The organism is Kribbella rubisoli, from assembly GCF_004217145.1.
Taxonomy (GTDB): domain Bacteria; phylum Actinomycetota; class Actinomycetes; order Propionibacteriales; family Kribbellaceae; genus Kribbella; species Kribbella rubisoli.
The window spans coordinates 1-56829 of record NZ_SHKR01000017.1; the positions used below are offsets into that span (position 1 = coordinate 1).

56 protein-coding genes, 1 tRNA gene and 1 pseudogene (1 of these 58 only partly in view) are annotated in these 56829 nt (G+C 68.5%); 27 read left to right on the forward strand and 31 right to left on the reverse strand.

Features of this window, described 5'->3' with window-relative positions; all coding sequences use genetic code 11:
• Positions 1 to 92 precede the first annotated feature (92 nt).
• Complete coding sequence (locus EV645_RS35530; protein WP_130448534.1) at positions 93 to 968, forward strand: LysR family transcriptional regulator; 876 nt, start codon at positions 93 to 95, stop codon at positions 966 to 968.
• Here the strand turns inward: EV645_RS35530 and EV645_RS35535 are convergent.
• The 8 genes from EV645_RS35535 to EV645_RS35570 all read right to left on the reverse strand — a co-directional run bounded on the left by EV645_RS35535 (position 958) and on the right by EV645_RS35570 (position 8115).
• Positions 958 to 1440, reverse strand: coding sequence for a 2,4'-dihydroxyacetophenone dioxygenase family protein (locus tag EV645_RS35535; protein ID WP_130448536.1), 483 nt, complete (start codon positions 1438 to 1440; stop codon positions 958 to 960). The genes EV645_RS35530 and EV645_RS35535 overlap by 11 nt on opposite strands.
• 8 nt (positions 1441 to 1448) lie before the next feature.
• Positions 1449 to 2123, reverse strand: coding sequence for an SDR family NAD(P)-dependent oxidoreductase (locus EV645_RS35540; protein WP_242000866.1), 675 nt, complete (start codon positions 2121 to 2123; stop codon positions 1449 to 1451).
• A gap of 88 nt (positions 2124 to 2211) precedes the next feature.
• Positions 2212 to 2847 (reverse strand): hypothetical protein, encoded by a 636-nt coding sequence (locus EV645_RS35545; protein ID WP_198682091.1) that lies wholly within the window; start codon positions 2845 to 2847, stop codon positions 2212 to 2214.
• A 60-nt stretch (positions 2848 to 2907) separates the two neighbouring features.
• On the reverse strand, positions 2908 to 3618 hold the full coding sequence (locus EV645_RS35550) for a hypothetical protein (protein WP_130448540.1): 711 nt from the start codon (positions 3616 to 3618) through the stop codon (positions 2908 to 2910).
• Positions 3619 to 3697: 79 nt separating this feature from the next.
• Complete coding sequence (locus EV645_RS35555) at positions 3698 to 5224, reverse strand: precorrin-2 C(20)-methyltransferase (protein ID WP_130448542.1); 1527 nt, start codon at positions 5222 to 5224, stop codon at positions 3698 to 3700.
• The gene (locus EV645_RS35560; RefSeq protein ID WP_130448544.1) at positions 5224 to 5853 is read right to left on the reverse strand and encodes a precorrin-8X methylmutase; all 630 of its coding nucleotides are present in this window, start codon (positions 5851 to 5853) and stop codon (positions 5224 to 5226) included. The genes EV645_RS35555 and EV645_RS35560 overlap by 1 nt, the downstream gene beginning before the upstream one ends.
• Positions 5850 to 6938 carry a precorrin-3B synthase gene (locus EV645_RS35565; RefSeq protein ID WP_130448546.1) on the reverse strand — a complete coding sequence of 363 codons (1089 nt, stop codon included), beginning with the start codon at positions 6936 to 6938 and terminating at the stop codon, positions 5850 to 5852. Before EV645_RS35565 ends, EV645_RS35560 begins: the two co-directional genes overlap by 4 nt.
• Positions 6939 to 6948: 10 nt before the next feature.
• On the reverse strand, positions 6949 to 8115 hold the full coding sequence (locus EV645_RS35570) for an MFS transporter (RefSeq protein WP_130448548.1): 1167 nt from the start codon (positions 8113 to 8115) through the stop codon (positions 6949 to 6951).
• A gap of 118 nt (positions 8116 to 8233) precedes the next feature.
• On the opposite strand from EV645_RS35570, the gene EV645_RS35575 reads away from it, so the two are divergent.
• Both EV645_RS35575 and EV645_RS35580 read left to right on the forward strand, forming a co-directional pair.
• The gene (locus EV645_RS35575; RefSeq protein WP_157997236.1) at positions 8234 to 8737 is read left to right on the forward strand and encodes a DinB family protein; all 504 of its coding nucleotides are present in this window, start codon (positions 8234 to 8236) and stop codon (positions 8735 to 8737) included.
• A gap of 51 nt (positions 8738 to 8788) precedes the next feature.
• The gene (locus EV645_RS35580; RefSeq protein WP_130448552.1) at positions 8789 to 9271 is read left to right on the forward strand and encodes a MarR family winged helix-turn-helix transcriptional regulator; all 483 of its coding nucleotides are present in this window, start codon (positions 8789 to 8791) and stop codon (positions 9269 to 9271) included.
• A 1-nt stretch (position 9272) separates the two neighbouring features.
• On the opposite strand, the gene EV645_RS35585 is transcribed toward EV645_RS35580, so the two are convergent.
• A complete protein-coding gene (locus tag EV645_RS35585) occupies positions 9273 to 10226 on the reverse strand; it encodes a phosphotransferase (protein ID WP_130448554.1) in 954 nt (317 codons plus the stop codon).
• Positions 10227 to 10352: 126 nt separating this feature from the next.
• Between EV645_RS35585 and EV645_RS35590 the strand changes: the two genes are divergently transcribed.
• Complete coding sequence (locus EV645_RS35590; protein ID WP_242000867.1) at positions 10353 to 11765, forward strand: MFS transporter; 1413 nt, start codon at positions 10353 to 10355, stop codon at positions 11763 to 11765.
• Between the two features lie 22 nt (positions 11766 to 11787).
• Positions 11788 to 12393 carry a TMEM175 family protein gene (locus EV645_RS35595; RefSeq protein WP_242000912.1) on the forward strand — a complete coding sequence of 202 codons (606 nt, stop codon included), beginning with the start codon at positions 11788 to 11790 and terminating at the stop codon, positions 12391 to 12393.
• On the opposite strand, the gene EV645_RS35600 is transcribed toward EV645_RS35595, so the two are convergent.
• From EV645_RS35600 to EV645_RS35650, 12 genes and pseudogenes are all read right to left on the reverse strand, one after another.
• The gene (locus EV645_RS35600; RefSeq protein WP_130448558.1) at positions 12379 to 13947 is read right to left on the reverse strand and encodes a carboxylesterase/lipase family protein; all 1569 of its coding nucleotides are present in this window, start codon (positions 13945 to 13947) and stop codon (positions 12379 to 12381) included. The two genes, EV645_RS35595 and EV645_RS35600, sit on opposite strands and share 15 nt — an antisense overlap.
• 55 nt (positions 13948 to 14002) lie before the next feature.
• Complete coding sequence (gene cobF, locus EV645_RS35605; RefSeq protein ID WP_130448560.1) at positions 14003 to 14770, reverse strand: precorrin-6A synthase (deacetylating); 768 nt, start codon at positions 14768 to 14770, stop codon at positions 14003 to 14005.
• A 14-nt stretch (positions 14771 to 14784) separates the two neighbouring features.
• Positions 14785 to 16272 (reverse strand): glucose-6-phosphate dehydrogenase, encoded by a 1488-nt coding sequence (gene zwf / locus EV645_RS35610; protein WP_198682092.1) that lies wholly within the window; start codon positions 16270 to 16272, stop codon positions 14785 to 14787.
• Positions 16273 to 16347: 75 nt separating this feature from the next.
• Complete coding sequence (locus EV645_RS42980; protein WP_242000868.1) at positions 16348 to 16524, reverse strand: hypothetical protein; 177 nt, start codon at positions 16522 to 16524, stop codon at positions 16348 to 16350.
• Between the two features lie 58 nt (positions 16525 to 16582).
• Positions 16583 to 16678: pseudogene (locus EV645_RS43315) on the reverse strand (Type 1 glutamine amidotransferase-like domain-containing protein); the annotation flags it as partial.
• Positions 16679 to 16827: 149 nt separating this feature from the next.
• Positions 16828 to 17838 carry a zinc-binding dehydrogenase gene (locus tag EV645_RS35620; protein WP_130448562.1) on the reverse strand — a complete coding sequence of 337 codons (1011 nt, stop codon included), beginning with the start codon at positions 17836 to 17838 and terminating at the stop codon, positions 16828 to 16830.
• Between the two features lie 9 nt (positions 17839 to 17847).
• Complete coding sequence (locus EV645_RS35625; protein ID WP_130448564.1) at positions 17848 to 19215, reverse strand: MFS transporter; 1368 nt, start codon at positions 19213 to 19215, stop codon at positions 17848 to 17850.
• Between the two features lie 20 nt (positions 19216 to 19235).
• Positions 19236 to 20699 (reverse strand): mannitol dehydrogenase family protein, encoded by a 1464-nt coding sequence (locus EV645_RS35630; protein ID WP_130448566.1) that lies wholly within the window; start codon positions 20697 to 20699, stop codon positions 19236 to 19238.
• 5 nt (positions 20700 to 20704) lie between these two features.
• Positions 20705 to 21922 carry a D-mannonate dehydratase ManD gene (manD, locus tag EV645_RS35635; protein ID WP_130448568.1) on the reverse strand — a complete coding sequence of 406 codons (1218 nt, stop codon included), beginning with the start codon at positions 21920 to 21922 and terminating at the stop codon, positions 20705 to 20707.
• Positions 21923 to 21933: 11 nt separating this feature from the next.
• Complete coding sequence (locus EV645_RS35640; protein ID WP_130448570.1) at positions 21934 to 22881, reverse strand: 2-hydroxyacid dehydrogenase; 948 nt, start codon at positions 22879 to 22881, stop codon at positions 21934 to 21936.
• On the reverse strand, positions 22878 to 23903 hold the full coding sequence (locus EV645_RS35645; RefSeq protein ID WP_130448572.1) for a LacI family DNA-binding transcriptional regulator: 1026 nt from the start codon (positions 23901 to 23903) through the stop codon (positions 22878 to 22880). The genes EV645_RS35640 and EV645_RS35645 overlap by 4 nt, the downstream gene beginning before the upstream one ends.
• Positions 23904 to 24011: 108 nt before the next feature.
• On the reverse strand, positions 24012 to 24389 hold the full coding sequence (locus tag EV645_RS35650; RefSeq protein WP_130448574.1) for a VOC family protein: 378 nt from the start codon (positions 24387 to 24389) through the stop codon (positions 24012 to 24014).
• A gap of 61 nt (positions 24390 to 24450) precedes the next feature.
• On the opposite strand from EV645_RS35650, the gene EV645_RS35655 reads away from it, so the two are divergent.
• From EV645_RS35655 to EV645_RS35670, 4 genes are read left to right on the forward strand one after another with little or no spacing between them, the layout of a single operon-like run.
• Positions 24451 to 24780, forward strand: coding sequence for a YciI family protein (locus tag EV645_RS35655; RefSeq protein ID WP_130448576.1), 330 nt, complete (start codon positions 24451 to 24453; stop codon positions 24778 to 24780).
• The gene (locus tag EV645_RS35660) at positions 24777 to 25961 is read left to right on the forward strand and encodes an RNA polymerase sigma factor (protein WP_130448578.1); all 1185 of its coding nucleotides are present in this window, start codon (positions 24777 to 24779) and stop codon (positions 25959 to 25961) included. The genes EV645_RS35655 and EV645_RS35660 overlap by 4 nt, the downstream gene beginning before the upstream one ends.
• Positions 25962 to 25979: 18 nt before the next feature.
• Positions 25980 to 26609, forward strand: coding sequence for a maleylpyruvate isomerase family mycothiol-dependent enzyme (locus EV645_RS35665; protein ID WP_130448580.1), 630 nt, complete (start codon positions 25980 to 25982; stop codon positions 26607 to 26609).
• The gene (locus tag EV645_RS35670; protein WP_130448582.1) at positions 26606 to 26992 is read left to right on the forward strand and encodes a VOC family protein; all 387 of its coding nucleotides are present in this window, start codon (positions 26606 to 26608) and stop codon (positions 26990 to 26992) included. Before EV645_RS35665 ends, EV645_RS35670 begins: the two co-directional genes overlap by 4 nt.
• On the opposite strand, the gene EV645_RS35675 is transcribed toward EV645_RS35670, so the two are convergent.
• Positions 26982 to 28493: a serine hydrolase domain-containing protein gene (locus EV645_RS35675; protein WP_130448584.1), complete on the reverse strand. Its 1512-nt coding sequence runs from the start codon at positions 28491 to 28493 to the stop codon at positions 26982 to 26984. The two genes, EV645_RS35670 and EV645_RS35675, sit on opposite strands and share 11 nt — an antisense overlap.
• 99 nt (positions 28494 to 28592) lie before the next feature.
• Here EV645_RS35675 and EV645_RS35680 point away from each other — a divergent pair, with 99 nt between their 5' ends.
• Positions 28593 to 29129: a helix-turn-helix domain-containing protein gene (locus EV645_RS35680; protein WP_157997237.1), complete on the forward strand. Its 537-nt coding sequence runs from the start codon at positions 28593 to 28595 to the stop codon at positions 29127 to 29129.
• A gap of 19 nt (positions 29130 to 29148) precedes the next feature.
• Here EV645_RS35680 and EV645_RS35685 read toward each other — a convergent pair whose 3' ends face one another.
• Positions 29149 to 30162 carry an aldo/keto reductase gene (locus tag EV645_RS35685; protein WP_130448588.1) on the reverse strand — a complete coding sequence of 338 codons (1014 nt, stop codon included), beginning with the start codon at positions 30160 to 30162 and terminating at the stop codon, positions 29149 to 29151.
• A 90-nt stretch (positions 30163 to 30252) separates the two neighbouring features.
• Here EV645_RS35685 and EV645_RS35690 point away from each other — a divergent pair, with 90 nt between their 5' ends.
• Positions 30253 to 31143 carry an AraC family transcriptional regulator gene (locus EV645_RS35690; RefSeq protein WP_130448590.1) on the forward strand — a complete coding sequence of 297 codons (891 nt, stop codon included), beginning with the start codon at positions 30253 to 30255 and terminating at the stop codon, positions 31141 to 31143.
• A gap of 119 nt (positions 31144 to 31262) precedes the next feature.
• Here the strand turns inward: EV645_RS35690 and EV645_RS35695 are convergent, their stop codons facing one another.
• From EV645_RS35695 to EV645_RS35705, 3 genes are read right to left on the reverse strand one after another with little or no spacing between them, the layout of a single operon-like run.
• A complete protein-coding gene (locus tag EV645_RS35695; protein WP_130448592.1) occupies positions 31263 to 32585 on the reverse strand; it encodes an SAM-dependent methyltransferase in 1323 nt (440 codons plus the stop codon).
• Positions 32582 to 33316, reverse strand: a complete 735-nt coding sequence (locus EV645_RS35700) for a DUF1365 domain-containing protein (protein ID WP_242000869.1) — start codon at positions 33314 to 33316, stop codon at positions 32582 to 32584. The genes EV645_RS35695 and EV645_RS35700 overlap by 4 nt, the downstream gene beginning before the upstream one ends.
• A complete protein-coding gene (locus EV645_RS35705) occupies positions 33313 to 34560 on the reverse strand; it encodes an NAD(P)/FAD-dependent oxidoreductase (RefSeq protein ID WP_130448594.1) in 1248 nt (415 codons plus the stop codon). The genes EV645_RS35700 and EV645_RS35705 overlap by 4 nt, the downstream gene beginning before the upstream one ends.
• Before the next feature lie 95 nt (positions 34561 to 34655).
• Here EV645_RS35705 and EV645_RS35710 point away from each other — a divergent pair, with 95 nt between their 5' ends.
• The 4 genes from EV645_RS35710 to EV645_RS35725 are packed head-to-tail and all read left to right on the forward strand — an operon-like array spanning position 34656 to position 38372.
• Complete coding sequence (locus tag EV645_RS35710) at positions 34656 to 35534, forward strand: MerR family transcriptional regulator (protein ID WP_198682094.1); 879 nt, start codon at positions 34656 to 34658, stop codon at positions 35532 to 35534.
• Positions 35531 to 37003 (forward strand): SDR family oxidoreductase, encoded by a 1473-nt coding sequence (locus EV645_RS35715; RefSeq protein WP_130448598.1) that lies wholly within the window; start codon positions 35531 to 35533, stop codon positions 37001 to 37003. The genes EV645_RS35710 and EV645_RS35715 overlap by 4 nt, the downstream gene beginning before the upstream one ends.
• On the forward strand, positions 37000 to 37437 hold the full coding sequence (locus EV645_RS35720) for an SRPBCC family protein (RefSeq protein WP_130448600.1): 438 nt from the start codon (positions 37000 to 37002) through the stop codon (positions 37435 to 37437). The genes EV645_RS35715 and EV645_RS35720 overlap by 4 nt, the downstream gene beginning before the upstream one ends.
• The gene (locus EV645_RS35725; RefSeq protein WP_130448602.1) at positions 37434 to 38372 is read left to right on the forward strand and encodes an SDR family NAD(P)-dependent oxidoreductase; all 939 of its coding nucleotides are present in this window, start codon (positions 37434 to 37436) and stop codon (positions 38370 to 38372) included. The genes EV645_RS35720 and EV645_RS35725 overlap by 4 nt, the downstream gene beginning before the upstream one ends.
• Positions 38373 to 38539: 167 nt before the next feature.
• On the opposite strand, the gene EV645_RS35730 is transcribed toward EV645_RS35725, so the two are convergent.
• A tRNA-Arg gene (locus EV645_RS35730) sits at positions 38540 to 38611 on the reverse strand.
• Positions 38612 to 38802: 191 nt separating this feature from the next.
• On the opposite strand from EV645_RS35730, the gene EV645_RS35735 reads away from it, so the two are divergent.
• The 12 genes from EV645_RS35735 to EV645_RS35790 all read left to right on the forward strand — a co-directional run bounded on the left by EV645_RS35735 (position 38803) and on the right by EV645_RS35790 (position 51989).
• The gene (locus EV645_RS35735; protein ID WP_130448604.1) at positions 38803 to 38988 is read left to right on the forward strand and encodes a PspC domain-containing protein; all 186 of its coding nucleotides are present in this window, start codon (positions 38803 to 38805) and stop codon (positions 38986 to 38988) included.
• Positions 38989 to 39031: 43 nt separating this feature from the next.
• Positions 39032 to 39559: a hypothetical protein gene (locus tag EV645_RS35740; protein WP_130448606.1), complete on the forward strand. Its 528-nt coding sequence runs from the start codon at positions 39032 to 39034 to the stop codon at positions 39557 to 39559.
• A gap of 62 nt (positions 39560 to 39621) precedes the next feature.
• Complete coding sequence (gene argS, locus EV645_RS35745; RefSeq protein WP_130448608.1) at positions 39622 to 41280, forward strand: arginine--tRNA ligase; 1659 nt, start codon at positions 39622 to 39624, stop codon at positions 41278 to 41280.
• The gene (lysA, locus tag EV645_RS35750; protein WP_130448610.1) at positions 41277 to 42683 is read left to right on the forward strand and encodes a diaminopimelate decarboxylase; all 1407 of its coding nucleotides are present in this window, start codon (positions 41277 to 41279) and stop codon (positions 42681 to 42683) included. Before argS ends, lysA begins: the two co-directional genes overlap by 4 nt.
• Positions 42680 to 43987, forward strand: coding sequence for a homoserine dehydrogenase (locus EV645_RS35755; RefSeq protein ID WP_130448612.1), 1308 nt, complete (start codon positions 42680 to 42682; stop codon positions 43985 to 43987). The genes lysA and EV645_RS35755 overlap by 4 nt, the downstream gene beginning before the upstream one ends.
• A 4-nt stretch (positions 43988 to 43991) precedes the next feature.
• Complete coding sequence (thrC, locus tag EV645_RS35760) at positions 43992 to 45056, forward strand: threonine synthase (RefSeq protein WP_130448614.1); 1065 nt, start codon at positions 43992 to 43994, stop codon at positions 45054 to 45056.
• A 62-nt stretch (positions 45057 to 45118) separates the two neighbouring features.
• Positions 45119 to 46036: a homoserine kinase gene (thrB, locus tag EV645_RS35765; protein WP_130448616.1), complete on the forward strand. Its 918-nt coding sequence runs from the start codon at positions 45119 to 45121 to the stop codon at positions 46034 to 46036.
• Positions 46037 to 46374: 338 nt separating this feature from the next.
• A complete protein-coding gene (rho, locus tag EV645_RS35770; RefSeq protein ID WP_130448618.1) occupies positions 46375 to 48561 on the forward strand; it encodes a transcription termination factor Rho in 2187 nt (728 codons plus the stop codon).
• A gap of 111 nt (positions 48562 to 48672) precedes the next feature.
• On the forward strand, positions 48673 to 48879 hold the full coding sequence (gene rpmE, locus EV645_RS35775) for a 50S ribosomal protein L31 (RefSeq protein ID WP_130448620.1): 207 nt from the start codon (positions 48673 to 48675) through the stop codon (positions 48877 to 48879).
• Positions 48880 to 48969: 90 nt separating this feature from the next.
• The gene (gene prfA / locus EV645_RS35780; RefSeq protein ID WP_130448622.1) at positions 48970 to 50046 is read left to right on the forward strand and encodes a peptide chain release factor 1; all 1077 of its coding nucleotides are present in this window, start codon (positions 48970 to 48972) and stop codon (positions 50044 to 50046) included.
• A gap of 65 nt (positions 50047 to 50111) precedes the next feature.
• Positions 50112 to 50933: a peptide chain release factor N(5)-glutamine methyltransferase gene (prmC, locus tag EV645_RS35785; RefSeq protein WP_130448624.1), complete on the forward strand. Its 822-nt coding sequence runs from the start codon at positions 50112 to 50114 to the stop codon at positions 50931 to 50933.
• Positions 50934 to 50972: 39 nt separating this feature from the next.
• On the forward strand, positions 50973 to 51989 hold the full coding sequence (locus EV645_RS35790; RefSeq protein WP_130448626.1) for a hypothetical protein: 1017 nt from the start codon (positions 50973 to 50975) through the stop codon (positions 51987 to 51989).
• 5 nt (positions 51990 to 51994) lie between these two features.
• Here EV645_RS35790 and EV645_RS35795 read toward each other — a convergent pair whose 3' ends face one another.
• The 4 genes from EV645_RS35795 to EV645_RS35810 all read right to left on the reverse strand — a co-directional run.
• Positions 51995 to 52885, reverse strand: coding sequence for an endonuclease/exonuclease/phosphatase family protein (locus tag EV645_RS35795; RefSeq protein WP_130448628.1), 891 nt, complete (start codon positions 52883 to 52885; stop codon positions 51995 to 51997).
• Positions 52882 to 53739: a hypothetical protein gene (locus EV645_RS35800; protein WP_242000870.1), complete on the reverse strand. Its 858-nt coding sequence runs from the start codon at positions 53737 to 53739 to the stop codon at positions 52882 to 52884. Before EV645_RS35800 ends, EV645_RS35795 begins: the two co-directional genes overlap by 4 nt.
• Positions 53740 to 53835: 96 nt before the next feature.
• Positions 53836 to 56640: an AfsR/SARP family transcriptional regulator gene (locus EV645_RS35805; protein ID WP_130448632.1), complete on the reverse strand. Its 2805-nt coding sequence runs from the start codon at positions 56638 to 56640 to the stop codon at positions 53836 to 53838.
• A 17-nt stretch (positions 56641 to 56657) separates the two neighbouring features.
• On the reverse strand, positions 56658 to 56829 hold the 3' end of the coding sequence (locus EV645_RS35810; RefSeq protein WP_130448634.1) for an adenosine deaminase. Its footprint extends 854 nt past the window's final position; the window shows 172 of its 1026 coding nt (coding positions 855-1026); the start codon falls outside the window, past its right edge; its stop codon occupies positions 56658 to 56660.

Genomic DNA, 56829 nt, shown 5'->3' on the forward strand with positions numbered 1-56829 from the left:
CTCGCACGCACCGTCTTCAACCACCTCACCACCGACCACCACAGCCGACCTACAACCAGCCTCCCAACTGCGGCTTGACATAGGAGAAACGCATGGACCTGAACGCGGCGTACGGCTTCCGGATGGACTGGATCGTGAGCTTCGTCGCGGTCGCGCGGTACGGCGGGTTCTCCGCGGCCGGCAAGGCGGTGTACCGCGGTCAGTCGCGGATCAGCGAGCACGTCGCCGAGCTCGAGCGCGCCATCGGCGTACAGCTCTTCGACCGCACTCATCCGACCAGCCTGACCCCGGAAGGCCGCGCGCTGCTGCCGCGCGCCGAGGAGATTCTGCGCAACCTCCAGAGCTTGAACGGCGGGGGAGAGGTCCGCTTCGGCGCCTACCCGAGCGCGGCCGCCTGGCTCTTCCCCCGCGTCGTACGCCGCCTGCCGGACAGCATCCGGCTCCTGCTCGTCGAGGGACCGAGCATCGACCTCGAGAGCGCCCTGCTCCGCGGCGACATCGACCTAGCGGTCCGGCCGGTGCACCCGTTGGTGACCGATGAGTCCCTGGTCCACGAGGTGCTCTGGCGCGAACCGCTCACCGCCGTCTTCCCGGACAAGCATCCGCTCGCCGACGCCGAGTCAGTCAGCCTCGCGCAGCTGGCCGAGCTCCCCCTCATCTCAATCGGTGAGGCGGACGGGCCTCGGCAGTTCGAGTCCCACCTGGCGTTCGCCTCGGCGGGGCTCAACCCCGAGTCAGCGTTCCGCACCAACCAGCCGCAGACGCTGCTGTCCCTGGTCCGCCACGGACTCGGCGTTGGCGTGACCAATCAGTTGGCGGTCACCACCGCGAACCTCGACGGGGTGAGGCTCGTCCCGATTCACGACGCCGGGGTCGACCGTCAGGTCGGCCTGTTCACCCGCGGCGATCGCGGGCACTCGCCGTCGCTGGCCAAGGTGATCGAGGCGGTCCGAGCGGTCAGCGGATGAACTGGTCCACGTAGTCCGCGCCGAGGCCGTTGGCGCCGTAGTGGTCGCGGCAGAGCTGGATCTTGGTGAACGTGTCCTCGTAGCCGATCTGGTTGCCGGCTTCGTCGACGTAGATCATCGCGCCGGAGATGTTGAAGAACGTGATCATCTCGGTGCAGTCCTCGGGTACGCGCAGGGTGTGGATCTCGCCGGGTGGCTCGTAGACGAACGAGCCGGTGTCGGCGACCCAGCCGTGTTCGTCGTACTGCCATTTGCCCTTGAGTACGTAGCCGAAGACGGCGCTGGGGTGGCGGTGCCGGGAGACGATGCCGGCGCGGGTGACCTTGAGCAGGTTGCACCACTGGCCGGTGACCGTGTTCAGCATCAAGGGCCGGAACCATACGCCCGGCGCCTGCTGCACCCAGAGCCGGTCGTCGTCGGGGACCGCCTGTACTGCGATCTCGGCCGGCACACCTGCGGATACGGGGATCATCGGGTCTCCTACATGCTCAGGTAGCCGCCGTCGACGGGTACGACGGTGCCGGTGACGAAGCCCGCGTCGGGGCCGGACAGGAAGGCGATCACGCCGGCGACCTCGTCGGCCGTGCCCCAGCGGGCCATCGGCGTACGGGACAAGATCCGTTCGGAGGCGACCGGGTCGGACTGCAGCGCGGCGGTCAGATCGGTCGCGATCCAGCCGGGGGCGACGGCGTTCACCCGGATGCCGTCGGCGGCCCAGGCGACGGCGAGAGACTTGGTCAGCTGGACGATCCCGCCCTTGGAGGCGCTGTACGCCGGGACGAGCGGGCCGCCGAAGTAGCTGAGCATCGAGGCGACGTTGACGATGCAGCCGTTGCTCGCGGCGAGGAGGTCGTGCGCGGCCTCGGAGGCTCGCATCGCGCCGGTGAGGTTGATTTCCACAACCTCACGGAATACATCAGGCCGGTGCTCGTCGCCGCGGCGGATGATGCCGGCCGCATTGATCAGCACGTCGAGCGACCCGAGCGAGCTGATCAACGCCTCCAACTCACCTGGTTGCCGCAGATCGACCTCTACCTCCGTCGGGCTCGCCCCGAGACCGGCCGCGATGACGTGCAGGCCGTCCGCTGCGAGGCGGCGGGCCGTCGCGGCTCCTATGCCGCTGGTGCCGCCGATGACGAGCGCGGTGCGTGTCATGCCTCGCATCCTGGCTGTACGGCGCCGGGCTGGGCAAGCGTGAGCCGGACGGCGGATCGGATCCATCCGCCGTCCGGGTTGCCGCTTGTCAGCTCACGTCGATCCGCTTGTGGTACCGCTGTCCGGCCATGCTTCCGATCAGCGCCGCCAGCAGCGTGATCACCACAGCCGCGATCATCACGACCACACCGCCGGTCGTCAGCGTGTGGTCATCGATCGGCACCGACGGCAGGTCTACCCGGTCGAGTACGTCGTACTGCGAACCGGCCAGCGCCGCGAGCCCTGCGACGACCGCCGTCACCACGACGCCGATCATCCAGACGCCGAACCCCTGCCGGGCGCCGTCGAAGCGGGCCAGCCGTCCGGCGACGTACCCGCCGTTGTAGTAGGCGATCGCCAGGATCGCCAGCAGGACGGCCGCGGAGGCGATCCCGATCGTGCCGGCGGAGTTGTTCCAGTCGATCGTGAGGGCGTAGTCGGCGGCGGCCGCGAGTGCGCCGACGATCCCGGTGAGCAGCGCGATCAGCCCGATCGCGACGATCCAGCCGAAGAAGGCCGCGCCGCCCTTGAATCCGCGGTACGACGGGTCGACCCGATCCTTTGCCGGCAGCGTGCTCCGGTCGGCCGTAGTGCTCCGGTCGGGCGTAGTGGTTCGATCGTCGTCGTACGTCTCCGACGGATCGATCCGGTCAATACGTGTGTCTTCGTGATGCTGCTGGGTCATAGCGGTCTCTCCTCACCAGACAGCCCCGTGCTCCCGTCCGGTACCCCGCAGCAAAACCCTCTAGCTCAGCAGTTCGTCGATCCGGTCGTGGTACCGCCGGCCGTTCTTGCCGCCCAGGATCGCCATCAGCAGCGTCAGGATCAGCAGCGCGGCCGTGGCGGCGATGCTGCCCAGCAGGAGGGTGTTGTCACTCAGCGCCACATCCGGCCAGTTGATCTTGCCGATCAGGTCGTACTGGTTGTCGAGCACCCAGCCCGTGCCTCCGGCGAGCACCGCGACCACCACTGCGATCGTCCACACCCCGAAGCCCTGCCGTCCGCCGTCGAAGCGCGCCAGCCGGCCGGCGACGTATCCGCCGGTGTAGAAGGCGATCATCAGCATGAACGTCGACACCGCTGCCGCCGTGATCAACGCGGCGCCGGGCTGGGCCTTCGCGTCGCCGGTGGTGTAGTCGAGGACCTCGGCGGTACCGAGCGCGGCCGCGGACACGGCGGCCAGCAGCAGGACCGACATCGAGATCGCGATCAGCCAGCCGAAGAACGCCGCGCCAAACTTGAACCCGCGGTACGACAGCAGGTCCGGAGCGACCTCCGGCTCCGCACGACCTGCGCCTGGCGGCTCCGGGATCGTGATCGTGCTCATCGCCCGGCTGGCCGCGGCCCGAGCCTCCTCGTACCGCTGCGTCGTGGTGTCCTCGCCGGCGGGTGTGGCGATTGTGGCGGTGCTGCCTGCGCTGCCTGCGTTGCCGTCGCCGGGGTACTGCTGACTCATGTCCGCTGGCTCCTCACTGGTCGGCTTCCGCGCGGGTCCTACCCGTCCGGGTTCCGCATGACACAGCCGGGGAGCGGATTTAACCGGCTCCTGGGGTGTCCTCACTCACCGTCGCGGGGTAGCGACGCGGGGTGAAGACCAGCGGGCCGTCGGGGCGGGGCACCGTGCGGGTCTGTGACGAGCCGATCAGGAGCAGGCACCGCATGTCAACACTCTGCGCGTCGAGTTCCGCCAGTGTTGTGACGATGATCGCCTCCTCCGGACCGCCGACGTCCCGCCCGATCACGACCGGCGTACCGGGGGAGCGGTGCTCGAGCAGGAGGTCGCGCGTCGCCGCCACCTGCCACGTGCGGGACTTCGAGGCGGGATTGTAGATCGCGATCGCCAGGTCCGCCGCGGCCGCCGCGGTCAGGCGCTGGGCGATCACGTCCCACGGCTTGAGCCGGTCCGAGAGCGACAGGACGCAGTAGTCGTGCCCGAGCGGTGCGCCGACTCGGCTGGCGACGGCCTGAGCGGCGGTCATCCCGGGCAGCACGCGTACGGCGATATCGGAGTACTCCGGCTCCGACGCGACCTCCGTGACCGCACTGGCCATCGCAAACACGCCGGGGTCGCCGGACGAGACCACCACGACGTTCGAGCCCTTGCGGGCGAGGTCGAGCGCGAAGGCGGCCCGCTCGGACTCGACGCGGTTGTCGGACCCGTGTTTGCGCTGACGGGCGCGGTCGGGGAGGCGGTCGACGTACGTGGTGTAGCCGATGACGTCGTCGGCGCTCGCAATCGCCGCGCGGACCTCTGGGGTCATCCACTCCGGTCCGGCAGGTCCTAGGCCGACGACCGTCACTGAGCCTTCGGCCGCGGTCTTGGTCGTCGGGGGTGTGAAGGTGTTGTTGATGGGGCTGGGGAGGAGGGCGAGGGAGAAGTACGGGACATCGTCCGGGTCGACCTCGTTGAGCGGGGCTGTGCGCTGCGCGTCGGTGGTGGCGCGTTCGACGTACCAGGCTTCGTCTGCTCGTCCGGCCAGCTCGAAGGCCTCGCGGACGTTCGCGAAGGTCCGGCCGAGCTTCATCACGGCCGCTGCGTCGGTTTCTCTCAGGCGCTCCGCCAGCACGTCCGGCGGGAGGGTGCCGGGGAGGACGGTGAGGATCTCGTCGCGCTCACAGAGCGGGCGCCCGAGTACTGCGGCTGCCGCGCTCACGGATGTCACACCAGGGACGACCTCGCACGGGTAGCGGTCGGCGAGGCGTTTGTGCATGTGCATGTACGACCCGTAGAAGAGTGGGTCGCCTTCCGCCAGTACGACGACGTCGCGGCCGGCGTCGAGATGCGCGGCGAGGCGGGCGGCGCAATCGGCGTAGAAGTCGTCCATCGCGCCCTGGTACCCGCCGGGGTGGTCCGTCGTTTCCGTGGTGAGCGGGTAGACGAGGTGCTCCTCGATCTGGTTGGCCGTCAGGTACGGCGCGGCTACCCCGCGGGCAATGCTGCGCCCGTGGCGAGCGCTGTGGAACGCGATCACGTCGGCCGCACCGATGAGCCTGGCCGCCTTCACGGTCACCAGCTCGGGATCACCCGGCCCGAGTCCAACACCCCAGAGTCTGCCGGTCATCACTCCTCCTCGCTGGCGATCGCGTTGACGGCGGCGGCGGTGATCGCACTGCCGCCGCGGCGGCCGCGGACGACCAGGTACTCGAGGCCGAGCTCGTTCGCCGCCAGCGCCTCCTTCGACTCGGCCGCGCCGATGAAGCCGACCGGGATGCCGAGGATCGCCGCCGGCCGGGGTGCGCCTTCGGCGAGCCGGTTGAGCAGATGGAACAGCGTCGTCGGAGCGTTGCCAATAGCAACAACCGCACCGTGCAGGTGGTCTCCCCACAGCTCGACCGCCGCCGCGCTCCTCGTCGTCCCCAGGTCCTGCGCGAGCCCGACCGTCCGCGGGTCCTGCAACGTGCAGATCACCTCGTTGTCTGCGGGCAACCTCCGGCGGGTGATGCCGGCCGCCACCATCTGCGCGTCACACAGAATCGGTGCACCGCCTTGCAGCGCAGCCCGGGCGCTCTTCACGACGTTGGGCGACCAGGCGAGGTCGGCAACCAGGTCGGTCATCCCACACGCATGAATCATCCGTACGGCGACCTGCGCGACGTCCGCCGGCAACCCATCCAGCTCCGCCTCGCCCCGGATCGTCGCAAACGACCGCCGATAGATCTCCGCGCCGTCCCGCACGTACTCGAAACTCACACCCGTTCCCCATCCACCAAGTAGCCATCGCCCACCGCAACCACATCCACAAACCCACCCGCCGGCTTCCCGCACCGCCGCCCACACCCAGCCCAATGCACCCGCCGCCCGTCACGGGCGAACGTGGGCATCAGCCGGGCAGCGTCCGCGCGAACATCGGCCAGCGCCTTCGCACACCCCGGCTTCCCAGCACAGGCAGTCACACCCTCCCAGACCGAATCCGGTGTCGTGACCAGCCCGACGCCTTCCAGTCCGGTGGCTGTCGCCGCCACCACCACAGACCGCCAAGGCGTAACCCGCACCCCACCAGTCGCGCCGGCCAGTGCAGCTGCCTGGGCTTGGGTGAGACCTCCCAGGGGGACCGTCACGACTAGTGCCTTGCCGTGCACGCCAGCTGTCACTCGGGTGGTTGTGGGGTCCAGCTCCTCGTCCGCATGAAGAGCGAGCCGTTCTAGGATCTGCTGCTCGCCGTCGGGGACCTCAGCGATTCGCCACTCCTGGTCGCGTATGGACAGGAACGCCTCCGCGGCGGCCAGCATCAATTCCGGCACCTCTGCCCACGGCATCCGCACACCGCGGTTGCCGAGGGTCAGCACTGCACTCCGGTCGTCCAGCGCGCGCACAGTAACGTCGGCCCGCACGTCCGCCAGATCGCCCCGCCCGTCGTCCAGAGCAAACAAGAACCGCCCCGGCAGTTCCGCCAGCCCCGGTCGGCCACACAGCGCCCGGTCCAGCTCAGCTGCCACCGGGAGTACGTCGTACCGCGACTGCTCGTCCAACCCGGACAGCGGCGACGCGAGAATGTTGCGGACACGCTCGTGGGCGATCGACGGCAGCAGACCGGCCGCAAACAATCGGTCCGACAACTCCCGCGGCCCATCCGCCTTCAGCCCACGGATCTGCACGTTCGCGCGCGACGTCAGCTCAAGCCGCCCATCACCCAGCTCGGCAGCAGCAACCCGCAGTACGTCGAGCTGCTCAGCGCTCAGCCACCCACCGGGCAACCGGACGCGAGCGAGTCCGCCGTCTGCCGCCTGGTGCACCGCCAGCACACCAGGGCATCGATCGGTCTCGGTCCGCGCCATGCCCGCGATGCTACGTCCCCGGGACCTGCTGTGTTCTGGACCACAGCAGCACCGCCACCGCCAGCAGCGCACACCCACCACCGGCCACCATCGCCACCGGTATCGACCACGCGTCCACCACCAGCCCGCCGAGCAGCGCGCCGATCGACAGCACCGCCTGGTACGACGACGTGAACCACACCGTCGCGGCCTCACGCGACTGCGGTGCCGCCTGGGCGAACATGCTCATCGAGCAGACCGGGATGCCGCCGTACCCGAGTCCCCACACCACGAGCAATACAAGCGCTCCAGCCGCAGTGTGTCCCGCGAGCGGCAGCAGCAGTGTCGCAGCCGCGATCAGCCCGGCGCAGGTGGCGAACGTGGCCTTGAGGTTGCGCGCCGCCGCCGCACCGGCGATGACGTTGCCAACCAGACCTGCGGCCCCGTAGATGAGCAGGAACAGTCCGATGAGCTCCGGTCGTACGACGTCGCGCAGGAACGGCGTCACATAGGTATAGGTCGCGAACTGTGCCGTCACGATCAGGCAGGTCACGACGAGCGCGTTCCGACTGCCACGGAGCGCGTCGCGGAGTACGGCGGCTCTGGTGACCTGCAGCGGCGGCAGTGGAGGCACGGTGGCACGCAGTACGGCCAGCGCCACCAGACCGAGTACTCCGAGCGCAGCGAACGACGTACGCCAGCCGGCGAACTCACCGACGAACGTGCCTGCCGGTACGCCGAGCACTGACCCGAGCGGAACCGCGGAGAAGATGACGGCTGTCGCGCGCGGTGCCCAGCGCTCCGGGACCAGCCTGCTCGCCAGGCCGGCGCCGATCGACCAGAAGCCGCCGATGGTGAGTCCGACGAGGAATCTGGCGACCAGCTCGACCCAGAACACCGGTGCGGCCGCTGCAAGGAAGCCGGCGACGGCCAGCAGCACCATGAGGACGCAGAGCATCAGGCGACGGTCCAGCCGAGCTGTCGCGACCGTGACGACCGGTGCGGCGACTGCTGCGACCAGTCCGGGCATGGTCATCAGCCAGCCGGTGCGACCGGGCGTGAGCGCGAAGTCGGCGCCGATGGGAGTGAGGAGGCCGATCGGGAGGATCTCGGTGGTCACGATCGCGAAGATCCCGAGCGTCACCGCGACGACTCCGAACCACCGGACGGTCGGCGTACGGGTTTCCAGAAGAGTCATAGTGTCGAGCGAACTAGTTGCAGTTACGCCAGACTCGCGGTTTCGCGACATCGCGGTGGTCGTCGAGCAAGCCGTCGCATTTCCGCGATTGTCGGCGCCGGGTGAGAGGGTGCGGCGCATGGTGCTGAGAGACCGGCCGTGGCCGGATGACGACCTGACGCTGGCGCAGTCGGTGATCGGGTACTTCGAGTTCGTCCACACCACCGCGGTGAACAAACTCGACGGGCTGGACGAGAAGCAGGCGCGCGCGACGCCGCTCGCGACGTCGCCGGTGATGAATCCGCTCGGGCTGATCAAGCACCTGACCGCGGTGCAACGGCAGCACATCCAACGGACGATCGGCGGCCAGGACCTCCCGTCGCTGTGGCGGTCGGACGACCACGACTACGAGTTCCGGATCGGGCCGGACGAGACGGTCGCCTCGGTCGTCGCGGCGTACGACGCAGAGTGGGAGCGGTCGCAGCAGACGCTGCGGGAGGTCGACTGGAGCGGGTTCATCGAGGGGTACCACGGCCCGATCCGGGTCGAGCGGCTGCTCCTCGACGTACTGCAGGAGTCGGCGCGGCACCTCGGCCACCTGGACGTGATCCGGGAGCTGATCGACGGTGCCCGCGGAGAATGATCTAGCTCCGGATCATCTGCGGACAGACGATCCCGCGCTACTCTCGAAGATATGGCGCAACCTCCGGAACGTACCGTGCCCGACCTGACCGGCTACCTCACCCACGCCGGCCACGTCCTGGAGACCCAGCTGTCCGCGGCGCTGGCGGAGATCGGCCTGACGCTGCGGATGCAGTGCGTACTGCGGCACGCGCTCGAGGCCGAACGCACGCAGATCCAGATCGCCGAGCTCGCCTACATGGACAAGACCACGATGGTCGTCACCGTCGACGCACTCGAGGAAGCCGGCTACGCCGAACGCAAACCCTCCGCAACGGACCGCCGAGCCCGCATCATCGCCGTCACCGACGCCGGCGCCAAGATCGCCGCCGAAGGCCAAAAAATAGTCGACCAAGTCCACGCCGCCGCCCTCAACACCCTCCCCACCACCCAACGCAAATCCTTCATGGATGCCCTGACGACCCTCGTAGACGGCCCCCTCTCCACCCCCATCACAGCCCAACCGGTCCGCCGCTCCCGCCAACGCGCCGGCTGAGCTATCCGGGCACGTACACCGTTAGCTCGCGCCAGGACTCCTTGGTGTCCTCCGACTCGACGTGCGGCTGCCGGAAGAGCTGCACGTACGACGAGATCTCGGCCAGCGGCCACCAAACGTCGAAGAGCTCCATCGCCGCGGGGTGCGGACTGACCGGCCCGGCCTCCGACTGGTACGCCGGGAGGGCGTCGGGCGGCCCGCCGAGGATGCCCGTGAGGTCGCGTTCGCGGGGTGCGAGTCGTACCGTCTCCCAGTCGACCAGGCGCAGTTCGCCGTCGGTCGTGCGGAGGGCGTTCGCGCTGTGGGGCTCGCCGTGCGTCACGACCCACGGGTCGTCCGAGGACTCGACCTCCCGCACGAGGGCGTCGTAGTACTCCAGCCTCTCGTAGACATACGAGCGTGCTCCGGCCAGCCGCAGCCGGGTCGGCTCGGCGTACGGGCCGGCGGACCAGGGCTGATCGAGGTCGCCGAGTGTGGCCAGCAAGGCATCACGGTCGGGGATGGCGAAATCCCAACGCTGCAAGGCTTTCGGTGGTGGAGCCGTGTGTAGTCGGCCGAGGATCCGGGCGATCTGCTCTCGCTCCGCCGGGTCGTCCCAGTCGCCGTCCGGAGTGCTCCACCCCTGCAGGTACGGCAGGACCATCAGCGTCCAACCCGGCAACACCTCGCGGACGAGCCGCCCGCCCCGATCAGCCAAAGGCGCAACGGCGAACTCGTAGCCGCGGTGGGCCAGGTCGCGGGTCGTCTGCATGGCGGCGGTGATTGATTGGCTGCCGGCCGAGGTGACTCGGTCGGCGGTTACGAACCAGCGTGGCCCGTCGGTTGCGGAGGCGATCCAGTGGTAGCTGCCGAAACCGACCGGTGCGTAGGCAACCTGCACGGCCGTGAAACCCCAGTGTTCCTTGAGGATCCGGGCTACCAGGTCGCAGGAGATCTCCGTCGGCTCGTCTCTCATCCGATCGACCCTAACCGCGCCCCGGCCAAGTCTCAGCCTATTTCCAGGAGTCGTCCGATAGAAGATCGTCTATTACGGGACTATCTGTTATGGTCGTTTCAAGAGCGCCTGACTGAGGAGAGAACCGTGAGTGTGGACGTGGTGGAGACAGTCGTGCGGGGGCGCGGCAGAGCGCTGGTGGTGCTGTGCGTGATGCAGTTGATGATCATCCTCGACGGGACCGTGGTGACGGTGGCGTTGCCGACGATCCAGGGCGACCTGGGGTTCTCGCAGGCCGGTCTGGCGTGGGTGATGAACTCGTACCTGATCGCGTTCGCGGGGCTGCTTCTGCTGGCCGGGCGGATCGGTGACCTGATCGGGAGCAAGCGGATCTTCCTGGCCGGCCTCGCCCTCTTCACGGCGGCGTCGCTCCTGTGCGGGCTGGCGGGCAACGCAGAGGTGCTGATCGCCGGCCGCTTTCTGCAAGGAGTAGGTGGAGCGCTCGCCTCCGCGGTGATCCTCGGGATGATCGTGAACCTCTACCCGGCCCCGGGAGAGCAGGCTCGTGCCATGGGCGTCTACAGCTTCACGGCGGCCAGCGGTGCGTCGATCGGGCTGATTCTCGGTGGGGTGATCACGCAGACCATCGGCTGGCACTGGGCGTTCCTGATCAACGTACCGATCGGCGCCATCGCGCTGGCGTTCGCAGTACGGCTGCTGTCTCATCAGCCCGGACTCGGTCTCGCGAAGGGCGCTGACGTACTAGGTGCTGTGCTGGTGACCGCAGGCCTTTCCCTGGGTGTCTACACGATCGTCCAGACCGCAGAGCCCAACGCGACGCTCGCCCGCACGCTCTTGCAGGCCGCTGCGTCGGTCGTGTTGCTGGCTGCGTTCGTCGTGCGCCAGGCACGCATCAAGAACCCACTGCTTGCCCTGCGCATCTTCCGCCGTCGTCAGCTCAGCGTGGCCAACGTGGTCGTCGTACTGCTCTTCGCCGCCGGATTCGGCTTCCAGTTCACCACTGCGCTGTATGTGCAGCGTGTGCTCGGCTACGACTCGCTCACGACCGGTCTGGCGTTCCTGCCCGCGCCGATCATGAACGCACTGATGTCGCTGTCCATCGCTCCACGCCTCACCGTCCGGTTCGGCCCGCGCAAGATGCTGATCGCCGGACTTGCCGTGTTCCTCGTGGCACTGCTCTGGATCAGCCAGGCGCCGGTCGACGGCTCGTACGTCGTCAACGTGGGTCCTGTGCTTGCAGTGATGGGCGCTGGCATCGGCGTGGCCATCCCGGCCTCGATCATGCTCGCCATGTCCGGTGCAGACCCCAGTGACGCCGGACTGGCCTCCGGGCTGAACAACACTGCGCAACAGGCCGGTGCAGCCATCGGCACCGCGGTACTCGCGACTCTCGCCGCCTCCACCACCGCGCACAGAGCAACCGAGCGCAGCCTCCAGGCCCTCAGGGACGGGTACGGCGCAGCGTGGCTCGCGGCAGCCGGATTCGTGTTCGCCGCGGCGGTCCTGTCGATCAGCCTGCTCCGCGAACGACACACCTGACGGCTACTCTTCGGCCGTGAGTATGACGAGAGACCCCGACCGCATGGTCCTGTTCAGCGACGCAGTCGTTGCAATCGCCATCACGCTGCTGGTGCTGCCGCTCGTCGACCTCGTGCCAGAGGTGAAGGCAGAAGGTGGCGACGCGGTCAGCGTGATCAGTGACCACCGGCAGGAGCTCTTCACGTTCTTCCTGAGCTTCGTGGTGATCGCCAACTTCTGGCTGGGCCACCACCGGGTCTTCGAACACGTCCGCGCGTACACCGCGACGATGATGCGACTGAACCTGCTCTGGCTGCTCACCATCGTCGTGCTGCCGTTCCCGACCGAGATCATCGGGGCGTTCCCCAGCGACCGGTTCACGGCCGGCGTGTACACCGGCACGATCCTGGCGCTGAGCATCTGCCAGTCCGCGATCACCTGGCTGATCCGCGGGCACAAGGAGCTCGAGAGGCCGGACAACCCAGTCAGACAGGGGGAGCTGGTCGGCTCCCTGCTGCTGACCGGGTTGACCGTGGTCGCCTTCGTGCTGGCGGCCTTCGTTCCCGGAGTGAACTTCTACGCGCTGCTGTTGCTGCTGCTGTCCCCGATCGTCATGCGGGTGTGGAAGAGGACGTCAGCTGAGGCCTGACCAGAAGCCGCACTGGTGCTCGGTGCTCAGGTTGACCGGCTTGATGCCGGTCTGGTCGGTCGGCGCGAGTGAGAGGCCGTTGATTGCGTGTGCGCCGGTCGGCGACCAGTGCGGGCGGTCCGGCCCGTTCGGGTTGCCGGTCCGGGCGAACGCAGTCCAGTAGTCGATCATCTGGTTCGACAGCGTCTGCTGGGCTGCCGACATCGGGAGGTCGTATCCGCCGAGCCGGAACAGGTACGGCAGCTCCATCGCGTGTGCGGCCCCCAGTCCGGGCGTGGAGATCGGCGAGTGCTTGTCTGCGAACTCGTACGCGTACACCGGTACCTTGGCGGCGGCCTGCTGGTCCGAGGCGACCTGCGTGCAGGACCAGATCCGGTCCGTGGTGACAGCGCCCCACGCTGCGGCGGGCGACTCGTAGTTGCTCTGCGGGTAGTGCTGCAGCACCTGCGGAGCCTTCTGAGCGCCGACCATGTTCTTCACGAGCTGCGGGTAGTCCTTGATGTCACCGAACGCGGCCAGCCAGCCGTTGGCCTCGTCGTGGTTGTTCCCGGAGATGATCGGCACACGGTGGAACAGTCCGGCCTTCAGCGCGCGAGCGGGGGACAGCGGTACGGCGGCAGTCTGGCCGTAGCCGATCTGGACGAACTCGAGCATGTCGTCGACCAGTACGTCGGACTTCGCGGCGCGGAGGCAGTCGAGCATCGCCTGTCCGGGCTTACAGCCCAACTTGGCCTTGTTGTCGGCGGCCCACTCCTTGCCGTGGGACTGCACTGCGCTGGCCGGGAGCCAGAAGGAGTCGGCGGTCTGACCGGGGTACTGGCTGTTGTCGGCCCAGTTGAAGGCGCAGGACCCGCTCTGCATGATCGCCTTGGAGAACAGCCCGGTGGACGTCGGGGAGGTCAGCTGGGCGCAGACGCTCATGCCGCCGGCGGACTCACCCGCGACGGTGACGTTGCGCGCGTCGCCGCCGAACGCTCGCGCGTTGCGCTGCACCCAGCGGAGTGCGGCCTGCTGGTCCTGGATGCCGTACGTGCCGGAGTCCGGCAGGCCCGGGTACCCGAAGAAGCCGAAGATGCCGAGGCGGTAGTTGACCGTCACGACGACCACGTCGCCGCGGGCGGCGAACTTCGACGCCTCGTAGCTGCTGCCGGCGCCGGAGAAGAACCCACCGCCGGGGATCCAGACCACGACGGCGCGCGGCTTGATGGACGGCTTGGTCGGGGTGGTCACGTTGAGGTAGAGGCAGTCCTCCGTGGATGAGCCGTCCGGCGCTTCGGAGTTCGCTTGCTGCGGGCACACGTTGCGGACCTTCGACTCGCGCACGCCGGTCCACGCCTTCGCCGGCTGCGGCGCCTTCCACCGCAGCGCGCCCACCGGCGGGGCGGCGTACGGGATCCCGTCGAACACCTGCGCGTCGCCGACGGTCTTGCTCGCTACCAGCCCGTTGTCAGTCCGTACGACGTTCTGCCCGGCCGCCTCACCCGGCCCAGCGAGGCCCACCAACAACCCCACCGGCGCCACGGCGGCCACTATTCCTACGAGGATTTTCTTCATACGAGGAGCCTCATCCACTCCCCGATTCCCCGCGTCGGTCCGAAGTCCAGACGGCCTACACCTTTGGTCTAGGTCGCCGTACCAAGTAGGTGTCCATGATCCAGCCCTTGCGGTCGCGAGCCTCGGCGCGGACCTTCTCGATCTCGCTCGCGACCTCGCGCAGCGGACCGGAGATGAGGATCTCGTCCGGCGTCCCGAGGTACGCGCCCCAGTAGATGTCCGCGTCCTGGTCCAGATGCTCGGTGAACGCCGTCTGCGCGTCGAGCATCACCACCACGTCGTCCACACCCTCCGGCCAGCCGGCAGCAAGCCGCCGTCCGGTCGTGATCTGGATCGGCCGGCCCACCTGGTTCAACCCGACCCGATGCCGCGCAGCCAGCGTCGACACGCTGCTGATCCCCGGAATCACCTCGACCTCGAACGAGAGGTCACCCCGCGCCTGGATGTCGTCGAGAATCGCCAGCGTGCTGTCGTACAGCGACGGATCGCCCCAGACGAGGAACGCCCCCACCTGGTCCGGACCCAGCTCCGACGCGATCAGCTCCGCGCACACATCGGCCCGGCGCCGCCGCCAGTCGTCCACGGCCTCGACGTACGCCGAAGCCGTGCGGTCCCGCTCCGGGTCGCGGCCGACCACGACCCGGTAATCCTTCGACGTCGCGTACCGGCGCAGGATCTCGGACCGTAGGTCGACCAGCTCCTGCTTGACCTCGCCTTTGTCCAGCACGAAGAACACGTCGACCCGGTTCAGCGCCGACACGCCCTGCATCGTCACCTGCTCCGGATCGCCCGCACCGACGCCGATAACCAGAATCTCGCGCATGCCGGGCAGCCTAACTACTCCCGCCACTCACGCTCGAACGGGAGGCGCCAAGCACGGGGAGCGATCAGCTGGTGGATCGCGTTCGGACCCCAGGTGCCGGCCTGGTACGGCTTGACCGGCGGCGGGTCGTCGAGAAGCGGAGCCGCGCGATCCCACAGCGACTCGATGCCCTCGGCGGTGGTGAACAGGGTGTGATCGCCGCGCATCGCGTCCAGGATCAAGCGCTCGTAGGCCTCGAGTACGTCGCCCGCGCTCTCGGTCTCCTGGGTGGAGAACTGCATCGACAGCTTCTCCAGCCGCATCCCCGGTCCGGGGCGCTTGCCGTAGAACGACAGCGAGACCCGCGACGAGTCGGCCAGGTCGAAGGTGAGGTGGTCCGGGCCTTCCGAGCCGACACCGGAGCCGGCCGGGAACATCGTCTTCGGCGCCTCCTTGAAGGCGATCGAGATGATCCGCTGGCCCTCGGCCATCTTCTTGCCGGTACGCAGGAAGAACGGCACGCCGGCCCAGCGCCAGTTGTCGATCTCGACCTTCAGCGCGATGAACGTCTCGGTGTCGGAGTCGGGCGCGACGCCCTCCGCGCTGCGGTAGCCGCCGTACTGACCGCGCACCACACAGGCGGTGTCGAGCGGCAGCATCGAGCGGAAGACCTTGTTCTTCTCCTCCGAGATCGCCCGCGGCTCCAGGGCCGTCGGCGGCTCCATCGCGACGAACGACATCACCTGCATCAGGTGCGTGACGACCATGTCCTTGAACGCGCCGGTCGGCTCGTAGAAGGTGGCGCGCTGGTCCAGCCCGAGCGACTCCGGGATGTCGATCTGCACGTGGTCGATGAAGTTGCGGTTCCAGATCGGTTCGAACAGGCCGTTCGCGAACCGGAACGCGAGGATGTTCAGCGCAGCTTCCTTGCCCAGGAAATGGTCGATCCGGAAGACCTGCGACTCGTCGAAGGTCTCGTGGACGAAGTCGTTGAGCTTGATCGCGCTGGCCAGGTCGTCGCCGAACGGCTTCTCCATCACCACTCGGGCCCGGTCGACCAGGTCCGCGTCGCGCAGCATCGCGATCACCGACTGGGCCGCCTTCGGCGGCACCGACAGGTAGTGCAACCGGCGTACGTCGGGGCCGAGGTGCTCCTCGGCCGCCTTCACCGCGTTCGCCAGCGCCTCCGGCCCGGCCGTGACCGGCACGTAGTCGAGCGTCTCGGAGAACTGGGACCACTGCTCGTCGGTCAGCTTGTGCATCCCGAACGTCTCGACGGCCTCCCGGGCGCGGGCGCGGAACTCGTCGGACGTCATCTCCTCGGTCGCCGTACCGATGATGCGTACGTCGGGCGTGAACCGGGACTGTTGCAGATAGGCGAGCCCGGGCAGCAGTTTGCGCTTGGCCAGGTCACCGGTCGCCCCGAACAGCACGATGACATGCGGCGCCAGCGGATCCGGATCCCGCCGCGAGGGCCGCGATCCCGGCGCCGGATACGCAATGGTCTGGATACGGTCAGGCATTCAGTCCTCCCGAGGACACCACCGGAGCCAACACGCAGAACAACACAGTGGGCAGTCTAGGCACTCCACTATGAACTACTGGTGTACGTCGAACAGAGGCGTGAGCGACATCAGCTCGGACAGGTCGCTGCCGACAGTGATCTCCGACGGAGCCGTACCCCGCCGGAACAGCCGTGCCCCGACAGCAAGCCCGTCCAGCGTGAGCGATTCGCCGCGCAACCGCAGCCACGTCCCCTCCCGAAGCCCGAGCAACCGGTACGTCGTTCTCCTCGAGGAACTCGGTGGTCCGTACCTCCCGCGTCTCGCCCTGGTGCGTCGACGTCGGGTCCGGGTCCAGGTAGTGCGGGTTGAGCTGGAACGGGACCAGCCTGAGCGTCTCGAACGACGGCGGCTGCACGATCGGCATGTCGTTCCCCGCCGCCCACCCGCCCGACCCCCGTCGCACGCTCCGCGTCCATGTCGCCTCACTGGCGGGTTGTTTCACTGCTGACCTGTTATTGCACGCCAGCGGAGAAACAATCCGCCAGCTGGCAGCGGTTAACTCTGTCCCTCTGGCTAGAGCCAGAGCGACAGCAGGACCTTGCCCGACGTGTTGGAGTCGGTCGCTGTTGCGAAGGCTTCGACGGCTTGATCAGCCGGGTACTCGTGGGTGATCACGCGCTCGAGCCCTGGATTCGCGTCCAGGAGCTCGATCGCGTGGTCGATCTCGTCGTTGAAGCGGAGCGTGCCGCGGACCTGCAGTTCGCGGGAGACCACCGGAGCGAGGTTCACGCCGCGCGGCTCGTCGGCCGGGATGCCTACCAGTACGACGATTCCGCCGCGACGGGCCGCATCGATCGCGGTGCTGATCGCGGCCGGTACGGCGGTGCACTCGAGGGTGACGTCGAAGTACCCCGACGGGATCTCGTCCGTGCCGACCTGAAGGGTCTTGTGCACGCCGAGCTCGCGCGCCCGCTGCAACGGGCCAGGGAGAACATCGGTCGTGACCACCTCGGTCGCACCGGCGGCGAGCGCTGCCGCCGCGGTCAGCAGGCCGATCGCGCCCGACCCGGAGACCAGGACGCGCTGGCCCTCGACACCGCCCGCGATCTGCAGTGCGTGCAACCCGACCGCCAGCGGCTCGGCCAGCGCAGCGCGCCGCAACGGCAGCGAAGCAGGCAGTGCCCGGAGCATGTGCTTGCCTACGACAACGAACTCGCTCAGCCCGCCCTGCGTGTGCGGCCAGGTGGACGCGCTGCCGAGATAGGCGCCGTTCGGCCACAGGTGCGGACGGTCCTCGATGCCCGGCTCCGGAGTACCGAAGGTGGCCGGATGAATGGTCACCGGCGTACCGGGCGCCAGCTCCCCGGACGGGTCGAGGTCGACGGTGCCCGACAGTTCGTGGCCGGGCACCAGCGGCTCGCGGACGACGAACGAGCCGTTGGCGCCGTCGTGGTAGTAGTGCAGGTCGGACCCGCAGATCCCGCCGTACGCCATCCGGAGGCGAACCTCGCCGGCCTGCGGTTCCGGGGTCGGCAGCTCGGTCTCGATCAGGTCGAGCTTGCTCCGGATGACGATCGCCTTCATGTCTCTCCTTCAGGCAGTGGCGGTGACGGGTGCCGTTGCGGTCCCGGCTATCGGGGTGCGGTCGGTGGCATTCTCCGGCGCGAGCAGGTCGCGGTCGCGGGTCTCCGGAGCGGCCAGTCCGGCGCCGACCGTGATCGCCATCGCGACCGTCATGTAGATCGCGACCGGCACCCAGGAGTCGAAGGCGCCCATCAGCGCGACCGCGATCAGCGGTGCGAAACCGCCACCGAGTACGGCGGCGAACTCGCGCCCCAGCGTGACACCGGCGTACCGGTAGCGGCTGCCGAACAGCTCCGGGAAGTAGCTCATCGTCACCGCGACCCCGCCCTGGCAGGCGAAGACGAAGCCGATGATCATGGCCAGATAGATGACCGTGAGGTTACCGGTGCTCAAGGCAATGAACGTCGGGAACGGCAGGAGGAGCAACAGCCCGGTGATGCCGAGGAACAGCGGCCGCCGCCCGAACAGGTCGGACAGATACCCGAGCACGACCGCGCCGATGCCGCCGAAGATCGCTCCCACCAGCAGGATCTCCGGCACGGTCTGCGCGTCGATCTTCACGGTCCCCTTGAGGTAGGAGGCCATGAACACCTGGTACGTGTACGACTGCACGCTCAGCCCGACCGTCATCAAGGTGACCAGGGCAACGGCTTTCTTCCCGTTCCGGAACACCTCGCGCACCGGCGCGGCAGCCGCCGTACGGTCCGCCTTGATCTCGGCGAAGACCGGGGTCTCCTTCAGCTTCCGCCGCAGGATGTACGCCGCGATCGTGACGAAGGCACTGCTCAGGAACACCAGGCGCCAGCCCCACGACATCAACTGATCGTCCGGCAGCAGCTGGACCAGCGCCCACGCCCCAGCGCCGAGCGCCGTACCCGCCGCGGCACCGGTCATGATCAACGCCGCCAGTCGTCCGCGCTTGCCGCGCACGGCCGTCTCGGTCAGCAGGGTCGCGCCGCCGGACTGCTCGGCGCCGGCGCCGAAGCCCTGCAGGAACCGGCTGAGCACGAGCAGGATCGGCGCCCAGACGCCCACCGACTCGTACGTCGGAAGCACGCCGATCGCCATCGTCGCGACACCCATCAGCGTCAACGTGGCCACCAGGATCCACTTGCGCCCGAGCCGGTCGCCGTACCGCGAGAAGAACAAGCCGCCGAGCGGCCGCGCGCAGAAGCCGACCGCGTACGCGCTGAAGCTCGCCAGCAGCCCGGCCGTCGCGGAGATGTTGGGGAAGAACAGATGGCTGAAGACCAGCGCGGACGCGGTCCCGTAGATGACGAAGTCGTACTGCTCGAGCGCGGTGCCGATCAGGCCGGCGAGCGCGGCGCGGCGGGTCTCCTGCGGGGTCGGCTCAGGAGTCGAGGGGTTCGGTTCCATGGCGGATTTCCTTCGGGGTCTCAGGCCGCGGGCGAGGCGTGCGGCCGGGACGTACGGGAGCGCGCGGCCTCACGGGCCGCGGCGCGGACGCCGTCACGGGTGATGACGGCGACGTAGTCGGTCACGCGCCGGGCAAAGTCATTGCTCTCGGCAAGTTCTATGGAGAAGACCTGTCCGATCGCCGACCGGACCAGTTCCCCGGTACTGCGGGACTGCGCCGCGAGCGCCCCGAGCCGCTCGCGGGCCGGATCGACCATCGCCCGCGCGTGCGGACCGGGATCGAACCCGGACAGGGGTACGACGCAACACAGCCACGCGGCGACCGTGAGCGCGAGGTGTTCGGGCATCACGCCCTGCTTCAGCAGTTCGAGCGCGGGCTCGGGGACCCGCTGCGGGAGCTTCACCGATCCGTCGCTGCCGACCTGCTGGGTCCGATGTCCGAGCGCGTCGTTGGACCACCGCTCGAACAGCGAGGCGATGTACGCCTTGACGTCGAAGTCGCGCGGCAGCGTGACGGTCGGCAGGTACTCGTCCTCGAGCACCGCCCGGGCAGCGGCCTCGATGAAACCGGTGGCGCGCGCCTCGGGGATCGTCGCGTGCCCGTCGAGCGCACCGAGGTACGCGATCAGGGAGTGGGTGCCGTTCAGCAGCCGGAGCTTGAGTAACTCGTAGGCCTCGACCTCGTCGGAGAAGATCGCACCGGCCCGCTCCCAGGCGGGTCGCCCGGCGGTGAAGCGGTCCTCCATCACCCACATCGTGAACGGCTCGGCCGGCACCGGGCTGCGGTCGTGCACCCCCAGCAGTTCGTACGCCGCAGCGCGGTAGGTATCCGTCGTCGCGGGCACGATGCGGTCGACCATCGAGTTCGGGAAGGCGACGTTCTCCGCGATCCAGCTCTCGGCCTTGCTGCCTTGCAGGAACTCGAGGATCAGCTCGCGGGTCTGCGCCCCGTTCGACTGCATGTTGTCGCAGTTGAGGACGGTGATCGGGGCGCCGTGCGTCTCGGCCCGGCGTTCCAGCGCGCGAGCGATCTGGCCGATGACTGTGCGCGGCGTGGCGCCGGACAGGTCCGCGACGATGCCGGGGTGATCAAGTGCGAGCCGGTGAGTGCCGGGGTCCATGCAGTAGCCGTGTTCGGTCACAGTCATCGAGACGATGCGGGTGTCCTCGGCGGTAATGGCGTCGACCACCGCGGCAGGGTTGCCGGCAGCAACGATGGCGCCGGTGTGGACACCCGGCACGCTGATCGACGAGCCCTCGGGTGACAGCTCGAGCACCGAGTAGAGACCGTCCTGCGCGTTCATCGCATCGGCGACCTCGGCCGAGCGGCTCGCGACACCGAGGATGCCCCAGCCGCCGCCGGCTTGTGCTGTGTAGACGGCTTGATGCGCTCTGTGGAAGTTGCCGAGGCCCAAGTGCACGATGCCTGTGCTCATCGGCGCCTGACCGGCCAGCAGATGCTTGCGGACCGAGGTGCGGTTCATGGCGCTCACCAGTCGGTCACAGAGCCGTCGAGCCGGCGCGCGACGGGCAGGTAGGCGGGTTCGTACGGGAACTTCGCGGCCAGCGTCTCGTCGAGCTCGACGCCGAGACCGGGTGCTTCACCCGGATGCAGGTAGCCGTCGCTGAACGACCACGAATGCGGGAAGACCTCGTGCGCGAGAGCGTCGTACCCCATGTACTCCTGGATGCCGAAGTTGTGCGTCGACAGCCCGAGGTGGATGCTCGCGCCGAACGAGACCGGCGAGACGTCGGACGGGCCGTGCGGCGCGGCCTTGACCTGGTAGACGCTCGCAAGCGCAAGGATCGTGCGCAGGTGGCTGATCCCGCCGGCATGCGCGACCGCGACCCGGATGTAGTCGATCAGCTGCTCGGTGATCAGGTCCTTGCAGTCGTAGATCGAGTTGAACACCTCGCCGATCGCCAGCGGGGTGGTGGTGTGCTGCCGGACCAGCCGCAGTGCGTCCTGGTTCTCCGCCGGGGTCACGTCCTCGAGCCAGAACAGGTCCGCGGGTTCGAGCGCCTTGCCGAGCCGCGCGGCCTGCTGCGGGGTCAGCCGGTGATGTGCGTCGTGCAGCAACGCCAACTCGGGGCCGACGTGCTCACGCACGGCAGCGAGCACACCCGGGATGTGGCGCAGGTACGCATCGGTGTCCCACGACTCGACCACCGGTACGGCGCCACGCTTCGCCGGCTCGTATCCGCCGGCGTCGCGATGCACGCCGTACACCGTCTCCAGCCCTGGTACGCCGGACTGCGCGCGGACCGCCCGGAACCCGTCCTGTCGCCGCGCGTCGACCTCGTCGAGCAGCGCAGGAAGCTCCCACGCGGATGCGTGCGTGTAGGCGAGGACCTTGTCGCGGACCGCGCCGCCGAGCAGTTGGTACACGGGCATCCCGGCCGCCTTGCCCTTGATGTCCCACAGGGCCAGGTCGACCGCGCTGATCGCGGCCATCGTGATCGGGCCGCGGCGCCAGTACGCCCCGCGGTAGAGGTACTGCCAGGTGTCCTCGATCCGCGCCGGGTCGAGTCCGGTCAGCAGCGGTACGACGTGGTCGCGCAGGTAGCTCGCGACGGCGAGTTCACGGCCGTTGACGGTGGCGTCGCCGTACCCGACGAGGCCCTCCGCGGTCTGGACCTTGAGGGTGACGTAGTTGCGGCCGGGGCTGGTGACGATGACCTCGGCGGCGATGATGCGATCGGTCATGGTGGGTGCTCTCAGGATCGGACGAGGTTGCGCAGTTCGTTGCCCTCAGCAAGGGCCGTGATATTCGCTGCGATGTCGTGGATGCGGCCGCGGAACGTCTGCCGAGTGATCCCGGACAGGTGCGGTGTGAGCAGGACGTTGTCGAGCTCGCCGAACGGGGCCTTGGCAGGTCGGGCTTGGTCGCCGCTGGACGGGTACGAGTACCAGACGTCCAGTGCGGCGCCGCGGATCATGCGGTTGCGCAGGGCGTCGTACAGCGGTTGCTCCTGGACCAGCGGGCCGCGGGCAACATTCACTAGTACGCCGTCAGCGCCGAGCTGCTCGAGCTCCGCGGCGCCGATGATGCCGCGGGTGTCCTCGGTCAGCGGTGCCGAGACGACGAGGGCATTGGACTCTTCCAGCAGTCTCGGGAGCTGGCTCGTGTCGCCGGCCCAGCTGAGCCCGTCGGCTTTTCCGCTCGCGGTCACGGCCTGGCCTTGGGCGCCGAAGGCTTGGAGGACTCGCCAGGTGGCCCGGCCGATGTGACCGAAGCCGAGGAAGCCGACCTTCGCGTCAGCCAGCGTCTGTGGCTGGGGGAGTGCCGGGTCGTAGACGGGCGAGCGCCAGCGGTTCGTGCGCAGGGCAGCGTCGGCCTGGGGGAGTTCGCGGCGGAGGGCGATCAGGGCCCAGACGATGTACTCGGCGATCGAGTCCTCGTGGTGATAGGTGTTCGCGACCGGTACCTGGTCGGCGGTGCCGGCGGTGATCCGGTCCGTGCCGGCGCCGGCGACCTGGACGAGCCGGAGACCCGGCGCCGCGTCCGCCATCTCCTGGTCGAACACCGGACCGACGAGGACGTCGGCGGACTCGAGGCTTCCCAGCAGGTCGTCCGGCAGCCAATCCAGTTCAGCGTCAGGCAGCAAGGTTTGCAGCTCCTCGCGCAGCGGCAGCAGGTTGGGGTCGGTGATGACGACTCTCATCCGTCGCTCCGATCGCGACGCGCCGGCGTCCAGCCGGCGACCGGGCCGGTGCTCTGGCGGACGACCAGTTGGGTGGGCAGCGTGATCATGCGTGGCTCGGCCGGCGTCTCCGCGGTCAATTGCTGGTGGAGCATGTCGATGCTCATCACTCCGGCGCGCGACATCGGCACCTGGATGCTGGTCAGGGTCGGCCGGCCGACCTCGGCGAGCGGGGTGTCGTCGATGCCGATCACGCTCAGCTCGCCCGGCACCTCGACACCGAGCGCGGCCGCGCCGGACATGATGCCCAGCGCCATCAGGTCGTTGTGGGCGATCACCGCGGTGGCGCCGGAGGCGACGACGCTGGCCGCTGCTGCCTGACCGCCGGCCACGGTCTCCGCCTGCCAGCCGAGCACCTCCAGCTCGATGTCGGCCTGGTCGGCGAGTTGCTGGATGGCCTCCACGCGCGTCTGGTTCGACCAGGACAGCGGCGAGCCCTGGGCATACGCGACGTGCTCGTGACCGAGAACGCGCAGGTACTCCAGCGCCTGACGCAGACCGTCCGCGGCGTCCGGTACGACGCTGTTCGCCTCGTTGCTCGTCCGGTTCACCAGGACGAGTGGGGTGTCACCGCACAGCTCGACGATGTCGTGCGCGGGCAGGCGGGGCGAGCAGACGACGAACCCGTCGACGCGCTCGTGCAGCTCGCCGATGATCTCTCGCTCGCGGTCCGGGCTGCCGTCGGTGTCGGTCAGCACGACCGTCTGGCGGCGGTTCCAGCCGTGCGCCTGGGCAGCCTTGACGAAGCCCGCCCAGACCGGGTTGCCGATGTCCGGGACGATCATCGCCACGGTGGCCGAGCGGGTCGGCAGGCTCGACCGCGAGCGGCGGCCGGCCGAGGCGACGTACCCGATCTCCTCCGCGGCGGTGATGATCCGGCGCAGGGTGTCGCGGCCGATCCGGTCCGGGTCGCTGAACGCCCTGGACGCGGTCGACAGCGAGACGCCCGCGCGCTGCGCGACGTCGGTCAGGGTGGGGTTCACGAAGGCTCCCAGAGGTTGCGCCAAGGTTTCGGCAAGATTGCGCCAAGTTGCGCAAGCTTGTCAAGACCTTGGCCCTCCGGGAGCCGGCCGCGTGGTCTCAGCGTGGTGTCAGGCGGTCTGCCAGAGCCCCAGGACGTTGCCTTCCGGGTCCTTGAAGTACGCCGCGAAGCCCATGTCGCCGACCGGCAGCTTCTCGCCGACCCGCTCACCGCCGAGGCTCTCGATCGTCTTCCAGGCGGCGTCGATGTCCGGGACGTCGACGGTCAGGATCGGGCGGGTGAGCTCGCCGCTGCGCTGGTACATGCCGCCGTTGATGAAGCCGGGTTCGGACGGCATCGACTGCTCGTTCACCGGACCGGTCGACACCATCGTGTAGTTCATCTCGGGCATCTCCATCAGGTTCCACCCGAACGCCTCGCGGTAGAACGTCCGCGCTCGCTCGCCGTCGTCGTACGGCACCTCGAAGTGCACGATCCGTCCGGTCATCACACGCCCCTCCCGAGAGAAGTTCCCTTGCTGTCGACGCTAGACCTGCGACGATGGCTGGGTGAAGTACCTGCTGATGATCTGCGGTGACGCCTCCGCGACCGAGTACGCGAACGACGGATGCGGCGGGTGGTCCGAGGAGATGGAGGCCCGCGGCGTGGTGGCGGGCGGTGCGGGGCTGCGGCCGCCGCACGAGGCCACCACCGTGCGGGTACGCGACGACGAACTGCTGCTCACCGACGGGCCGTTCGCCGAGACGAAGGAGCAGATCGGCGGCTTCGTGCTGATCGACTGCGCAGACCTCGATGAGGCGATCGAGATCGCGTCGAAGCACCCTGCGGCCGGCTACGGCACGATCGAGATCCGCCCGGTGCTGGAGCCGCCGGTGTGACGTTGGAGGACATCTACCGGCAGGAGTGGGGCCAGGTGGTCGCCACTCTGATCCGTGTGACCGGCGACTGGGAGCTCGCCGAGGAGTGCGCGCAGGAGGCCTTCGCCGCTGCGCTCCAGCGGTGGCCGGTCGACGGCCTACCGGACCGGCCCGGTGCCTGGCTGACCACGACCGCACGCAACCGCGCGATCGACTGGCTGCGTCGTGAGGCGGTGGGTGCGGCCAAGATGCGTGAGGTTGTGGCTCTCGAGGACGACCAGGACCCGCCGTACGACGTGCCGGACGACCGGCTGCGCTTGATGTTCACCTGCTGCCATCCCGCACTGGCGATGGAGGCGCGGGTGGCATTGACGCTGCGCACGCTGGCCGGTCTGAGTACTGCGGAGATCGCGCGGGCCTTCCTGGTCCCGGAGACGACCATGTCGAAGCGTCTGACCCGGGCGAAGCAGATGATCCAGCACGCCGGCATCCCGTACCGCGTACCGCCCGCGCATCTCCTGCCGCAGCGGACACCCGCCGTACTCGCCGTCCTGTACCTGCTCTTCAACGAGGGGTACTCCGATGTCGTCCGAAGCAATCTGAGCGGTGAAGCGATCCGACTCGCCAGGCTGCTCGTCCAGCTCATGCCAGATCCAGAGCCCGTCGGACTGCTCGCTCTGATGCTTCTGCATGACGCTCGGCGCGACACGCGGCTGGCTGACGACGGCGCGCTCGTCACCCTCGATGACCAGGACCGCAGCAGCTGGGACCACAGCCAGATCAAGGAGGGCGTCGATCTGCTCGAGTCCGCGCTCGACCGTGGCGCTCCAGGCCCGTACCAGGTGCAGGCCGCCATAGCCGCCTGCCACGCGACCGCCCCCACCGCAGCCGACACGGACTGGCCACAGATCGCCGGTCTGTACGCCCAGCTCCCACAGACCCCGGTGGTCACGCTCAACCGCGCAGTAGCCATCGGCATGTCAGACAGCCCGGCGGTCGGACTCCACCTCGTCGAGGAGCTCTCCGAAGGCCCTCTGGCCGGTTACCACCTCCTGCCGGCCACCCGAGCCGACTTCCTCCGCCGGCTGGAACGCTGGCCCGACGCAAAGACGGCGTACCAAGAAGCCCTCGAACTTGCGACCACGGATGCGGAGCGGCTGTACCTGAAGAAAAGATTGCGCGAGGTGTCTGTGCGGTCCTGAGTCGTTCGTCGGTGGGGTATGACGGATATCAGAACTGCGGTCGCGGCCGAGCGCACCGAACTGGCGGAGGTGCTGGCCCGACTGTCGGAGGACGACTGGGACAAGCCCACGTTGTGCAAGGAGTGGCGGGTGCGGGAGCTGGTCGCGCACATCACCATGCCGTACCGGATCTCGATGCCACGATTCCTGGCCGGACTGATCCAGGCAGGCGGCAAGTTCGACCGGTACGCCGACCGGCAGGCCCGCGCGGACGCTGCTGGACTGTCCTCAGCCGAACTGGTCGAATGCCTCCGCCAGAACGTCAACCACCCGTGGAAGCCACCGGGCGGCGGCTATGTCGGCGCACTGTCCCACGACGTCATCCACGGCCTCGACGTGACCGTTGCACTAGGCATCGATCGCCAGATCCCGGCCGAGCGACTGCACTACATCCTCGACGACATGAACCCCCGGCAGGTCAAGTACTTCGGTGTCGACCTGACCGGCATCCAGCTGCAGGCCACCGACCTCGACTGGACCTACGGCACCGGCACACCGCTCACCGGCGCCGCCCAGCACCTCCTGCTGGTCCTGTGCGGCCGCACCCTCCCACCCAACCACCTGACCGGCCCCGACGCCGCCCGCTTCACCGCTGGAGTAGCCCGATGATCATCAGCCTCCCGATCGAGGACCGCCCCCGCTCCTACGCCTTCTACCAGGACGCCCTCGGCCTGGCCCCCGTAGGCGAACCCGACGCCGACGGCATCCCCGAGCCCTTGCAATTCGCACTGGCGGACGGCATCACCATGATGCTCATCCCCACCGAGGGCTTCGGTTGGGTACTAGGTGACCAGCCCGCCGCACCGCATGGCCAGAGCGAATGCATCCTCACGGTGACCGTCGACAGCGAGGCTGCTGTCGACGCGCAGACCGCCAAGGCGATCGCCGCCGGGGCGGTACAGGTGACTGCGCCCACACGTAAGCCGTGGGCGTACCTGGCTACCTTCACCGACCCCGACGGGCATCTGTGGATGGTTACTACTACCGACTGAGCAGGCGCAGGCTCGCCGCGCGGGCGGTGGTCGCGCGGGCTCCTGCTGCGTGGTGGCGGAACAGGCGTCCGCCGTACCGGAACCACTCCACTTGGCCGGTCGTGCCGCGGACGAAGTTGGCGCGGGTGTGGGTGGAGGTGCCGTCCGGGTTGAGGGACAGCACGTAGTCCTGGCGGTAGAAGGCGAGCCGGAGCAGCGCCTGCCCACCCGCACCGGCGACCAGTTGGCCTTTGTCGGCGGTCAGGTCGAGTGCCAGGTCCTCCGGCTTGCCGTCGAGGCCGATCTGCTGCGAGACGTACGTGCCTTCGTACTCCGCGAGCCGGCGCGACGGCAACTCACGCGGTACGGCGGCAAGGTTGTTGAGGCCGGCGAACTCCTGCAGAGCCCAGTCGTCCGCGAACAGCTCCGCCACCAGCAGCGGACCGCTCTCCGAGTTGGTCAGCAACGTGATCGCGAAATCCCGCTGCGGCACGAACAGGAAGCCGGAGTGCTGACCGGACCAGTCACCGCCGTGCTGCACCACCGTCGGACCCTGTGCAGTCGGACGCAGCATCCAGCTGACACCCACACCGTTCAGCTCGACGAACAGAGTGCCGCCCGGACCGGGGTGAGACTGCATCGCCAATCGACTGCGGTCGCTGAGTAGGTGCGGGAGACTGCGGTGCCCCAGGTGGTACCGCGCGTACCGGAGCTGGTCGCGGGCGCTAGAGATCAGCCCGCCGATCGACTGCAGGCCGCGCGGAAGCGCATCGAACGCAGGCTCCACGACCGCCTTGCCGTCGACGATGTTGTGCGACGCGGCGACGCTGAATCCGCCCAGCTCGCTCCGGAAGAAACGGCTGTGATCGAGCCCGAGCGGATCCACCACGAGCTCGCGCGCGGCGACCTCGTACGGCTTGCCGGTCACCACCTCGATGATCCGGCCGGCCACCCCGAGCGAGGCGTTGTTGTACGCGAACACCTTCCCGAGCGGGGTGAGCTGCGGGACCTTCGCCATCCCGGCGACGTACTTCGCGAGCGCGTCGTCGCCATCCCCGTAGTCCTCGAGGTAGTCGCCCTGCCAGCCGGCGGTGTGGTTCAGCAGTTGGCGCACGGTCACCCGCGCAGCGACCGAGGGGTCGGCCGTCCGGAAGTCGGGCAGGTACGCGCGCACCGGCCGGTCGAGGCTGACCCGCCCGCGTTCGACGAGCCGCATCATCACGGTCGCGGTGAACGTCTTGGTGGTCGAGCCGATCCGGAACACCGTGTCGCCGGACACCGGCTCGTTGGTGTCGACGCTGGTGACCCCGAAGCCGCGGACGTACTCGCGGCCGCGGTACCAGAGACCGAGACCGACACCGGGGATCGCGTACTTCGCCATCCCCGCCTCGATCTTGTCGGCCAGCCGCCCGATCGCGACCGGTTCACGCGTGGCGGTGGCTGCTGCGGGCAGAGAAGAGAGCGCGGCGACCGGCACGGCGGCAGCGGCGGACTTGAGCACGGTACGACGGGTGAGCGACACAGCACGTTCTCCTTGGGCGACGGGGAAATGCTTCCGTTCACGCTATTATTACCAAACTTGGGATTAATGGTGACCCGTGAAAACCCTGGAGCGACCCTGATGGACGAGCCGTCATCCACCCCGGTGTCGAACCTGCTCCTGCACCCGATCCGCTGGCGGATCGTCCAGCGCCTGCTCGGCCGCGAGCTGACCACGACCGACCTCAAGCGCGACCTGCCCGACGTCCCGAGTACGTCGCTGTACCGCCACGTCGCCGTACTGATCGATGCCGGTTTCCTGACCGTGGTCCGGGAGCGGAAGGTACGCGGTACGACGGAGCGCACGCTCAGCCTGGACCAGACCAAGGTCGGCCGGATCGACGAACGCGAGGCGCGGGCGATGACGCCGGAGCAGCACCGCCAGGCGTTCCTGATGATGCTCACGCGCCTGGCCGCGGACTTCGACCGCCTCGTCGACAGCGGCGACTTCTATCCGCGGCTGGCCCAGCTCGGCTACAGCCAACTGGCTGTGTACGTCGATCCCGCCGGCCTGGAGGCGATCCGCCAGAGCATCAATGCCGTCCTCGAGCCGCATCTGCAGGAGACACCCGGCAAGGACCGGGTGGTGCTGTCGTTCGTCGCGATGCCCGACGACTGATGACCCGGCGGATGGAGGCTCAGCGCCGGCGGAGCCGGGCGTCGGCGGTCGCGGGCGGGGCGGCGTTGTAGTTGTCGGCCGGGTCCAGTTCGGTGCCAGGGGCAACGATCTCGTCGATCCGGTCGAGGATGTCGGTGGAGAGCGTGGCGTCGGCGGCCGGGAGCAGCGTGTCGAGATGTTCCTGCGTCCGCGGACCGATCAGGACCGACGTGACCGCCGGGTGGGCTCGGACGAACGCGATGGCCAGCTGCGGAAGTGTCATCCCGGCCTCGGCGGCGAGTGGAGCGAGCTTCGCGACTGCTGCTGCCTTGGCCTGACCGGTCGGAGTGCCCGGGTCGAAGCTCGACGGCCGGGTTGATGCCCGATGCGACGACGCCTGGTTGGCCCGGCCTGACAGCCAGCCGCTGTTCAGTGGGCTGAAAGTCAGTACGCCGAGGTTGTGCCGCTGAGCCACCGGGAACACCGACGCCTCGGGCCGCCGGGTCAGGATCGAGTACATGGTCTGCTCGGTCAGGAACCGATGGGTGCCGCGGCGCTCGGCCGTCCACTGAGCCTCGACGATCGTCTCGGCCGGGAACATCGACGAACCGAAGGCCCGGATCTTGCCCGCCTGCACGAGGTCGGTCAGCGCGGACAGCGTCTCCGCGGGATCGGTGTCGTGGTCCGGCCGGTGCAGCTGGTACAGATCGAGGTGGTCGGTGCCGAGCCGGCGCAGGCTGTTCTCGACCGATCGGATGATCCAGCGCCGGGAGGCTCCGCGCTGATTCGGGTCCTCGCCCATCGGCAGGCCGAACTTGCTCGCCAGTACGACGTCGTCGCGCCGGCCGCGGATCGCCGTACCGACGATCTCCTCGGACTCGCCGGCGGAGTAGACGTCGGCGGTGTCGATCAGGTTGATCCCCGCGTCGAGGGCGCGGTGGATGATCCGGACCGAGTCCTCGTGGTCGGGGTTGCCCATCGCGCCGAACATCATCGCGCCGAGGGCCAGGTCGCTGACCGAGATACCGGTGCCGCCAAGGATTCTGCGATTCATGTTCTTCATCAGAGCACCGCGAGGACTCCGGGTGTGAGCCTCATCCTGGCGCCGACTTGCGCGATCCTGTCAAAGTGGTCCACTGGAGAGGTGGATCCGCTCGACGAACTCCGGACGTTGATCATTCGGCACGCGGCCGGTCAGCGCGGACACAGCGTGCACTTGATCGACGGCGTGCAGGTCAGCCGGCGCGACGAACCGACCGAGCTGACCGCGAGCATCGCCCAGCCGTCGGTCGCGATCGTTGCCTCAGGCGTCAAACTGACGATGCTCAACGGCGTCGCCTACGAGTACGGCGTCGGCCAGTTCCTCGTCACCTCGCTGGATCTCCCGGTCGTCGGCCAGGCGCTGAAGGCGAGCCCGGACGAACCGTTCACCGTGGTCAGCCTGCGACTCGATCCGGTCGAGATCGCTCCGCTGCTGCTCGAGACGCCGGCCCTGCCACCGCAGTACGGCGGTCTGGTGGTGAGCGACGCGACACCCGAGTTGCTGGATCCCGTCGTACGACTGCTGCGGATCGCCGACCGGCCGGACGACGTACGAGTGCTGGCGCCGGGGATCCGGCGGGAGATCCTGTGGCGCCTGCTGACCGGTGAACAAGGTGCTCTGGTCCGTCAGATCGGCCTGGCCGACGGCATGCTGGCCCACATCTCCGAGGCGATCCGCTGGATCCGCCGGCACCACAACGAACCGGTCCGCGTGGCCGACCTGGCCGAGCTGGCAGGCATGAGCGAGTCGACCTTCCACCGCCACTTCCGCGCCGCGACCTCGATGACCCCGATCCAGTTCCAGAAGCAGATCCGCCTCCAGGAAGCCAGGATCCTGCTCCGGACCCAGGCCACCACCGCGGCCGACGTCGCCTACCAGGTCGGGTACACCAGCCCGGCCCATTTCACCCGCGAGTACCACAAAGCCTTCGGCCGAACCCCCGGGGAAGATCGAACAAATTTCCTGTCTCCCGTGGTGGCAGAGGGTTCCTGACCTGACCACGTCGTCGGACATGTAGCCGAGGACGGCTTCGAGATCGTGCGGCGTGACCAGTGATCCCGCCACCGCGAACGTGCTGACCCACGCCGTCACCGACGCCATGCGCGTGGCTGTCATCTTCTGGCTCCAGTCCGGCCGGCACGGTTTCCTGGAAGAGGAATGCGCGAGGGCCCTGTCGCTCCTCCGTGAGGCGTTTCAACGCTGATGGTCAATTGGGCGACGTCGAGGTAGCCGGAGGCGAAGCCGGCCTCGCTGTAGGCCAGGTAGTACTCCCAGCTCCGCCGGAAGGTCTCGTCGAAGCCCTGTGCCCGGACCACCGGCCAGTTCGTGGCGAACTGGCGTCGCCAACGGCGGAGCGTCTCGGCGTAGTCCGCACCGAACCGGTAGTCGTCGTCGACCGTCAGCGACGTGTACTGCGCCAGCGCGTCGTCGATCGCGGTCCGGGACGGGATCAGCCCACCGGGGAAGATGTACTTCTGGATCCAGCTGTACGACTTCCTGGTGGCGCGCATCCGGTCGTGGTCCATCAGGATCGCTTGGATGGCGATCGATCCGCCCGGCGCCAGCAGCTCGTCGAGTGTGCGGAAGTAGTCCGGCCAGTACTCCTCGCCGACGGCTTCGATCATCTCGACGCTGACAATCGCGTCGTACGAGCCGGTCACCGTGCGGTAGTCCTGCAGCCGCAGATCTACCTGGTCGGCCAGTCCGGCGTCGTCGACCCGTCGCCGGGCCAGCTGGAGCTGCTCGGTCGACAAGGTGATGCCGGTGATGTGAGCGCCGCGGTGAGCCGCCGCGATCGCCAACGTGCCCCAGCCGATGCCAATCTCGAGCACCTGACTACCAGGGCCGACGCCGGCCTGATCGAGGATGCGCTCGACCTTGCGGGTCTGCGCCTCCTCGAGATCTTGACCGGACAGCGGTACGGCGGGATCGAACAGGGCGGAGCTGTACGACATCCCAGGGTCCAGGAACGCTGCGAACAAGGCATTGCTGAGGTCGTAGTGCGCACTGATGTTGTCGCGTGCACCGGTGATCGTGTTGCGCTGCCGGGCGGGGATGCGCTCGTCGATCACCAGACGGAAGCGCAGCAGCCACTGCGGCAGGAGCTGAGTGAGCTGGGCCGCGAACGGTGTGAGCAGCTCACCGAGATCCGTACCGTCGGCAGTTGCCCAGTCGCCTGCCATGTAGGCCTCGCCGAGACCGATCTTCGGGTTGTGCGCGAGCCGCTCGAACATCGAGCCCGGCCGGATGATCCGCAGTACCGGTGCGTCCGGGCCGCCGCCGCCCCGGACCGTGCCGTCCGGGTACACGGCGCGGACCGGAACCCGGTCGAGGATGCGGTCGACGATCAGCCGGGTAAGCCGGGCCCGGACGCACAGCGGACGCAGGGCCGGGTGCCGCAGACAGAGAGGCTGGGCGACGGTCAGAGTACTCATCGGAGTCCTTCCTGGGGCGTGTGTGCAGGTCGCCTGACCACCGGCAGCCGGCGCGCCCACAGCCATACACCGTGCAGCCGGATCAGTGCCGATACCCGCTGCGGCATCAGTGGCATTCGTACGGCGGCCCCGAGCACCGCCCTGCGGGTGGCCGGTCGCGGTACGCCGTCGAAGCTCGCGCCGAAGACCGTGTGATGACCGCGGGACAGACTGACCTGGACCCGCACCCGGCTGCGATCGAGCTCGAACCGGAGCCGGTAGTCACCGGACACGTCGTTGAACGGCGAGACGTAGAACTTCTTCGCGGTCTCGGCGTTGCCGTCCGCATCCGGCGTGAGTAGATACGCGTGCCGTTCGCCGTACGTGTTGTGCACTTCGGCGACGACGTACGGGCTGTCGATGCACCAGAACACGGTGATCGGGTCGAAGACGTGGCCGAGCACGCGGGCGTTGGACAGCATCACGATCCGGCCGTCGTACTCGATGCCTTGACCGGCAAGGTAGCGGCGTACTCCGGCCTTGATCGTCGGGCCGTCGCCGCCGAAGTGGTCGCGTACGTCGAACCCGCCGAGGGGCCGCAGGTACCAGGGCAGGCGCGGCAGGTCGTCGAGGTCGACGAGCCATTGGTAGACCCGGTGCCGGAACGCGTGCCGGATCGGGATCGAGCGGGCGTGCCGGACGAAGCCGGTGACGACCGCCGGGAGGGTGGGGAACTCACCGACGATCGTCACCAGCGCACCCCGAAGGACTCCGCCGCCGCGACCCCGGTGCGACAACCGTCCTCATGGAATCCCCAGCCGTGATACGCCCCCGCGAACGCGATCCGGCCGGTGTTCAGCGCCGCCAGCTTGCTCTGCGCGGCCACTGCCTTCGGGGTGTAGATCGGGTGCTCGTAGTCCATCCGCGCGATCACCTTCGCCGGATCGACGGCCGCGGCGCCGTTGAGCGTGACCAGGTACGTCTCGTCGGTCTCGAGGCCCTGCAACCGATTCATCCAGTACGTCGTCAGCGGCGCCTCGTCGCGTACGACGTAGTTCCAGCCGGCGCGCGCGTTCTTTGTTGCGGGAAGCAACGACGCGTCAGTGTGCAGAACAGTCTCGTTGCGGCTGTACTCGAACTGGCCGAGCACAGCCTTCTCCGCGGGCGTTGCATCCGTGAGCAGGTCGAGCGCCTGATCGGCATGCGTCGCCAGCACGACCCGGTCGAAGTCCATTGTGTTGCCATCAGCAACGTTCACCGTGACGCCGTCGGGATGGCGGTGAACCGCCTGCACCGGAACGCCCGCACGGACCACGTCCAGCCGGTCGGCGAGGGCATCGACGTACCGCCGGGAGCCGCCGGTGACGGTCAGCCACTGCGGCGAGCCGCTGACCGAGAGCATCCCGTGGTGGTCGAGGAACCGGAACAGGTAACGCGCCGGGTAGCTGAGGGCCGGGCCGCCGCCGCAGGACCACACGCAGGACACGACGGGGACGGCGTACAGGCGGATGAAGGCCGGGCTGAAACGCTCGGCCTCGAGGAATTCGCCGAAGGTCGCGAGGTCGTCGTCGGCGGTCCTCCGGACGTAGGCGGCGGCGCGGCGGTGGAAACGGCGTACCTCGGTCAGCAGGCGGAGGAAACGCGGGTCCGCCAGGCGGCGGCTCTGGGCGAAGACTCCAGTCAGACCGCGACCGCCGGCGAACTCCAGGCCGCTGGCGGGGTCGCTGATGCTCATGCTCATCCCGGTCGGTTGTGTCCGTACGTCGAGCTCCGCGAACAGCCGGCGGAGCAGGGGATAGGTACGGGCGTTGTGCACGATGAAGCCGGTGTCGATCGCGAGCGGGTGCCCGGCCGGGTCGGTGATGTCGTGCGTGTGAGCATGCCCGCCCAGCCGCGGTTCGGCCTCGAACAGCGTCACGTCGTACCAGGGGGTCAGTAGATACGCAGCGGTCAGCCCGGACACTCCGGCACCGACCACCGCCACGGTCTCTCGCATTCTCAGCACCTCGCGCTTGTCTAACGTCTGTCTAGAGATTAGGCAGATAGCCTTGACATAGTCAAAGGTCTGTCTAGAGTTTGTATAGTGTCCCTGTGGAGAGTTCGGTGCCTAGCGGTCTGCGGATCGGTGCGTTGAGCAAGCGCGCCGGTGTCAGCGAGCACGTCCTCCGTGCCTGGGAGACCAGGTACGGGCTTCTGTCACCGAGCCGCTCGAGCGGCGGCTACCGGCTGTACTCCGAGAGCGACGTACGCCGCGTGCAGCGCATGCGCGCGTTCCTCGCCCAGGGACTGTCCGCGGCTGAGGCGGCTCGCGCAGTGCTGGCCGAACGCTCGACCGTGGCTACAGACCCGGCCTCCGTACGCAAGGCGGAGGCCGGGGGTGTAGCCAATCTCAGGTCGGCGCTGGACGACCTCGACGAGCGGACCGCGCACCACGTGCTGGACGAGCTGTTCGGTGCGCTGACCATCGAGGCAGTCATCCGGGACGTGCTGATTCCTTACCTGCACGAGCTGGGTGACCGGTGGGGCCGGGGCGAAGTGACCGTCGGGCAGGAGCACTTCGCCAGCAACCTGATCCGGTCCCGGCTCGCGGGCCTGGCCCCTGGGTGGGGTGGGGGCCAGGGTCCGCGAGCAGTGCTTGCCTGTCCGCCCGGCGAGCTGCACGACATCGCCCTGCTGTCGTTCGGGCTGGTACTGCGGCGGTCCGGTTGGCGGGTGATCTACCTGGGCACCGACTCGCCCATGACCGATATCGAACACGCCGCGACCGTGCTGCAGCCGGATGTGGTGATGCTGTCAGCGTCCGATCCCGAGCGGTTCGAGCAGGTGCGGTCCGACCTGGGCCGGCTCTCGCGGGACTGGACTGTTGCTCTGGCCGGTCCCGGTGCGTCCAGCGAGCTCGCAACCGCCGTCGGTGCGCAGTACGTCGATGCCGACCCGGTGACTGCTGCCGAAGGTTGGGCCGACCGATGACCCGCGTCCTCGTGACCGGAGCCACCGGCTACATCGGCGGCCGGCTGGTGCCCGAGCTGCTCGCAGCCGGGTACGACGTACGCGTCCTGGCCCGGAACCCGCAGCGACTCGACATGCGTCCGTGGCGGCCCCGCATCGACGTTGTCGAGGGTGACGCCGCCGACCCCGCCGTACTGACCAAGGCACTGGACTGCGTCGACGTCGCGTACTACTTGATCCACTCGATGGGCGCCGGCCGGCGGTTCGAGGAGCGTGACCGGCGTACGGCGCTGGCGTTCGGAGCGGCCTGTCGTGAGTCCGGTGTCGGGCGGATCGTCTACCTGGGCGGTCTGCACCCCGACGGCGAGGAGCTGTCGCCGCATCTGGGCTCTCGTCGCGAGGTAGGGGAGATCCTGCTCGCCAGCGGCGTACCGACGACGGTGCTGCAGGCGGCGGTGATCATCGGCTCCGGATCCGCGTCGTTCGAGATGCTGCGCTACCTGACCGAGCGGCTGCCTGTCATGGTCACGCCGCGCTGGCTGGACACGCGGATCCAGCCGATCGCGGTTCGCGACGTACTGCACTATCTCGTCGGGTCCGCCCGGATGCCCGCCGAGGTGAACCGCGGCTTCGACATCGGCGGACCGGACGTGCTGACCTACCGCGCGATGATGCAGCGGTACGCCGCCGTAGCGGGCCTGCGTCCGCGCCGGATCAGGACCGTGCCGTTGCTGACTCCCAGTCTGTCCAGTCACTGGGTCGGTCTGGTCACACCGGTGCCCAGTGGCATCGCACGGCCACTGGTCGACAGCCTGGTGCACGAGGTGGTCAGCAAGGACCACGACATCGACCAGTACGTCCAGCCGCGTCCGTCTGGCGGGATCGGGTTCGACCGCGCGGTCGAACTTGCACTGAAGAAGGTGCAGGACCTGGATGTCAGTACGTCGTGGGCGTCCGCTTCGACACCCGGTGCGCCGAGCGATCCGTTGCCGAGCGACCCGGACTGGTCCGGCGGCTCTCTGTACCTCGACGAACGCGACTGCGTGGTCGACGCGTCACCGGAGCGGCTCTGGAAGGTCATCGAGGGCATCGGCGGTCGCCGCGGCTGGTACTCGTGGCGCCTTGGCTGGTGGACTCGTGGACTGCTCGACCGGATCGTCGGTGGGCCTGGGCTGCGGCGTGGCCGGCTGCATCCGGACACGTTGTCGGTCGGCGATCCGCTGGACTGGTGGAGGGTCGAGACGCTCGAGCGCGGCCGGTTGCTGCGGCTGCGCGCCGAGATGCGGTTGCCGGGGGAGGCCTGGCTCGAGCTGCGGGCCGGGACCGACGAGCACGGGCGCACGCTGTTCCGGCAGCGCGCGCTGTTCCATCCACGGGGTCTGCCGGGGGAGCTGTACTGGGCGGCCATCCGGCCGTTCCACGACGTCGTCTTCGGCGGCATGCAACGCAACATCGCGCACGCCGCCGAACGAGCCGAGGAGACCCGATGATCGTCATCGAACGTGAAGTGGCCGTCGCAGCCACCCCCGAGCGGGTCTTCGACTACCTCGCCGACTTCCGCAGTACCGAGGAATGGGACCCCGGGACGGTGCGGACCGTGCTGCTGCAGGGCGACGGCGGGATCGGTACGACGTACCGCAACACCTCGCGCTTCGCCGGCCGGGAGACCGAGCTGATCTACGAGGTGGTGGAGTTCATCCGGCCGGACCGGATCGTCCTGCGCGGTGAGAACCGCACAGTCGTTGCCCACGACACCATGTCGTTCCGGGTCGAGGCGCACATCACCCGGATCATCTATCACGCCGAGTTCCAGCTGAAAGGCCTGGCCCGCTTGGCCGAACCCTTCTTCCGCAAGCCGTTCGACCGGCTCGGCGAGGAAGCCGAGCAGGGTCTGCGCGACGCTCTGGGGAAGCTGGCGGCATGAGCGTGCTGGACACGCTCCTGGACCGGACGGTCCTCCCTGGCTACAGCAAACTCGGCTATCGGCTCCGCAGCCGCAGGTGGCCTGGCAACGACCCCGCACGTGACGCGTTGCGAGGTAAGACCGTCATGGTCACCGGTGCGCGCAGTGGGCTCGGCAAAGCCACCGCATCTGGCCTGGCCGGGCTGGGCGCCACTGTCCGTCTGGTAGTCCGGGACGCCGGCAAGGCAGCCGACGCTGTGGCGGATCTGCGCGGTGAGGTCCCCGACGCCAGGTTCGTGGTCGACGAGTGCGACATCTCCGACCTGGACGCCGTACGCCGCTATGCCGGCCAACTGACCGAGCCGATCCACGCCCTGATCCACAACGCGGGTGTCATGCCGCCGAAGCGCACCGAATCGCCCCAGGGCCACGAGCTCACGCTGGCCACCCACGTACTCGGCCCGCTACTACTGACAGAGCTCCTGAAACCCCTGCTGACGAACGGCCGCGTCATCTTCGTCGCGTCCGGGGGCATGTACACGCAGCAGCTGCCGACCGACGATCCGGAGTACCGCCACGGCACCTACCGCGGTGCGACCGCCTACGCGCGCTCCAAACGCATCCAGGTAGCTCTGACCCCACTCCTGGCCACCGACCTGGCCCCCACCTTCGTAGCCACCATGCACCCCGGCTGGTCGACCACTCCGGGCCTGACCACGTCCCTCCCGCTCTTCACCAAACTCACCCGCCCCCTCCTCCGCACCCCCACCGAAGGAGCCGACACAACGGTCTGGCTGGCCGCAACAACCCACCCCCTCCCCACCGGCAGGTTCTGGCACGACCGCGACATCCGCCCCACCCACTACCTGAACCGAACCCGCGAATCAGCAGCCGACCGCCGAAAGATCTGGGCCTACTGCCGGACAGCGGCAGGCATCCAGCCTGAAGCCGGGTGATTGCCGCAGGCCACGGGACCACCACTCCGCAGGCGCAGACGCCGCACATACGGGGGGTCCGGGGGGCGAAGCCCCTCCGGCGGGGGTGTGGGGGCTCGGCCCCCACAAAACACAAAGACCGATCCAGGTCCGCGCTCTCCGCGGACACAGATCGGCCAGATCGGTCGCGCCCCCGGCAGGATTCGAACCTGCGCACCCGCCTCCGGAGGGCGGTGCTCTATCCCCTGAGCTACGGGGGCTCAGGAACGTGCAGAACAGTAGCAGGAAGTTGAGCCAAATCCCGAATCAGGTACACCGTCGGCGAGCTGCGTCGCTCGTCGTACGGGGGAGCCCTGAGCGGACCCTGGAACTGCGGTGCGGTGGGATCAGATCGGGTACCGGCGCCGTCATAGTGGTCGTAAGGCTCAACAGTGGAAAGGAAACGGTACTCATGGCTAGCTCTCTGGTCCGCCCGTCAAATGATCGCTGGATCGGCGGTGTCTGTTCCGGACTCGCTCGCCGGTTCGGTATCTCGTCCAACACGATGCGCCTGATCTTCGTGGTCAGCTGCCTGTTGCCCGGCCCGCAGTTCCTCATCTACATCGTGCTGTGGGTGCTGATGCCGTCGGAGCGCTGACCCTCCGGCGGGGGGCGCTGCGCCGCATGGCAACCTGCTCTGCATGAGAGCAGGCAGCTGGCGGACGGCCGTTACGGCAGTCGCCTTGCTGCTCACGAGCAGCGTGGTGGGCGGCTGCCAGGTCGGTCCCGCACCACCGGCCGCCGCCGTACTGCGAACCACCGCACCGCCCTGGGACGCCCCGCGGGACGCGGTCTCGTACATCGACAAGGCCGGCTTCGAACGCCTCCCGCTCGACTTCTCCGGCCCGTCGCCGTACACCGTGCACATCGCGGTCACCGTGGACGGCAAACCGGTCGAGGTCCCGGCCGGCATCGGCATCGACAAGCTCCGGGCCGAGCAGGCCGCCGTACACACCCACACCACCGACGGCCTGGTCTGGGTCGAGTCCAAAACCACCTCCGACCACCCCACCCTGTCCCAGTTCTTCACCCTCTGGGGCATCAAGTACGACGCCCGCTGCCTGGCGGACGCCTGCGCCGGCTTGAAGGTCGCGGTGAACGGCTCACCCGCCGCCTGGGACACCCCGCTGGTGCGTAACGGCCACATCACTGTGAGCGCGCAGAGCTGACCTCGTACCGGGCTGTGGATAGCGAGTCAAGGGTTTGGGCGCAGGCCCATTAGGCTGAGGCGGTGACTCCGGAACAGCTCGCTGAGAAGATCCTGCAGGCCCTGGCCGCGCTCGCCGACGACGGTGCCATCACCGTCGAGGGCGGGCTGCCGCGCGAGCTGAAGGTCGAGCGCCCCAAGAACCCCGAGCACGGGGACTATGCCACCAACGTCGCGATGCAGCTCGGCAAGCGCGCCGGGATGAATCCGCGGCAGTTCGCCGAGCTGCTCGCCGCCCGGCTCCGCGACGACGAGGCGATCACCGCGGTGGACATCGCCGGACCGGGGTTCATCAACCTCCGGGTCGCCGCCGACGCCCAGGGCAAGATCGCGCAGTCGATCCTCGACGCCGGCCCGGCGTACGGGACGAGCGACAGCCTGCACGGCCGCGCGATCAACGTCGAGTTCATCTCGGCCAACCCGACCGGCCCGCTGCACCTCGGCCACACCCGTTGGGCGGCCGTCGGCGACGCGCTCGCCCGGGTGCTGGCCGCCGCGGGCGCGAGCGTGACCCGCGAGTTCTACATCAACGACCGCGGCAACCAGATGGACAAGTTCGGGGCCAGCCTGCAGGCGGCCGCGCACGGGCAGCCGATCCCCGAGGACGGCTACCACGGGGAGTACATCCTCGACCTGGCCAAGCAGATCGTCGCCGAGGTGCCGGGGATCACCGAGTTGCCGGACGCCGAGCAGCCGATCGCCTTCCGCGAGGCGGGGTACGAGCGCCAGCTCAAGGAGCAGCAGTCCCAGCTCGAGCATTTCCGGACCAAGTTCGACGTGTGGTTCTCCGAGCGCAGCCTGCACGAGCAGGACGGTGTCGGTCACGCGATCCAGAAGCTCCGCGAGCAGGGCCATCTGTACGACGCGGACGACGCGCTGTGGATGCGGACGACGGACTTCAACGACGACAAGGACCGCGTGCTGATCCGCACGAACGGCGAGCCGACGTACTTCGCCTCCGACGCGGCGTACTACGTGAACAAGCGTGAGCGTGGATTCGAGACCTGTATCTACATGCTCGGCGCCGACCACCACGGGTACGTGAACCGGCTGAAGGCGATCGCGGCCTGCGCCGGCGACGACCCCGAGCACAACATCGAGATCCTGATCGGCCAGCTGGTGAAGATCCTCAAGGGCGGCGAGGAGATGAAGCTGTCCAAGCGGGCCGGCACGATCGTCACGCTCGCCGAGCTGGTCGAGGAGGGCGGCGTCGACGCCCTGCGCTACACGCTCTGCCGCTACCCGACCGACTCGCCGCTGACCCTGGACATCGAGGAAATGACCCGCCAGGCCAGCGAGAACCCGGTGTACTACGTGCAGTACGCGCACGCTCGGCTCGCCTCGATCCTGCGCAACGCCGACGAGCTCGGCATCAAGCTGGACGAGTTCGACCCGGGTCTGCTCAGCCACGAGCGCGAGGGCGACCTGCTCCGCGCCCTGGCCGAGTTCCCGCGCGTCGTCGCGACCGCCGCCGAGCTTCGCGAGCCGCACCGGATCGCGCGATACCTGGAGGACACGGCGTCGGCGTTCCACAAGTTCTACGACAGTTGCCGCGTGCTGCCGCGCGGCGACGAGGAGGTGGAGCCGGTGCACAAGGCTCGCCTGACCCTGGTCTCCGCGACCCGGACCGTGTTCGCCAACGGGCTCGACCTGCTCGGCGTCTCCGCACCGGAGCGGATGTGAGGGCCCACGAGGCGGGCGCGCTGCACGCCGACATCGGCCACAAGGCTCCGCCCTGGCTGCGCGCACCGCGGGACCCCAACGACCTTGTCACCTCGCTCTGGTCGATGTCGGCCAAGAAGACGGCCGAGGGCTCGCTGGTCGTCGGCGGCGTCGACGTCCGCGACCTGGTCGCCGAGCACGGCAGCCCGGCCTTCGTCCTGGACGAGGACGACTTCCGGGCCCGCGCCCGTGCCTTCAAGACCGCCTTCAAGGACTTCGACGTCTACTACGCCGGCAAGGCATTCCTCTGTACGACGGTCGTCCGCTGGGTGATGGAAGAGGGCTTGAACCTCGACATCTGCAGCGGCGGAGAGCTGGCCGTCGCACTCCGGGCGGGTGCCGACCCGAAGCGGTTGGGGTTCCACGGCAACAACAAGTCCGAGTCCGAGCTGGCACGCGCGCTGGACGCCGGCGTCGGGCGGATCATCGTCGACTCGCAGTACGAGATCTCCCGGCTGATCGAGCTGGCGGGGGAGCGCAACGTCGTCGCGCCGGTGATGATCCGGGTCACCGCGGGCGTCGAGGCGCACACCCACGAGTACATCGCGACCGCGCACGAGGACCAGAAGTTCGGCTTCTCGATCACGTCCGGCGCGGCCTTCGAAGCCGTTGCCCGGGTCAACGAAGCACCCGAGCTCGAGCTGCTCGGCCTGCACTCGCACATCGGCTCGCAGATCTTCGACTCGTCCGGGTTCGAGGTCGCCGCGAAGCGCGTGATCGCCTTGCACGCAAGGGTTTCCGACGAGCTCGGCGTGGACATGCCGGAGCTCGACCTCGGCGGCGGCTTCGGGATCGCGTACACCACGCAGGACGACCCGTCCGACCCGGCGCAGCTCGCGACCGAGATGGGCAAGATCGTCGAACACGAGTGCCGCGCGTTCGAGGTCGACGTGCCGAAGGTGTCGATCGAGCCGGGGCGCGCGATCGTCGGACCGGCGATGTGCACGGTGTACACGGTCGGCACGGTCAAGGAGGTCGAGCTCGACGCCGGCGCCATGCGGACGTACGTGTCCGTCGACGGCGGGATGAGCGACAACATCCGCGCCGCGCTGTACGACGCCGACTACTCCTGCACGATCGCCAACCGGTACTCCGACACCGAGCCGACGCTGGCCCGCGTGGTCGGAAAGCACTGCGAGGCCGGGGACATCGTCGTGAAGGACGAGTTCCTGCCGGCCGACGTGCAGCCCGGCGACCTGATCGCCGTCCCGGGGACGGGCGCGTACTGCCGCTCGATGGCGAGCAACTACAACCACGTGCCGCGGCCACCGGTGATCGCGGTCAAGGACGGTCGAACGCGGGTCGTCGTACGCCGTGAGACCGAAGACGACCTGCTTCGCCTTGATATGGGGACCGCCGAATGAACGACGCTGTGAACGATGCGAAACCTCTTAAGGTAGGCCTGCTCGGTTGCGGAGTGGTCGGCACCGAGGTGGTGCGGATCCTGACCGAGCAGGCGGACCATCTCGCGGCCCGCGTCGGCGCCCGCCTGGAGATCGCAGGCATCGCCGTACGCCGTCCCGGCCGTGCCCGCGACATCGCGGTCGACCCGGAGCTGATCACGACCGACGCGCAGGCGCTGGTGTCGCGCGGCGATCTGGATCTGGTGATCGAGGTGATCGGCGGGCTCGAGCCCGCCCGCAGCCTGATCCTGACCGCGCTCGAGCACGGCGCCTCCGTCGTCACGGCGAACAAGGCGCTGCTCGCGGAGGACGGCCCGACGCTGTTCGCGGCCGCGGAGAAGTACCAGCGCGACCTGTACTTCGAGGCCGCCGTCGCCGGCGCGATCCCGATCCTGCGGCCGCTGCGCGAGTCGCTCGCCGGTGACGACGTGATCCGGGTGATGGGCATCGTCAACGGCACCACGAACTACATCCTCGACAAGATGGACACCACCGGCGCCGGCTTCGACGAGGCGCTCGAGGAGGCCCAGGCACTCGGGTACGCCGAGGCCGATCCGACCGCGGACATCGAGGGATTCGACGCGGCCGCGAAGGCAGCGCTCCTTGCCAGCTTGGCGTTCCACACCCGCGTCTCGATCGCCGATGTGCACCGCGAGGGCATCACCGAGGTCAGCGCGACCGATATCGCGTCGGCCCGCGAGATGGGCTGCGTGGTCAAGTCATTGGCGATCTGCGAGCTCGACGAGACGACCGACTCGGTCAGCGCCAGGGTGTATCCGGCGATGATCCCGCTCACGCATCCGTTGGCCAGTGTTCGGGACGCGTACAACGCGGTTTTCGTGGAAAGCAAGGCAGCCGGGCGGCTGATGTTCTATGGTCGTGGTGCCGGCGGCGCCCCGACGGCCAGTGCAGTCCTCGGGGACCTGGTGTCCGCCGCGCGCAACCGGCTCAAGGGCGTGCCGGGTGTCGGCGAGTCGTCGTACACCCAGCGGTCCGTGCGGCCGATGGGCGACGCGATGACCCGCTACCACGTGTCGCTGGACGTGGCCGACAAGGCCGGTGTGCTGGCGGCGGTGGCCCAGGCCTTCGCCGAGCACGACGTGTCGATCCAGACCGTCCGCCAGGAAGGCCGGGGCAGTGACGCGGAGCTGGTGGTGGTCACTCACACCGCGACCGACGCCGCGTTGTCCGCCACCGTGGAGGCCTTGCGCGACATGGACATCGTTCGGGAAGTCAGCAGTGTGATGCGGGTGGAAGGCGAGTAGAACTATGGCTCACCAGTGGCAGGGCGTGATCGAGGAATACCGGGACCGGCTTCCCGTATCGGCGGACACGCCGGTCGTCACGCTCGGCGAGGGCGGTACGCCGCTGGTGGCCGCGCAGTGGCTGAGCGAGCAGACCGGCTGCGAGGTCTGGCTGAAGGTCGAGGGCAACAACCCGACCGGCTCGTTCAAGGACCGCGGCATGACCGTGGCGATCTCGCTCGCGGCGCAGGCCGGCGACAAGGCGGTCGTCTGCGCCTCGACCGGCAACACCTCGGCCTCGGCCGCGGCGTACGCCGTGCGCGCCGGGATGGTCCCGCTGGTGCTGATCCCGGCCGGCCGGATCGCGAAGGGCAAGCTCGCGCAGGCGGTCGTGCACGGCGCCAAGCTCGTGCAGATCGACGGCGGCTTCGACGACTGCCTGCGGATCGTCCGTGAATTGGGCAAGCACTACCCGGTGGCCCTGGTGAACTCGGTCAACCCGGTCCGCCTCGAGGGGCAGAAGACCGCGGCGTTCGAGGTGTGCGACGCGCTCGGCGACGCCCCCGATCTGCACCTGCTTCCGGTCGGCAACGCGGGCAACATCGCGGCCTACTGGAAGGGATACCAGGAGTACGCGAAGGACAAGCTCGCGACCCGGACCCCGCAGATGTGGGGTTTCCAGGCCGAGGGCGCGGCGCCGATCGTGCGCGGTGCGATCGTCGAGAAGCCGGAGACCGCGGCCACCGCGATCCGGGTCGGCAACCCGGCGTCCTGGACGCTGGCCGAGGCCGCGCGGGACGAGTCGGGCGGCCGGATCGAGATGATCACCGACGAGAAGATCCTGAACGCACAGCGTGAGCTCGCCGCTCGTGAGGGCGTGTTCGTGGAGCCCGCTTCGGCGGCCGGGGTCGCCGGTCTGCTGCACGCCAAGGCGCAGGGTTGGCTGCCGGGCGGCTCGACCGTTGTGATCACGGTCACCGGCCACGGCCTGAAGGACATCGACACCGCGCTCGACCACATCAGCATGGACGAGTCACCCGTCACCGCCGCCGACACCGACGCGGTAGCCCGCGTCGCCGGCCTGGCGTGAGCCCGACCGTGCCACCCTCGGCCGCCGACCAATCCGCCGAGCAGCGCCGGCCATGTGATCAGGTGCGGGTGCGGGTTCCGGCGACGAGCGCGAATCTCGGGCCTGGGTTCGACGCGTTCGGGCTCGCCCTGACGCTCTACGACGACCTGATCGTCATCCCGTGCGGATCCAGCGTGACCGTCGAGGTCAGCGGATGCGGTGAAGGCGAAGTGCCGCTGGACGAGACGCATCTGGTGGTGCAGTCGATCCGCGCCGGGCTTGAGGCGCTGGGTGCGTCGGTGCCCGGATTCACGTTGCGTTGCGAGAACCGGATCCCGCACGGTCGCGGGCTCGGTTCGTCGTCCGCGGCGATCGTCGGCGGCCTCGCGGCGGCGTACGCACTCGCGGGGGAGCCGGTCGATCGCGAGCGTCTCGTCGTACTGGCGAACGAGCTCGAAGGGCACCCCGACAACGTTGCGGCGGCGGCCCTCGGCGGGTTCACGATCGCTTGGACGGAAGGCGCGGAGACAACTGAGGGGCGTGGCCGCGCGATTCGGTTGGAACCGGCGGACGGATTGGCTGCGGTTGCTTATGTACCTGACAATCGCGTGCTGACCAAAGAGGCGCGCGGACTGCTGCCGGGCGTTGTTTCCCACACCGACGCGGCGGCGAACGCGGGCAAGGCCGCGTTGCTCGTCGCGGCGATGACCGGCCGCCCGGAAATGCTGCTGATCGCGACCGAGGACCGGCTGCATCAGGAGTACCGCGAGCCGGCGATGCCCGAGAGCCTCGCGCTGGTGCACAAACTGCGCGGCAGCGGGCTGGCCGCGATCATCAGCGGAGCCGGTCCGACCGTCGCCGTACTGGGTGGTCACGACGGGAAAGGCGCAGGTCAGGGCAATCTTTTCGGCGGTACGCCGGAGCCGCCGGACGGCTGGACGAAGTACGAGCTGGACATTGATCCAGTCGGCGTACAGGTCTGGTCCATGGAAGCCGGCTGAGTCGGCGGAGCGGCGGGGGAATCCTGAGGCGCTGACACGCGTTGTACAGACCGAGTCAACCGGACGACCCGTAGTGGTGCTAGTCTCGACTCACCCGATCCCCTCCAGGTGATCGGTGAACTCTCGTCACGATCCGGGCTGTGCTCCCGGCACCCTGTGTTGTGTGGCGACCCTCCTGTGGATGTGACCTTGCGCCGCCTGCGTCGGAGAAGTCCGGGGGGACTCAGATCGAGCGAGAGCCTCTTGTACCCCGCGTGCCCGTTGTGTGGTCGTGGGTGGAATGAAATTGGTCGATGAGCCGTGCAGGCCTTCGACGATCCGTGTGGGAAGGACCTCACGTGACAGAAACTGTTGAAGCCTCCAGCGCAGGAGACGCCGCGGCTACCACCGCGCCGCGTCGCCGCAAAGCTGGTGGCGGCCTCGAGGGCATGCTGCTCCCCGAGCTCAAGCAGCTCGCCGGGACGCTCGGCATCAAGGGCACCGGCGCACTGCGCAAGGGCCAGCTGATCGAGGCGATCAAGGCCGCTCAGACCGGCGGGTCCACCGCCAAGAGCGGCTCGACCGGTGGATCCCGGGCGAAGGTGACACAGCCGACGCTCGATGAGGCCACCGAGTCATCTGCAGCGCCCGCGGCCAAGACCGCTGAGGCGCCGGCCAAGCGCGAGGGTGGCAGTCGCCGGACCCGCGCCGCGGCCCAGAAGGAGACACCGCTCGACACCCCGAAGGACGAGCCGGCGCAGAACGGCGCCGCTCCCGAGGTGACCGCTCCGGCCGCCGCGACCGTCACCTCCTCGGCTCCGGCCGAGGCGCCGGCCGCCGCGCACACCGGGACCGCCGCCCAGAACGGCGCCGCCGAGCGGGTCGAGACCCGTGGCGACGAGCGCGCCGACGACCGCGGCGACAACCAGAGCCGCAACCGCGACCGCGCTCGGGACAGCCGGGACAGCCGCGACGGCAACCAGAACCGGGACCGCAACCGCGACAACCAGAGCCGGGACACCAACCGGGACGGTCAGCGCGACGGCCAGGGCAGCCGCGACGGCAACCGCGAGCAGAACCGCGAGCAGAACCGGGACGGCAACCGCGACCGTAACCGCGACACCGGCCGCGACGCCGGGCGCGACAATGTCCGCGACGGCCAGACCGACAACCAGCGGAACCGCCAGGACGACCGCGGCGAGGACGGCGACGGACGTCGTCGCCGTCGCCGGGGTCGCGACCGGGAGCGCAACCGCGACGGCCAGCCGGCCAACCGCGACAGTGGCCGCGACGGCGGGCGTGACAGCGGCCGTGACAGTGGCCGTGACAGCAACCGCAACCGTGGTCGCGGCGAGCGGTTCGACGCCGAGCCGACGATCAGCGAGGACGACGTCCTGGTGCCGGCCGCGGGCATCCTCGACGTACTCGACAACTACGCGTTCGTCCGGACCAGCGGCTACCTGCCCGGCCCGAACGACGTGTACGTCGCGCTCTCGATGGTGAAGCGCTACGGCCTGCGCAAGGGCGACGCGATCACCGGTGCGGTGAAGCAGCCGCAGGAGGGCGAGCGCAAGGAGAAGTTCAACCCGCTGGTCCGAATCGACACCGTCAACGGCGCCGACCCGGAGATCGCCAAGCAGCGGCAGGACTTCAACAAGCTCACCCCGCTGTACGCGACCGAGCGGCTGCGGCTGGAGACCGAGCCGGGGATCCTCACCACCCGGATCGTCGACATCGTCAGCCCGATCGGCAAGGGCCAGCGCGGCCTGATCGTCTCGCCGCCGAAGGCCGGTAAGACGATGGTGCTGCAGGCGCTCGCGAACGCGATCACCACGAACAACCCCGAAGTGCACCTGATGGTCGTGCTGGTCGACGAGCGGCCCGAAGAGGTCACCGACATGCAGCGCACGGTCAAGGGCGAGGTCATCGCCTCGACGTTCGACCGGCCGGCCGACGACCACACCACGGTCGCGGAGCTGGCGATCGAGCGGGCCAAGCGGCTGGTCGAGCTCGGCCACGACGTCGTCGTACTGCTCGACTCGATCACCCGGCTGGGCCGTGCGTACAACATCGCGGCGCCCGCCAGCGGCCGGATCCTGTCCGGCGGTGTGGACTCGTCCGCGCTGTACCCGCCGAAGCGGTTCTTCGGTGCGGCCCGCAACATCGAGGACGGCGGCTCGCTGACCATCCTCGCCACCGCGCTGATCGAGACCGGCTCGAAGATGGACGAGGTGATCTTCGAGGAGTTCAAGGGCACCGGCAACATGGAGCTCCGGCTGCGCCGCGAGTTCGCCGACCGCCGGATCTTCCCGGCCATCGACGTCGTCGCCTCCGGCACCCGCCGCGAGGAGCTGCTGATGTCGAAGGACGAGACCCAGGTCGTCTGGAAGCTCCGCCGGGTGCTCTCGGCACTCGACGGTCAGGCGGCGCTGGAGCTGCTGATCGGCAAGCTCAAGGAGAGCAAGTCGAACATCGAGTTCCTGCTCCAGGTCAACAAGACCACGCCGTCGACCGGCTCCGGCCACAGCACCACCAACGGCGACTGAACGACCCTCGATTACCAGTTTGCCGCCCTCGGGTGGCAAACTGGTACGTCGGTTCCGGTTCACGTTCACACCGTGTGGACGACCCGGGGCACCTGAACCTAGGAGACTGTCTTGAAGAGCGACATCCACCCGACGTATGTGGAGACCACGGTGACCTGCACCTGTGGCTCGACGTTCACCACGCGCTCGACCGCGGAGAACGGCGTGATCCACGCCGACGTGTGCTCGCAGTGCCACCCCTTCTACACCGGCAAGCAGAAGATTCTGGACACCGGTGGCCGGGTCGCCCGCTTCGAGAAGCGGTACGCCAAGAAGTAGCTTTCCTGCCGCGCGCCGGTTCCGCCTGTCATGGGCGGGACCGGCGCGCGGTTTGTGTTGTCAGGGTTGGTTCGAGAGGAGGAGTGCAGCGTGTTCGAGGCTGTTGAGACGCTGAAGGCGGAGTACGCCGAGCTGGAGCGGCAGATGGCTGAGCCGGAGCTGCACTCCGACCAGGCCAACGCCCGCCGGGTCGGCAAGCGGTACGCCGCGCTGGCCCCCGTGGTTCGTACCTACGACGAGTGGCAGCAGACCGGCGACGACATCGAGGCCGCGCGGGAGCTCGCGTCCGAGGACCCGACGTTCGCCGAGGAGGCGACGCGGCTGACCGCACGCCGCGAGGAGCTGGCGGAGCGGCTGCAGACGCTGCTCGTGCCGCGGGACCCCAACGACGACAAGGACGCGATCCTCGAGATCAAGGCGGGTGAGGGCGGCGACGAGTCCGCGCTGTTCGCCGGCGACCTGTTGAAGATGTACCTGAAGTACGCCGAGTCGCAGAACTGGAAGACCGAGGTGCTCGACTCGGCCGAGTCCGACCTGGGCGGCTACAAGTCGATCACGGTCGCCGTGAAGGCGAAAGGTACGCCGGAGCCGGGCGATGCGCCGTACGCGAAGCTGAAGTTCGAGGGCGGCGTACACCGGGTGCAGCGGGTGCCGGTGACCGAGTCGCAGGGGCGGATCCACACGTCCGCGGCCGGCGTGCTGGTACTGCCGGAGGCCGAGGACGTCGACGTCGAGATCGACCAGAACGATCTGCGGATCGACGTGTTCCGGTCGTCGGGTCCCGGTGGGCAGAGCGTGAACACGACCGACTCCGCCGTACGCATCACGCACTTGCCGACGGGCATCGTGGTGTCGATGCAGAACGAGAAGTCCCAGCTGCAGAACCGTGAGCAGGCGATGCGCGTACTGCGTGCGCGGTTGCTGGCCGCTGCGCAGGAGGCCGCCGACCAGGAGGCCTCCGACGCTCGCCGGTCGCAGATCCGCACGGTCGACCGATCAGAGCGCGTCCGCACCTACAACTTCCCCGAGAACCGCTTCTCCGACCACCGAGTCGGCTACAAGGCCCACAATCTCGACCAGGTCCTCGGCGGCGAACTCGAGCCGGTCATCACAGCCCTCACCGAAGCCGACCTGACCGCCCGCCTAGAGGCCGTCGACTCCAAGTGAACGAAAAAGAACCCCGCCCCCTCGCTTCGCTCGGGGGCGGGGGAGTAGGGGATGGTCCCGGCGGAGTGCGGGCGTTGGTTGCGGGTGCGGCTGAGCGCTTGGCTGCGGCGGGGGTTGCTTCGCCTGAGTACGACGCCGCTGAATTGCTTGCGTTTGTTACTGGGTCTAGTCGGATGCATTTGGCTGAGCCGAGTGAGGAGCAGCTGCGGGTCTTTGGGGAGCTGATTGAGCGGCGGGCTGCTCGGGAGCCGTTGCAGCATCTGACGGGGACTGCTGGGTTTCGGTATCGGGAGCTCGTGGTCGGGCCGGGGGTGTTTGTGCCGCGGCCGGAGACCGAGGTGATGGTTGGCTGGATTCTCGAGCGGATCGCCGGCGTGAAGAACCCGCTGGTGGTTGATCTGTGCTCGGGCTCCGGTGCGATCGCCGGCGCCGTGGCGACAGAGCGCCCGGACAGCATCGTGCACGCGGTCGAGCTGTCACCGGAGGCGTGCGTGTGGGCCCGGCGCAACTTGGACGGCACCGGCGCGATCCTGCACGAGGGTGACATCGACGGTTGCCTGCCGGAGTTCGACGGTCAGGTGGATGCGGTGATCTCCAACCCGCCGTACATCCCGTTGACAGCCTGGGAGTCGGTGACCGCGGAGGTACGCGACCACGACCCAGCGCTCGCCTTGTGGTCCGGCGACGACGGCCTCGACGAGATCAAGGTGGTCGCCGCCACCGCGGCCCGCCTGCTCAAACCCGGCGGCTGGTTCGCCTGCGAACACGCCGACGTCCAGGGCGAGTCGGCCCCTGCCGTCTTCTCCACCACTGGCTCCTTCACCGAGGTTCGCGACCAACTGGACCTCGCCGGCCGACACCGCTTCACCACCGGCCGCCGAGTCTGATCCGCAAGACCGGCGATGCGTGGAAAAGGGGATTCCTCCGTGTGTTCTAAGGATGCACAGTCGCGCTACTTCGGCGCTGACTTTCTTTCCGCACACCGCAAACGCCATGGGCGCAGGCCTCCGCAGGAGCGTCCCACGACGTACGACATAGCGGTCGAAGAGGAGTACAGCGGCTGGCGCCAATGGTTGGATGAGCAACTCGCGCAGCTGCCGTCAGACATGGCCTCGGAGCTTGCTCACAAGATCTGGGGCGAGGATCACTTCTGGCCGGTCATCTTCGAGCTGGCCGCTGGTGCCGAACTCCGGCAGCAACGTAGGCAGATCGCCTACGAACAAGAATGGGACGGACTCACGCCGGATTGGACCGTCGTCAGCGACGACGGCAGTCCGGCCGCCTTTGTAGAGGTTCACACTGACAGTCCTCCGCAGGACGTCTATCGACGGATGCGGGGCTGGTATGGACTGGTTGCACGAATCCGACAGATCCCCGTACCGGTCCTCGTCACCCTGCCGGATATCGCTGGGTTGGCGAAGCCCCCTGATGCGCGGACGGCGAAGCGTATCGCCCAGGATCTGCGGCAGCGGCTGTCACCGTTCAGCCAGGGACTCTTGTTCAGCCACGGCTACACATTTGCTGTTCGCGACAAGCCGTTGGCGACCGTGTCGGGTGGGCGGTTACATGCCGAATTCGTCCCGCCCAGCTCGCTCGCGGGCGTGGTCACTGCTGAGCGGTTGGTGCAAAGGATCGAAGAGAAGGTTCGAAGGTACGAGAAGCTGGCGACGACCTACGATGTCCCGCTGGTGATCGCGGTCGGCGCACACAAGTTCAGTGGTCTGGAGCTGAAGCACCTGGACAGCTTGCTGGCCGGGGCCATGACCACGACATTTCAGTTCAGCGCCGGGGACACGTTCGTCGGCAGCAAAGAGATCAACCTCGGCCATCCACCACGATGGTTCATGCCTCGTGCTTTGTCCGCCGTGATGTGGATCGACAACGTGTTCCCGTTTCGAGCAACGATGCGGCCGAACGACCGCTCCGATGGCGTGGTCGGGTAAGGCGGCTATCGATCTCGATTCAAAGGCCGGCGTCGACTGTTGACAGTTAACCGGTTCGAAACCCTGGTGAGGTCCTGTTCGCGGATTCGGCCGATCGCGGGTGTTTCTTCAGCTCTGCTGGTGACGCGACAGACGACTGGGTAGTGGTCTGCGCCGAGTAGCTTGACCACCTCGACGTCGCGGACGACCAGGTCCGGGGTACTGAAGAGGCGGTCGATGGAGCGGCCGTCGGGCGTGGTGACGGGCGGTGGGTTGCCGAAGGCGTCCACGAGGCCCAGGGACGTGCCGAAGAAGTCGCCGGGGTTCGGCATGTTGAGATCGCCGGCGACGATCGCGCGCTGCACACCGAGCGCCGCGAGCTCCTCCCGCAAGAACGCCGCCAGCTGCTCGCCGGCCTCCCGTCCCGGCCCCTCGCGGTACGTGTATTCGACCCCCTCAGCGCTGCGGAACATGTGGATCGGACACACCTGCCCGCCCACGATGTAGATCTCGCCGAGCTCCCCGAAGTCACCCCGCACCACCAAGAAGCCCTTGCTGTGGGCAACAAGCGGCTCGCCGGTTCGCCAATGCAGGAAGTCGATCGAGGGGTTCGGCAGATCGATCCGGTCGAGTTCGGTCAGCGGGTACGACGACGCGATGCCGACGCCCAAACGCGCAACCCCGGGGATATGCGAGTCCGAGAATGCGTGCCGGACCAACTCCGCGTCGGGCATCGCTGCCGCGGTCAGCCGCTCGAGTTGGTCGCCGGAAGGGTCGAGTTCGGTCACGATCAGAACGTCCGGACGCAGCCCAGCCAGTGCCCGCCCGAAGTCCGCCGTACGGTCCTCGTCCAGGTAGCGTCCGGAAGGGTCGACGAAGCGACCGCCGGCCACGTTGGCGAAAGCGATCGATATCATTCGTAGATCACCAGCTCCGGCCGCGGCTTGAGTGCGAGCACCTGCGGCGGTGTCATCAACGGACCGTGCCGCGTGTCCTCGGTGTAGAAGAGTTTGAACCCGGCATGCACAGCCGGCGGCAGGCTCGTCGTCAGCTTCGCCCACGTCTTGAGCTTGTCCTCGCGAGCGCCGATCCCGTCGACCGACTTGATCGTCACCACGCCCGGATGCGGCTTCAGCGCCTTCTCGTTGCTGACGATCCGCGCCGACAGCTGATGGAACACGAACACCTTCTCCGGCAGGTCGTTCGCCGTCACCAGCCCAGACAGGTACGCCGCGATGCTGTCGAGCTCCGCCCCCGTCGTATGCCCGAAGACGCGCCCCGGCACCTGCCCCGGACCGACGGCCCATTCCGGATCGAACGCGAGCCCGACGTCCGGCTCCTTGAGCCACCGCTCGAGCCGTTTCACCTCGGGCAGGATCTTCGCCCGCCCCGGCTGGATGTCGAGCAGCAACAGCATCTTGTGTTTCCGCGCGACCGTCAGATACTGCTCGATCGCCGAGTCGTCCAACCGCCCGCGATACAGACCGTCCTTGCCGCGGGACCCACGCGCGACGACGGCGATCAGCTCCATCACCGGCTGCGGCGTCCAGCCTCCCGCGTACGTGGCAGCCAGCTTCTCGAGCTTGGCCGCCTTCGCGTCGAGGTCCTTGTCCAGCGGCCCGAGCGCCGGCGATCCCGGCAGACCGACGTACCCGACCAGTTGGTACTTCGGGAAGATCACCCGCCCGCCCCGCGGCAGCTCACCGTCCGCCGGCGGGGGTGGCGGAGTCGGCGTACTGCGCACAGGCGACGGTGAGCCAGTAGTCGGCACGGGTGCGGGTGATGGTGTATCGCTGCAGGCCGCAAGGCACAAGAGGCTGACGGACAGCACCCCACAGACTCTCCTCACCGCACCAGCCAACCACAATCAAGCGGCCGGACCGGTCCGATCCAGCCCGTCTGCGGCCCGCTCGACGGTAGCTTCCTGCCCCTCCTCGAGCGCGAGCTCCAGCGCCCGTGCGAAATGCGGACGTGCCTGGGCGAGATCCCCCTTGGCCAGCAGCGTTTCCGCGAGCCGTAGGTACGCGTTCTGCTGCGACTGTTTCGAGTCGCTCTCCAGCGCCAGCTCCAGCGAACGACGCCCGACGTCGATGGCCTCACTCCACAGCCGCTGCCGCGCGTACGCCGTACCGAGGAACGCGTAGGTGTAGATCAGGCTGTAGTCCGCCCCACGCTCGACCCCCAGGTCTCGTGCCGTCGTCAACGCCGCGACCGCCTCGTCCACGCGGTCCAACTCCAGCAGACACTCACCGATCCCGTTCAGTACTTCGGACTGTACCGCGGGATCGCCGAGCTCCAGCGAGTCCTGATACGCCGCCAGCGCCTGAGCGAACTCCCTGCGGTCGCCGTACGTCGCCCCGAGGTACGCCAGCACCCGCGACGCGATGCTCTGATCACCAGCCCGCCGCGCCACCTCCAGCGCTTCCCGCAGTACTGCGAGCGCCTCGTCGTCCGGACTGAGCTTCGCGAGGCTGTAACCGATCGACGCCAGCAACCGCGCGCGCAACGCGAGGTCCGCATCGGCAGGCAGTCTGTCCCGCGCCTCCTGCAGCGTCCTCAGACTGGCCTCAGCGCCAAGGCGGTACCGCCCTAGGCTGCCGATAGACAACAGCACCCGAGACTCCGCCTCCGCGTCGCCGGCAGCCGCGCGCAGAGCCAGCTGGAGCGCCTCATCCATCTCGTAGACCCGGCCACGCTGGAAGAAGCACGACGCCACCGCCAGACCGGTCCGCCAGACATGCTCCGGCGACGACTCCGCAGACCTGACAGTGGCCAGCACGTTCGCACCCTCGGCGTCGATCCACTCCAACCCCTCAGCCGCCGAATCGAACTCAGGCAACCGGACCGGCGCGGGCCCGGGCAGAGGCTGTAGCCGACTGCTGAAGATCGCCGCACTGGCCTCCGCGGTCGCGTAGAGGTAGTAGTCCAGCAAACGCCGTACTGCGTCTGGCTCCGGCGCCAGCGTCCGTGCGTACTGGCGCAGCAGGTCGTGGAACTGGAAACGCCCAGGACGCAGCTGCAGCAGCAGATTGGCGTCGACGAGCTGCTCCAGCATGTCCTCTGCTTCCACCACGTCCACATCGGCCAGCGCGGCAGCGGCGTACATCTCGATGTCCTGTCCGGTCATCGCACCGAGCAGACGGAACAGGCGCTGCTGGTCCGGCGGCAGATGCTCGTACGACAAGGCGAAGGCGGGGGAGACCCCACCACTGTCCGTGCTGAGCTCAGCCAGCCGCCTGTCCTCGGCGTCGAGTCGTTTGGACAGGTGCTCGATCGTCCAGCTCGGCCGATGCCGCAGCCGTGCCCCAGCCACCCGGATCGCCAACGGCAGATAGCCGCACTGGTTCACGACTTCTGCCGCAGCATCCGCAGAGCCGGCACGGTCTGCGCCCACGATCTCCGCCAGCAACTCCCGTGCGTCCTCAGGCCGCAGTACGTCGAGGGCGAGGCGCGCAGTGGCGTCCAAACCAGTCAACTGCCGCCGACTCGTCACCAGCACGCCACACCGCGGCCCACCGGCCAGCAACGGCCGCACTGCCGCGCTGTCCGGCGCATTGTCGAGTACGACGAGGATCTGCCGCCCAGCCAACTCAGACCGCCACAGCGCAGCCCGCTCTTCGAGGTCCGCCGGGATGCGGTCAGCCGGAACGGACAGCGTGCGCAGCAAGCGATCCAGCGCCTGCAACGCCGAGACCGGCTCATGCCCCGGCGTGTACCCGTGCAGGTCGATGAAGAGCCGCCCGTCCGGGTACACGTCGGCCAGCTGCCGTGCAGCACGCACAGCGAGCGCAGTCTTCCCGACACCTGCCATACCGTCGATCGCGACGACAGCAGGTCCTGCAGTGCGCAGTGCGTCGACCACCTGCTTCAGTACGTCGTCCCGCCCGACGAACGCGGCACCGTCGTACGGGAGCTCGTCACGCACCGCAGGACGCGCCAAAGGCTCGTCGTTCTGCAGGATCCGCTCGTGGATCGCGCGCAGCTCCGGACCGGGTTCCACACCGAGCTGCTCGATCAGCTCGTGCCGCGTCCGCGTGTAGGTCTCGAGGGCTTCGGAGATCCGGCCGCTGCGCCAGTACGCGAGCATCAGCTGCCCGGCGAACTGCTCCCGCAGCCGGTCCTCCTCCACCAGCGCGACCAGCTCGGGCACCAGATCGCCGTACCGGCCGCGCTCCAGGTCCAGCTGGATCCGCTCGGCCAGCACCTTCAGCCGTCGCTCGGTCAGCCGGTGACGCTGCACGCTGAGGTAGTGGCCGGCCAGTCCGCTCAACGGCTCGCCGGTGAACAACTCCAGCGCCTCGGACAGCTTCGCCGCCGCCTCGTCCTTGTCCCGGCACCCATGCGCCGCACTGATCAGGCCCTCGAACCGATCCAGATCCAGCGCACCAGGAGCCAGCCGCAAGCTGTAGCCGTCCCGTGTGTGCACCAGCACGCCCTCGGGCAGCAACTTGCGCAGCCGATAGATGTACGGCGGAACGATCTTGACGCCGGTCGAAGGCGGTGCATCACTCCAGACGAGCTCGACCAGTTCGTGTGCGGAAATGACCTGGTTGGACCGGAACGCCAGCACAGCGAGCAGGGTCTGCTGACGGGTCGGCCCGAGATCGAGCCGGCGGTGGCCGGACCAACCGCGCAGCGGGCCCAGGAGGTCCAGCCGCAGGTCATCCGTCACGGTGCACAGTCTGGCAGCTACTCCTTGTTCTGCTCGACGTAGGCGTCGATCTCGGTCAGCAGGGAGTCCTTCACCGCGTCCTCGGCGAACGACACCCGGACGGCGGTCTTCGCCAGCTCGGCGGCGCCGGTCGCGTCGAGGTCGAGCAGCCGCGACGCGACGACGTACTCGTTGGTGAGGTCGGTGCCG

Coding starts and splice junctions, on each gene's coding strand:
- EV645_RS35665 (WP_130448580.1), top strand. CDS start 25,980: ATGACGGATATCAGAACTGCGGTCGCGGCCGAGCGCACCGAACTGGCG.
- EV645_RS35555 (WP_130448542.1), bottom strand. CDS start 5,224: ATGACCGGCAGACTCTGGGGTGTTGGACTCGGGCCGGGTGATCCCGAG.
- EV645_RS35715 (WP_130448598.1), top strand. CDS start 35,531: ATGACCCGCGTCCTCGTGACCGGAGCCACCGGCTACATCGGCGGCCGG.
- EV645_RS35535 (WP_130448536.1), bottom strand. CDS start 1,440: ATGATCCCCGTATCCGCAGGTGTGCCGGCCGAGATCGCAGTACAGGCG.
- EV645_RS35640 (WP_130448570.1), bottom strand. CDS start 22,881: ATGAGAGTCGTCATCACCGACCCCAACCTGCTGCCGCTGCGCGAGGAG.
- EV645_RS35585 (WP_130448554.1), bottom strand. CDS start 10,226: ATGAGAGACGAGCCGACGGAGATCTCCTGCGACCTGGTAGCCCGGATC.
- EV645_RS35570 (WP_130448548.1), bottom strand. CDS start 8,115: ATGACTCTTCTGGAAACCCGTACGCCGACCGTCCGGTGGTTCGGAGTC.
- EV645_RS35670 (WP_130448582.1), top strand. CDS start 26,606: ATGATCATCAGCCTCCCGATCGAGGACCGCCCCCGCTCCTACGCCTTC.
- EV645_RS35595 (WP_242000912.1), top strand. CDS start 11,788: ATGACGAGAGACCCCGACCGCATGGTCCTGTTCAGCGACGCAGTCGTT.
- EV645_RS35740 (WP_130448606.1), top strand. CDS start 39,032: ATGAGAGCAGGCAGCTGGCGGACGGCCGTTACGGCAGTCGCCTTGCTG.
- EV645_RS35565 (WP_130448546.1), bottom strand. CDS start 6,938: ATGGCGCGGACCGAGACCGATCGATGCCCTGGTGTGCTGGCGGTGCAC.
- EV645_RS35680 (WP_157997237.1), top strand. CDS start 28,593: ATGGACGAGCCGTCATCCACCCCGGTGTCGAACCTGCTCCTGCACCCG.
- EV645_RS35725 (WP_130448602.1), top strand. CDS start 37,434: ATGAGCGTGCTGGACACGCTCCTGGACCGGACGGTCCTCCCTGGCTAC.
- EV645_RS35650 (WP_130448574.1), bottom strand. CDS start 24,389: ATGACCGGACGGATCGTGCACTTCGAGGTGCCGTACGACGACGGCGAG.
- thrC (WP_130448614.1), top strand. CDS start 43,992: ATGGCTCACCAGTGGCAGGGCGTGATCGAGGAATACCGGGACCGGCTT.
- EV645_RS35630 (WP_130448566.1), bottom strand. CDS start 20,699: ATGAACCGCACCTCGGTCCGCAAGCATCTGCTGGCCGGTCAGGCGCCG.
- manD (WP_130448568.1), bottom strand. CDS start 21,922: ATGACCGATCGCATCATCGCCGCCGAGGTCATCGTCACCAGCCCCGGC.
- EV645_RS35695 (WP_130448592.1), bottom strand. CDS start 32,585: ATGAGTACTCTGACCGTCGCCCAGCCTCTCTGTCTGCGGCACCCGGCC.
- EV645_RS35530 (WP_130448534.1), top strand. CDS start 93: ATGGACCTGAACGCGGCGTACGGCTTCCGGATGGACTGGATCGTGAGC.
- EV645_RS35720 (WP_130448600.1), top strand. CDS start 37,000: ATGATCGTCATCGAACGTGAAGTGGCCGTCGCAGCCACCCCCGAGCGG.
- cobF (WP_130448560.1), bottom strand. CDS start 14,770: ATGCGCGAGATTCTGGTTATCGGCGTCGGTGCGGGCGATCCGGAGCAG.
- zwf (WP_198682092.1), bottom strand. CDS start 16,272: ATGCCTGACCGTATCCAGACCATTGCGTATCCGGCGCCGGGATCGCGG.
- EV645_RS35795 (WP_130448628.1), bottom strand. CDS start 52,885: ATGATATCGATCGCTTTCGCCAACGTGGCCGGCGGTCGCTTCGTCGAC.
- EV645_RS35705 (WP_130448594.1), bottom strand. CDS start 34,560: ATGCGAGAGACCGTGGCGGTGGTCGGTGCCGGAGTGTCCGGGCTGACC.
- EV645_RS35600 (WP_130448558.1), bottom strand. CDS start 13,947: ATGAAGAAAATCCTCGTAGGAATAGTGGCCGCCGTGGCGCCGGTGGGG.
- EV645_RS35755 (WP_130448612.1), top strand. CDS start 42,680: ATGAACGACGCTGTGAACGATGCGAAACCTCTTAAGGTAGGCCTGCTC.
- EV645_RS35735 (WP_130448604.1), top strand. CDS start 38,803: ATGGCTAGCTCTCTGGTCCGCCCGTCAAATGATCGCTGGATCGGCGGT.
- EV645_RS35545 (WP_198682091.1), bottom strand. CDS start 2,847: ATGACCCAGCAGCATCACGAAGACACACGTATTGACCGGATCGATCCG.
- EV645_RS35575 (WP_157997236.1), top strand. CDS start 8,234: ATGGTGCTGAGAGACCGGCCGTGGCCGGATGACGACCTGACGCTGGCG.
- EV645_RS35580 (WP_130448552.1), top strand. CDS start 8,789: ATGGCGCAACCTCCGGAACGTACCGTGCCCGACCTGACCGGCTACCTC.
- EV645_RS35550 (WP_130448540.1), bottom strand. CDS start 3,618: ATGAGTCAGCAGTACCCCGGCGACGGCAACGCAGGCAGCGCAGGCAGC.
- EV645_RS35625 (WP_130448564.1), bottom strand. CDS start 19,215: ATGGAACCGAACCCCTCGACTCCTGAGCCGACCCCGCAGGAGACCCGC.
- EV645_RS35540 (WP_242000866.1), bottom strand. CDS start 2,123: ATGACACGCACCGCGCTCGTCATCGGCGGCACCAGCGGCATAGGAGCC.
- EV645_RS35685 (WP_130448588.1), bottom strand. CDS start 30,162: ATGAATCGCAGAATCCTTGGCGGCACCGGTATCTCGGTCAGCGACCTG.
- EV645_RS35620 (WP_130448562.1), bottom strand. CDS start 17,838: ATGAAGGCGATCGTCATCCGGAGCAAGCTCGACCTGATCGAGACCGAG.